Annotated in this window: 52 protein-coding genes and 4 tRNA genes (1 of these 56 only partly in view); 12 read left to right on the forward strand and 44 right to left on the reverse strand. The window is 63.1% G+C overall.

Annotated features, from left to right (window positions below; translation table 11 throughout):
* Positions 1-700: 700 nt before the first annotated feature.
* The 11 genes from phoR to QCE58_RS10910 form a co-directional block, all read right to left on the reverse strand.
* The gene (phoR, locus tag QCE58_RS10860; protein WP_250521225.1) at positions 701-2,014 is read right to left on the reverse strand and encodes a phosphate regulon sensor histidine kinase PhoR; all 1,314 of its coding nucleotides are present in this window, start codon (positions 2,012-2,014) and stop codon (positions 701-703) included.
* Positions 2,015-2,077: 63 nt separating this feature from the next.
* A complete protein-coding gene (gene phoB, locus QCE58_RS10865; RefSeq protein WP_008342029.1) occupies positions 2,078-2,779 on the reverse strand; it encodes a phosphate regulon transcriptional regulator PhoB in 702 nt (233 codons plus the stop codon).
* Between the two features lie 45 nt (positions 2,780-2,824).
* Positions 2,825-3,529, reverse strand: a complete 705-nt coding sequence (phoU, locus tag QCE58_RS10870) for a phosphate signaling complex protein PhoU (protein ID WP_008342031.1) — start codon at positions 3,527-3,529, stop codon at positions 2,825-2,827.
* Positions 3,530-3,567: 38 nt separating this feature from the next.
* Complete coding sequence (gene pstB / locus QCE58_RS10875) at positions 3,568-4,428, reverse strand: phosphate ABC transporter ATP-binding protein PstB (protein WP_008342032.1); 861 nt, start codon at positions 4,426-4,428, stop codon at positions 3,568-3,570.
* A gap of 15 nt (positions 4,429-4,443) precedes the next feature.
* Positions 4,444-5,331 carry a phosphate ABC transporter permease PstA gene (gene pstA / locus QCE58_RS10880; RefSeq protein ID WP_008342035.1) on the reverse strand — a complete coding sequence of 296 codons (888 nt, stop codon included), beginning with the start codon at positions 5,329-5,331 and terminating at the stop codon, positions 4,444-4,446.
* Positions 5,331-6,314, reverse strand: coding sequence for a phosphate ABC transporter permease PstC (pstC, locus tag QCE58_RS10885; RefSeq protein WP_008342037.1), 984 nt, complete (start codon positions 6,312-6,314; stop codon positions 5,331-5,333). Before pstC ends, pstA begins: the two co-directional genes overlap by 1 nt.
* Before the next feature lie 126 nt (positions 6,315-6,440).
* Positions 6,441-7,472, reverse strand: a complete 1,032-nt coding sequence (gene pstS, locus QCE58_RS10890; protein ID WP_008342038.1) for a phosphate ABC transporter substrate-binding protein PstS — start codon at positions 7,470-7,472, stop codon at positions 6,441-6,443.
* 221 nt (positions 7,473-7,693) lie between these two features.
* A complete protein-coding gene (gene glmM, locus QCE58_RS10895; protein ID WP_008342040.1) occupies positions 7,694-9,055 on the reverse strand; it encodes a phosphoglucosamine mutase in 1,362 nt (453 codons plus the stop codon).
* A gap of 113 nt (positions 9,056-9,168) precedes the next feature.
* Positions 9,169-9,969 (reverse strand): dihydropteroate synthase, encoded by an 801-nt coding sequence (gene folP / locus QCE58_RS10900; protein ID WP_250521250.1) that lies wholly within the window; start codon positions 9,967-9,969, stop codon positions 9,169-9,171.
* 209 nt (positions 9,970-10,178) lie between these two features.
* On the reverse strand, positions 10,179-12,065 hold the full coding sequence (gene ftsH, locus QCE58_RS10905; RefSeq protein ID WP_008342043.1) for an ATP-dependent zinc metalloprotease FtsH: 1,887 nt from the start codon (positions 12,063-12,065) through the stop codon (positions 10,179-10,181).
* 185 nt (positions 12,066-12,250) lie between these two features.
* A complete protein-coding gene (locus QCE58_RS10910) occupies positions 12,251-12,913 on the reverse strand; it encodes an RlmE family RNA methyltransferase (protein WP_008342044.1) in 663 nt (220 codons plus the stop codon).
* A gap of 285 nt (positions 12,914-13,198) precedes the next feature.
* On the opposite strand from QCE58_RS10910, the gene QCE58_RS10915 reads away from it, so the two are divergent.
* The gene (locus tag QCE58_RS10915) at positions 13,199-13,735 is read left to right on the forward strand and encodes a YhbY family RNA-binding protein (RefSeq protein WP_175980371.1); all 537 of its coding nucleotides are present in this window, start codon (positions 13,199-13,201) and stop codon (positions 13,733-13,735) included.
* Positions 13,736-13,791: 56 nt separating this feature from the next.
* Here QCE58_RS10915 and QCE58_RS10920 read toward each other — a convergent pair whose 3' ends face one another.
* The 7 genes from QCE58_RS10920 to gloB all read right to left on the reverse strand — a co-directional run bounded on the left by QCE58_RS10920 (position 13,792) and on the right by gloB (position 23,688).
* Positions 13,792-14,307, reverse strand: coding sequence for a DUF4149 domain-containing protein (locus QCE58_RS10920; RefSeq protein WP_008342046.1), 516 nt, complete (start codon positions 14,305-14,307; stop codon positions 13,792-13,794).
* Positions 14,307-14,783 carry a transcription elongation factor GreA gene (greA, locus tag QCE58_RS10925; protein ID WP_008342047.1) on the reverse strand — a complete coding sequence of 159 codons (477 nt, stop codon included), beginning with the start codon at positions 14,781-14,783 and terminating at the stop codon, positions 14,307-14,309. The genes QCE58_RS10920 and greA overlap by 1 nt, the downstream gene beginning before the upstream one ends.
* Positions 14,784-14,897: 114 nt before the next feature.
* The gene (carB, locus tag QCE58_RS10930) at positions 14,898-18,152 is read right to left on the reverse strand and encodes a carbamoyl-phosphate synthase large subunit (RefSeq protein ID WP_250521226.1); all 3,255 of its coding nucleotides are present in this window, start codon (positions 18,150-18,152) and stop codon (positions 14,898-14,900) included.
* Between the two features lie 33 nt (positions 18,153-18,185).
* Positions 18,186-19,328 carry a glutamine-hydrolyzing carbamoyl-phosphate synthase small subunit gene (gene carA, locus QCE58_RS10935; protein ID WP_175980372.1) on the reverse strand — a complete coding sequence of 381 codons (1,143 nt, stop codon included), beginning with the start codon at positions 19,326-19,328 and terminating at the stop codon, positions 18,186-18,188.
* Positions 19,329-19,666: 338 nt separating this feature from the next.
* Positions 19,667-20,929, reverse strand: coding sequence for an MFS transporter (locus tag QCE58_RS10940; protein ID WP_409014101.1), 1,263 nt, complete (start codon positions 20,927-20,929; stop codon positions 19,667-19,669).
* A gap of 96 nt (positions 20,930-21,025) precedes the next feature.
* Complete coding sequence (locus QCE58_RS10945) at positions 21,026-22,672, reverse strand: transglycosylase SLT domain-containing protein (RefSeq protein ID WP_250521228.1); 1,647 nt, start codon at positions 22,670-22,672, stop codon at positions 21,026-21,028.
* Positions 22,673-22,836: 164 nt separating this feature from the next.
* Positions 22,837-23,688, reverse strand: coding sequence for a hydroxyacylglutathione hydrolase (gene gloB / locus QCE58_RS10950; RefSeq protein WP_250440003.1), 852 nt, complete (start codon positions 23,686-23,688; stop codon positions 22,837-22,839).
* A gap of 18 nt (positions 23,689-23,706) precedes the next feature.
* Between gloB and QCE58_RS10955 the strand changes: the two genes are divergently transcribed.
* The 4 genes from QCE58_RS10955 to QCE58_RS10970 all read left to right on the forward strand — a co-directional run bounded on the left by QCE58_RS10955 (position 23,707) and on the right by QCE58_RS10970 (position 25,902).
* The gene (locus tag QCE58_RS10955; protein WP_008342053.1) at positions 23,707-24,540 is read left to right on the forward strand and encodes a class I SAM-dependent methyltransferase; all 834 of its coding nucleotides are present in this window, start codon (positions 23,707-23,709) and stop codon (positions 24,538-24,540) included.
* A complete protein-coding gene (gene rnhA, locus QCE58_RS10960) occupies positions 24,540-25,001 on the forward strand; it encodes a ribonuclease HI (protein ID WP_008342054.1) in 462 nt (153 codons plus the stop codon). Before QCE58_RS10955 ends, rnhA begins: the two co-directional genes overlap by 1 nt.
* A gap of 19 nt (positions 25,002-25,020) precedes the next feature.
* A complete protein-coding gene (dnaQ, locus tag QCE58_RS10965; RefSeq protein ID WP_008342055.1) occupies positions 25,021-25,758 on the forward strand; it encodes a DNA polymerase III subunit epsilon in 738 nt (245 codons plus the stop codon).
* A gap of 69 nt (positions 25,759-25,827) precedes the next feature.
* Positions 25,828-25,902: transfer RNA gene (locus tag QCE58_RS10970), tRNA-Val, on the forward strand.
* Between the two features lie 93 nt (positions 25,903-25,995).
* Here QCE58_RS10970 and QCE58_RS10975 read toward each other — a convergent pair.
* The 3 genes from QCE58_RS10975 to QCE58_RS10985 form a co-directional block, all read right to left on the reverse strand.
* Entirely contained in the window at positions 25,996-26,469 is a 474-nt protein-coding gene (locus QCE58_RS10975; protein ID WP_008342057.1) for a DUF2214 family protein, read from the reverse strand.
* 51 nt (positions 26,470-26,520) lie between these two features.
* Positions 26,521-27,348, reverse strand: coding sequence for a hypothetical protein (locus tag QCE58_RS10980; RefSeq protein WP_008342060.1), 828 nt, complete (start codon positions 27,346-27,348; stop codon positions 26,521-26,523).
* Between the two features lie 221 nt (positions 27,349-27,569).
* Entirely contained in the window at positions 27,570-28,634 is a 1,065-nt protein-coding gene (locus tag QCE58_RS10985; RefSeq protein ID WP_008342061.1) for a glycosyltransferase family 4 protein, read from the reverse strand.
* Between the two features lie 833 nt (positions 28,635-29,467).
* Between QCE58_RS10985 and QCE58_RS10990 the strand changes: the two genes are divergently transcribed.
* Positions 29,468-31,348: an ABC transporter ATP-binding protein gene (locus tag QCE58_RS10990; RefSeq protein WP_235366332.1), complete on the forward strand. Its 1,881-nt coding sequence runs from the start codon at positions 29,468-29,470 to the stop codon at positions 31,346-31,348.
* A gap of 49 nt (positions 31,349-31,397) precedes the next feature.
* On the opposite strand, the gene otsA is transcribed toward QCE58_RS10990, so the two are convergent.
* Together otsA and otsB are read right to left on the reverse strand one after the other, a co-directional pair.
* Positions 31,398-32,777: an alpha,alpha-trehalose-phosphate synthase (UDP-forming) gene (gene otsA, locus QCE58_RS10995; protein WP_250521229.1), complete on the reverse strand. Its 1,380-nt coding sequence runs from the start codon at positions 32,775-32,777 to the stop codon at positions 31,398-31,400.
* Positions 32,774-33,526: a trehalose-phosphatase gene (gene otsB, locus QCE58_RS11000; protein WP_008342064.1), complete on the reverse strand. Its 753-nt coding sequence runs from the start codon at positions 33,524-33,526 to the stop codon at positions 32,774-32,776. Before otsB ends, otsA begins: the two co-directional genes overlap by 4 nt.
* A gap of 264 nt (positions 33,527-33,790) precedes the next feature.
* On the opposite strand from otsB, the gene QCE58_RS11005 reads away from it, so the two are divergent.
* Together QCE58_RS11005 and QCE58_RS11010 are read left to right on the forward strand one after the other, a co-directional pair.
* Complete coding sequence (locus QCE58_RS11005) at positions 33,791-34,405, forward strand: SCO family protein (protein ID WP_175980488.1); 615 nt, start codon at positions 33,791-33,793, stop codon at positions 34,403-34,405.
* Positions 34,406-34,407: 2 nt separating this feature from the next.
* Positions 34,408-35,274, forward strand: a complete 867-nt coding sequence (locus tag QCE58_RS11010; protein ID WP_250521230.1) for a cytochrome c oxidase assembly protein — start codon at positions 34,408-34,410, stop codon at positions 35,272-35,274.
* Here the strand turns inward: QCE58_RS11010 and QCE58_RS11015 are convergent.
* The 6 genes from QCE58_RS11015 to uvrC form a co-directional block, all read right to left on the reverse strand.
* Complete coding sequence (locus QCE58_RS11015; protein WP_008342069.1) at positions 35,269-35,763, reverse strand: GNAT family N-acetyltransferase; 495 nt, start codon at positions 35,761-35,763, stop codon at positions 35,269-35,271. The two genes, QCE58_RS11010 and QCE58_RS11015, sit on opposite strands and share 6 nt — an antisense overlap.
* A gap of 114 nt (positions 35,764-35,877) precedes the next feature.
* Positions 35,878-35,951 (reverse strand) — tRNA-Cys (locus QCE58_RS11020).
* A gap of 77 nt (positions 35,952-36,028) precedes the next feature.
* Positions 36,029-36,104, reverse strand: a tRNA-Gly gene (locus QCE58_RS11025).
* An 87-nt stretch (positions 36,105-36,191) separates the two neighbouring features.
* Positions 36,192-36,267 (reverse strand) — tRNA-Gly (locus tag QCE58_RS11030).
* Positions 36,268-36,421: 154 nt separating this feature from the next.
* A complete protein-coding gene (pgsA, locus tag QCE58_RS11035; protein WP_008342071.1) occupies positions 36,422-37,018 on the reverse strand; it encodes a CDP-diacylglycerol--glycerol-3-phosphate 3-phosphatidyltransferase in 597 nt (198 codons plus the stop codon).
* A 109-nt stretch (positions 37,019-37,127) separates the two neighbouring features.
* Positions 37,128-39,164: an excinuclease ABC subunit UvrC gene (uvrC, locus tag QCE58_RS11040; protein ID WP_250521231.1), complete on the reverse strand. Its 2,037-nt coding sequence runs from the start codon at positions 39,162-39,164 to the stop codon at positions 37,128-37,130.
* A gap of 101 nt (positions 39,165-39,265) precedes the next feature.
* On the opposite strand from uvrC, the gene earP reads away from it, so the two are divergent.
* From earP to QCE58_RS11060, 4 genes are all read left to right on the forward strand, one after another.
* A complete protein-coding gene (gene earP / locus QCE58_RS11045; protein WP_250521232.1) occupies positions 39,266-40,435 on the forward strand; it encodes an elongation factor P maturation arginine rhamnosyltransferase EarP in 1,170 nt (389 codons plus the stop codon).
* Between the two features lie 255 nt (positions 40,436-40,690).
* Positions 40,691-41,248: an elongation factor P gene (gene efp, locus QCE58_RS11050; protein ID WP_008342076.1), complete on the forward strand. Its 558-nt coding sequence runs from the start codon at positions 40,691-40,693 to the stop codon at positions 41,246-41,248.
* Positions 41,249-41,513: 265 nt separating this feature from the next.
* Positions 41,514-41,864: a BON domain-containing protein gene (locus QCE58_RS34085; protein WP_008342078.1), complete on the forward strand. Its 351-nt coding sequence runs from the start codon at positions 41,514-41,516 to the stop codon at positions 41,862-41,864.
* A 160-nt stretch (positions 41,865-42,024) separates the two neighbouring features.
* On the forward strand, positions 42,025-43,422 hold the full coding sequence (locus tag QCE58_RS11060; RefSeq protein WP_008342079.1) for a sigma-54 dependent transcriptional regulator: 1,398 nt from the start codon (positions 42,025-42,027) through the stop codon (positions 43,420-43,422).
* Positions 43,423-43,469: 47 nt separating this feature from the next.
* Here the strand turns inward: QCE58_RS11060 and nagZ are convergent, their stop codons facing one another.
* The 15 genes from nagZ to fabF form a co-directional block, all read right to left on the reverse strand.
* Positions 43,470-44,498 (reverse strand): beta-N-acetylhexosaminidase, encoded by a 1,029-nt coding sequence (gene nagZ / locus QCE58_RS11065; protein ID WP_008342081.1) that lies wholly within the window; start codon positions 44,496-44,498, stop codon positions 43,470-43,472.
* Positions 44,499-44,535: 37 nt separating this feature from the next.
* On the reverse strand, positions 44,536-44,952 hold the full coding sequence (gene acpS, locus QCE58_RS11070) for a holo-ACP synthase (protein WP_250521233.1): 417 nt from the start codon (positions 44,950-44,952) through the stop codon (positions 44,536-44,538).
* Positions 44,953-44,963: 11 nt separating this feature from the next.
* Positions 44,964-45,737: a pyridoxine 5'-phosphate synthase gene (gene pdxJ / locus QCE58_RS11075; RefSeq protein ID WP_175980375.1), complete on the reverse strand. Its 774-nt coding sequence runs from the start codon at positions 45,735-45,737 to the stop codon at positions 44,964-44,966.
* Positions 45,734-46,615, reverse strand: coding sequence for a DNA repair protein RecO (recO, locus tag QCE58_RS11080; RefSeq protein ID WP_250521234.1), 882 nt, complete (start codon positions 46,613-46,615; stop codon positions 45,734-45,736). The genes pdxJ and recO overlap by 4 nt, the downstream gene beginning before the upstream one ends.
* Before the next feature lie 3 nt (positions 46,616-46,618).
* Positions 46,619-47,518, reverse strand: a complete 900-nt coding sequence (gene era, locus QCE58_RS11085) for a GTPase Era (protein ID WP_250521235.1) — start codon at positions 47,516-47,518, stop codon at positions 46,619-46,621.
* Positions 47,519-47,578: 60 nt separating this feature from the next.
* Entirely contained in the window at positions 47,579-48,691 is a 1,113-nt protein-coding gene (gene rnc, locus QCE58_RS11090; RefSeq protein ID WP_033537089.1) for a ribonuclease III, read from the reverse strand.
* 163 nt (positions 48,692-48,854) lie between these two features.
* Positions 48,855-49,748 (reverse strand): signal peptidase I, encoded by an 894-nt coding sequence (lepB, locus tag QCE58_RS11095; protein WP_008342091.1) that lies wholly within the window; start codon positions 49,746-49,748, stop codon positions 48,855-48,857.
* 45 nt (positions 49,749-49,793) lie between these two features.
* Positions 49,794-51,584, reverse strand: coding sequence for a translation elongation factor 4 (gene lepA, locus QCE58_RS11100; RefSeq protein WP_008342093.1), 1,791 nt, complete (start codon positions 51,582-51,584; stop codon positions 49,794-49,796).
* Between the two features lie 135 nt (positions 51,585-51,719).
* On the reverse strand, positions 51,720-51,980 hold the full coding sequence (locus QCE58_RS11105; protein WP_008342094.1) for a glutaredoxin family protein: 261 nt from the start codon (positions 51,978-51,980) through the stop codon (positions 51,720-51,722).
* Between the two features lie 5 nt (positions 51,981-51,985).
* Positions 51,986-53,521, reverse strand: a complete 1,536-nt coding sequence (locus QCE58_RS11110; protein ID WP_034473529.1) for a DegQ family serine endoprotease — start codon at positions 53,519-53,521, stop codon at positions 51,986-51,988.
* A gap of 22 nt (positions 53,522-53,543) precedes the next feature.
* Positions 53,544-54,587 (reverse strand): MucB/RseB C-terminal domain-containing protein, encoded by a 1,044-nt coding sequence (locus QCE58_RS11115; RefSeq protein ID WP_250502298.1) that lies wholly within the window; start codon positions 54,585-54,587, stop codon positions 53,544-53,546.
* 4 nt (positions 54,588-54,591) lie between these two features.
* Complete coding sequence (locus tag QCE58_RS11120; RefSeq protein ID WP_034473530.1) at positions 54,592-55,230, reverse strand: sigma-E factor negative regulatory protein; 639 nt, start codon at positions 55,228-55,230, stop codon at positions 54,592-54,594.
* A gap of 81 nt (positions 55,231-55,311) precedes the next feature.
* Complete coding sequence (rpoE, locus tag QCE58_RS11125) at positions 55,312-55,911, reverse strand: RNA polymerase sigma factor RpoE (protein ID WP_008342103.1); 600 nt, start codon at positions 55,909-55,911, stop codon at positions 55,312-55,314.
* Positions 55,912-56,007: 96 nt separating this feature from the next.
* Positions 56,008-56,463 carry a protein YgfX gene (locus QCE58_RS11130; RefSeq protein ID WP_008342105.1) on the reverse strand — a complete coding sequence of 152 codons (456 nt, stop codon included), beginning with the start codon at positions 56,461-56,463 and terminating at the stop codon, positions 56,008-56,010.
* Positions 56,464-56,494: 31 nt separating this feature from the next.
* On the reverse strand, positions 56,495-57,231 hold the 3' portion of the coding sequence (fabF, locus tag QCE58_RS11135; protein ID WP_008342106.1) for a beta-ketoacyl-ACP synthase II. Its footprint extends 502 nt past the window's final position; the window shows 737 of its 1,239 coding nt (coding positions 503-1,239); its start codon lies off the right edge, out of view; it ends in the stop codon at positions 56,495-56,497.

Consider the following 57,231-nt stretch of genomic DNA (forward strand, 5'->3'; position numbering starts at 1 on the left):
GAGCCCATGTAACACAAACGGGCTACCGCTTCGAGCGAACGGGAGAGATCAGCTTCCGGACGCCAGATTCAATATACAAGTAACCAAAGAAAGCAGCTCCCGATACGCCCGCGGTCACACGCAATTTGGGTAGTCCTCTCGTCCTAGGTGGCACTCGCCTAACGAGTGCCCTCATCACGATCACCGGGCTTGGCTCGCGCACGGTCTGCCACATCGCACCACACAGCCAACTGGTTCAGCACCAAATAGCTCCAGCCCGCTTCGCGGCCGACGGGTGAAGCGGGTCCGCGCGCGCTTTCTCGCTAACGCTTCCATCGCGTTGCGCCAGCGAATCGTTGGTTTCCCTTGTAGACCCGGCGGCAGCGCGTAGCGCTGGGCCGATGCTATTTCGTGCTGAACCAGTGTCCTCAACACCTTCGGGCGGCAGACCGTGCGCGAGCCAAGCCCGGTGATTGTGATGAGGGCACTCTTTAGGCAGCCCACGATGGACGAGAGAACTACCCAAATTGCGTGTGACCGCGGGCGTATCAGTAGCTGCTTTCTTTGGTTACTTTCTTTGCAGCAGCAAAGAAAGTGACTGCCGCCCCGCACAGGGGCAGTGCTAATAGACCGACGCGAAAACAGGATTCTACGAAAGCGGAAGCAAACAAGCACAAGACCGACACGACAACGGGATCCGGCGACAATCACCAGAACTCACTCAAGCCGCAAGCGACTTCCTAAACGCTGTCCGCGACCCTGGAAACCTCACGATAAACATACTCCCCTTCCCCACTTCGCTTTTAACGTCGAGCTCTGCACCGTGCCGTTGCAGCACATGCTTGACGATGGCAAGCCCAAGCCCTGTCCCCCCCGTATCCCGCGACCGGCTCCGATCCACTCGATAAAACCGCTCCGTCAAACGCGGAATATGCTCCGCAGGAATCCCGAGCCCCGTATCCCGCACCGCGAAAACCGCACGATCCTTCATGCGCTGCCACGTCACCTCGATGGTCCCGCCATCAGGCGTATAACGCACGGCGTTGGTCACGAGATTGCCGAGCGCGCTCATCACTTCGGTCTCGACGCCCGCAACCGTCAGCGCATCGTCGCTATGAAACGTGATGCGATGGCGCCCGTTCGACAGATTGTTCGCGTCGTCTTCCAAATGACGCAGCACGGCGCGCATATCCAGCAGTTCATCGCCAGGCGGCCGCATGTCGCCTTCGAGATTCGCGAGCACGAGCAGATCGCGCACGATGTTCTGCATGCGCGACGCCTGCTGCTCCATCATGTCGAGATAACGCATGCGATCGGCTTCATCGAGCGGCAACTCACGCATGGTTTCGAGAAAGCCGGATAGCACGGTAAGCGGCGTCTTCAACTCATGCGAGACATTGGCGACGAAATCGCGGCGCATCGAATCCGTGCGCTCCAGTTCGGTAATGTCTTGCGTCAGAAGCAGCTTGCGATTGTCGCCGTACGGAAACACCTGCACCGAAACCGTGTATTTGCGATTCACGCCCATGCCGCGCATCACGAGCATCTCTTCGTAGTGGTGCGCGTTCAGATAGCGGACGAAATCGGGATTGCGCACGAGATGCGTGATGTGCTGGCGCAAGTCGCGCTTCGCATCGAGACCGAAGTGCTTCTCGGCGATGTCGTTACACCACTCGATCTGATCGTGATCGTCGAGCATCGCGACGCCGTTCGGTGACGCCTGGATCGCCTGAATGAAGCGCGCATGCTGTTGCTCGACCTGACGCACTTGCGCGTGCCAGCGCTTCGCGAGCTTGTGCAGGCGATAGTAGATCTCGCCCCAGATGCCGAGGGCGCTCGGCACCTCGCCGTAGACCGGCGCTTCGAGCAGACGCCAGAGGCGCTGCATGTGATACGTGACGAAGAAGCCCTGCACGACGAGCATGAGCACCGCGAAGGCAAGCGCGATGCGCAAGCCCGCGAATGCGCCGATCGCGGCGCAGAGCGCGGCGAGCAGCGCGAGGGACACGATCGCACGCGTCCAGATGATGTTCATGTTGTCGGTGAGTCTGAGTGACGTTGATGCGGCAAGTTAAAGCGGATAACGTTGAAGCAGAACTCAGGCGCTCTTCGCAAGCCGGTATCCGCTGCCGCGCACCGTTTCGATCATAGCATCGCAACCCGCCGGCTTGAGCGCAGCACGCAGACGCTTGATATGCACATCGACCGTGCGCTCTTCGACGAACACGTGATCGCCCCACACCTGATCCAGCAATTGCGTGCGGCTGTGCACGCGCTCAGGATGCGTCATGAAAAAGTGCAGCAGGCGAAATTCCGTCGGACCGAGATCGAGCTTGATGTCGTTGCCCGAATGACTCGCCGCCACGCGATGCGTCGCCGGATCGAGACGCAGCCCGTTGATCGCGACGACGTCTTCGGTCAACTGCGGCGCGCGCCGGCGCAACACCGCCTTGATGCGCGCCATCAGTTCCTTCGGCGAGAACGGCTTCGTGACGTAATCGTCCGCGCCGATTTCGAGGCCAAGCACCTTGTCCTGCTCGTCGCCGCGCGCTGTCAGCATGATGATCGGAATGTGCTTCGTGCGCTCGTTGTTGCGCAGCTCTCGCGCGAACGCGATGCCCGACTTGCCCGGCAACATCCAGTCGAGCAACACGAGATCGGGCAGCACGTCGCTGATCAGGTTTTGCGCCTGTTCCGCGTTATACGCACGAATCGGGCAATGTCCCGCATGTTGAAGGTTCACCGAAATCAGTTCGGAGATCGCGGGTTCGTCTTCGACGACGAGGATACTGCTGGGCATCGGCACCTCTTGACCTTTTGCTTGAAATGAAACGATTGCGCGCGATTAACTCAGCGCCTCACGTTCGAGCTGATCGCGCGAAATATGCCGCACGTCGGTGCCCTTGACGATGTAGATGATGAACTCAGCGATGTTCTTCGCGTGATCGCCGATGCGCTCCACCGCTTTTGCGATGAACAGATAATCGAGGCCCGCCGAAATCGTGCGCGGATCTTCCATCATGTACGTCACGAGCTTGCGCACGAAGGCGCGGAATTCCTCGTCGATGGCCTTGTCGTCGCGCACGATCTGCGCGGCGGCAACCGTGTCGAGACGCGCGAACGCATCGAGCGCGCGGCGCAGGATCGATACCGCCATTTCGCCCGACAGCTTGATCTCGGCGATGTTCACCGTGCGGCCCGCGCCGTCTTCGTTGATGCGCTTCACGCGCTTGGCGATCTTCTCCGCTTCGTCGCCGGCGCGTTCGAGATTCGTGATCGTCTTCGAGATCGCCATCAACAGACGCAAGTCACGCGCAGCCGGCTGACGGCGCGCGATGATGTTGCTGCACTCTTCGTCGATCTCGACTTCCATCATGTTCAGACGCGCTTCGGCCGCGATCACCTGATCCGCGATGCCGATGTCGAATTCGTTCAGCGCCTGCATCGCTGCGATGATCTGCGACTCGACCAGACCGCCCATTTCCAGCACTTTCGACGACACCGCGTTGAGGTCGGCGTCGAACTGGCTCGAAAGATGTTTATCGGACATATATGCTCCTTAAGCCTTCTGTTTCACCTGGCTGACGATCAGCCGAAGCGGCCCGTGATGTAGTCTTCCGTTTCCTTGCGGGCCGGCTTGATGAAGATCTTTTCGGTGTCGCCGAACTCGATCAATTCACCGAGATACATATAGGCAGTGTAGTCCGAACAACGCGCCGCCTGCTGCATGTTGTGCGTGACGATGACGACCGTGTAATCGCTTTTCAGTTCGGCGATCAGCTCTTCGATACGGCCCGTCGAAATCGGGTCGAGCGCCGAGCAAGGTTCGTCCAGCAGCAGCACTTCCGGACGAATCGCGATGCCGCGCGCGATGCACAGACGCTGCTGCTGGCCACCCGACAGACCGTAGCCGCTTTGCTGCAACTTGTCCTTTACTTCGGTCCAGAGCGCGGCTTTCGTGAGCGCCCATTCGACGCGGTCATCCATTTCCGAGCGCGACAGTTGCTCGAACATCTTCACGCCGAACGCGATGTTGTCGTAGATCGACATCGGGAACGGCGTCGGCTTCTGGAACACCATGCCCACGCGCGCGCGCAGGAGCGAAATATCCTTCGTCGTGTCGAGCAGATTCGTGCCGTCCATCAGGATTTCGCCTTCGGCGCGCTGCTCCGGATAAAGCGCATACATCTTGTTGAACGTGCGCAGAAGCGTGGATTTGCCGCAGCCCGACGGACCGATGAACGCCGTCACTTTCTTCTCGGGAATGCGCAGGTTGATGTTCTTCAGCGCGTGATACTTGTTGTAGAAGAAGTTGAGGTTGTTCACCTCGATCTTCGGCTTGATGGAATCGGCAGGCTGCGAACTGTGCGTCGGGCGCACGCTGCCCGGCACCGGGCCGCGCTCGATCTGCTTTTCCTGGTGGTTGACACCGCTTTCGACCATGTTCATGGAATCACTCCACCCTTATTTCTTCGAGAAGATCGCGCGCGCCAGGATATTCAGACCCAGCACGCCGAGCGTAATCAGGAACACACCGGCCCACGCGAGCGATTGCCACTGCGGGAACGGACTCATCGCGAACTTGTAGATCGTCACCGGCAGATTGGCCACCGGCTGGTTCATGTCCCACGAGAAAAATTGATTCGACAGCGCCGTGAAAAGCAGCGGCGCGGTTTCGCCGGCGATACGCGCGACCGCCAGCAACACGCCCGTCACGATGCCGCCCACCGACGCCTTCAGCGTGATCGACATCACCATCTTCCACTTGGGCGTACCGAGTGCGAACGCGGCTTCGCGCAATGCGTTCGGCACGAGCTTCAGCATGTTTTCCGTCGTGCGGATCACGATCGGAATCTGCAGCAGCGCCAACGCGATCACGCCGGCCCAGCCCGAGAAGCGGCCCATCTTCGCGACGACGATCGCATACACGAAGAGACCGACGACGATCGAAGGCGCGGACAGCAAGATGTCGTTGATGAAGCGCGTGACGCTCGCGAGCCAGCGCTTCTGGCCGTACTCCGCGAGGTAGACGCCCGCGAGAATGCCGAGCGGCGTGCCGACGAACGTTGCGAGCACGACGAGCATCAGCGAGCCGACGATCGCGTTGGCGAGACCGCCGCCATCGGTGTTCGGCGGCGGCGTCGATTGCGTGAACAGATCGACCGACAACCCGCCGATGCCGAGCCTGAGCGTCGTGAAGAGAATCCACACGAGCCAGATGAGGCCGAAGGCCATCGCGGCGAGCGAGAGCGTCAGCGCAACCGCGTTCGTGCCGCGGCGGCGGCGCTGCAGCTTCTGACGCGTGGCTTCCACGCGACTCGAATCCTGGTTGAACGTAGCGGGACGGCTCATTATTTACGGCCCTCCCCGCGTTCCATGCGCAGAAGCATCAGCTTCGAGAGCGCGAGCACGAAGAACGTGATGACGAAAAGAATCAGACCGAGCTCCATCAACGCCGACGTATGCAGGCCCGGACTCGCTTCCGCGAATTCGTTCGCGAGCGCCGAGGTGATGCTGTTGCCGGGCGAGAAGAGCGACACGTTGTCGAGCAGGTTCGTATTGCCGATGACGAACGTCACAGCCATCGTCTCGCCGAGCGCGCGGCCGAGGCCGAGCATGACGCCGCCGATCACGCCGGCGCGCGTATAGGGCAGCACGATCTTCCACATGACTTCCCACGTCGTGCAGCCGATGCCGTATGCCGATTCCTTCAGCAGCACGGGCGTTACTTCGAACACGTCGCGCATCACGGATGCGATGTACGGAATGATCATGATCGCGAGAATCACGCCGGCGCACAGAATGCCGATGCCGATCGGCGCGCCTTGAAAGAAGATGCCGATCAGGGGCACGTCGCCGAGCAGCTTGCCGAGGGGCTTTTCGAAGTATTGCGCGAAGATCGGCGCGAACACGAGCAGGCCCCACATGCCGTAGACGATCGACGGAATCGCCGCGAGAAGTTCGATCGCGACGCCGAGCGGACGGCGCAGCCACGCGGGCGACAGTTCGGTCAGAAAGAGCGCGATGCCGAAGCTCACCGGCACCGCGATGATGAGCGCGATGATCGACGTCGCAATCGTGCCGTAGATGGGCACGAGCGCCCCGAACGAGTCGCTGGGCGGATCCCATTCCGAACGCCAGAGGAACGAGAGGCCGAATTTCTGAATGGTCGGCATCGACGCGATGATCAGCGAAACGATGATGCCGCCGAGCAGGAGCAGCGTGATGACAGCCGCAAGCCGCGTCACGCCGCCGAAAATGATGTCGCCGATGCGGCTCGGCGCGCGCTGCGTATGCGCCGCCGGCACGGCCGACGATAGGTTGATGTCCGACATGGGAGCCTTGGTTTCGCTACGTGTCAGACCGCGCGGCGAACGTTGGCTCGCCGCGCGGCTTCCTTGCTGCGTTGCTGTCCCGCGAATCAGAAGCTTAGGACAGTTTCAAACGACTGCTTGCTTCCCTTATTCCGCGACCGCCTTGCCCGATGCGTCCTTGACCTTCGCCTTCCATTGCGTCTTGATTTCGGCGACGACCGAATCCGGCAGCGAGATATAGTCGAGATCGTTCGCAGCCTGGCCGCCGTTCTTGAACGCCCAGTCGAAGAATTTCAGCGTTTCCGTGCCCTGCGCCGGCTTCTCTTGCGTCGCGTGCAGCAGCACGAAGGTCGCGCCGACGATCGGCCATGCGTTCTTGCCCGGCTCGTCCGTCAGAATCTGATAGAACGACTTCGACCAGTCCGCGCCCGCTGCCGCTGCCTTGAACGTGTCGGTCTTCGGCTCGACGACCGTGCCGGCCGAATTCTTCATGCCGACGTAGGTCATCTTGTTCTGCTTCGCGTACGCCCATTCGACGTAGCCGATCGCGCCCGGCAGACGCTGCACGAATGCCGCGACGCCGTCGTTGCCCTTGCCGCCCGTGCCCGTCGGCCAGTTGACCGTCGAACCTTCGCCGACCTTCGACTTCCACTCGGTGTTCACCTTCGACAGATAGTTCGTCCAGATGAAGCTCGTGCCGGAGCCGTCGGCGCGCCGCACGACCGCGATGTCCGTATCCGGCAGCTTGACCTTCGGGTTCAGCGCGGCGATTTCCGGGTCGTTCCACTTCTTGATCTTGCCGAGGTAGATGTCGCCGAGCACCTGGCCCGATAGCGTCACTTCGCCAGCTTTCACGCCCGGCACGTTGATGACCGGCACCACGCCGCCGACGACCGTCGGGAACTGGAACAGGCCGTTCTTCGCGAGTTCGTCGTCTTTCAGCGGAGCGTCCGAGCCCGCGAAATCCACGGTCTTCGCGATGATTTGCTTGATACCGCCCGACGAGCCGATGCCTTGGTAGTTCACCTTGCCGCCGCCCGTTTTCTGGTAGGCGTCCGCCCACTTCGTGTAGATCGGCGCTGCAAAGGTGGAACCCGCGCCGGTGATGTCGGCTGCTTGAGCGGAGATGGCGAACACTGCACCAATCAGGCCGGCCAGCGCGGTTTGCATCAATTTCATTCTTAATCTCCAGTAGTGAGCGTGTGTCGCGTGAGCGTGTAGACGACACCGCGAAATATAGGAGGAGTCTGTGACAGTAATATGACTAATCGTGAAGCCAGCATGTCAATGCGCTTACGTGCTGAAAGTTTGATCACAGCCGATCCGTCAAGCCCGTGGCGCAAATAAAAAAGCGGGCCGAAGCCCGCTTTTAGCGAAACGCGATGAACTTCAGTGAACGCCTACGAAGTCGCGTCCTTTACGACCTGCGCAATCGTTTCCGCGTATCGAACCGCGTCCTGTTGCGCCGATGCTTCCACCATCACGCGCAAGACCGGTTCGGTTCCCGACGCGCGAATCAAGACGCGGCCGTGCGATTGGAGGGATTGCTCGGCTTGCTCGACCGCGCGGCGAATCGCGGCGCTGCCTTTCCAGTCCGCGCCCGCGCTCATCCGCACGTTGATGAGCTTTTGCGGGAACAGGCTGACGCCGCGAAGCAGATCGGCGAGCGACTTGCCGCTGCGCTGGATCGCTGCTAGCACGAGGAGCGCCGAGACGATGCCGTCGCCGGTCGAGTGACGGTCCAGCGAAAGGATGTGGCCGGAGCCTTCCGCGCCCAGCAGCCAGCCGTTCTCGCGCAATTTTTCGAGGACGTAGCGGTCGCCGACCGCCGCGCGCACGAACTGCACGCCCGCCTCCTTCAGCGCCACCTCGACGGCCATGTTGGTCATCAGCGTGCCGACTGCGCCTTCCACCTTGCCATCGGTCGCGATGCGATCCTTGACCAGCACGTAGAGCAATTCGTCGCCGTTATAGAGACGGCCGGACGAATCGACGACCTGCAGACGGTCCGCGTCGCCGTCGAGCGCGATGCCAATATCCGCCTTGTGCTCGACCACCGCGCGCACGAGCGCGTCCGGGGCGGTCGCGCCAACGCCGTCGTTGATGTTGAAGCCGTTCGGCGACACGCCGATCGACACGACTTCCGCGCCGAGTTCATGGAAAACGTGCGGCGCGACGTCATATGCGGCGCCGTGCGCGCAATCGACGACGAGCTTCAGACCGCGCAAGTCGAAACTCGCGGGAAAGGTGCTCTTGCAGAATTCGATGTAGCGTCCGCCTGCATCATCCAGACGCCGGGCTTTACCGAGGCGCTCGGAAGGCGCGCATTCCATCGGCTGCTCGAGCTGGCGCTCGATTTCCAGTTCGACTTCGTCGGGCAGCTTGTTGCCGTCGGCGGAGAAAAATTTGATGCCGTTGTCGTCGTACGGATTGTGCGACGCGCTGATCACGACGCCCGCCGACAGCCGCAGTGCCCGCGTCAGATAGGCGACGCCAGGCGTCGGCATCGGGCCGGCCAGCATCACGTCGACACCCGCCGCCGAAAAGCCGGATTCCAGCGCGGCTTCGAGCATGTAGCCCGACACGCGCGTGTCTTTGCCGATCAATACCGTCGGACGATTGCCCTTCTTTTGCTGTGCGCGGTCGGCGCCCGCAAGCACCTTTCCGGCCGCGTAGCCGAGCTTGAGTACGAAATCCGGCGTGATCGGCGCGACGCCTACGCGGCCGCGGATGCCGTCGGTTCCAAAATATTGACGTGCCATTGTTGCTTGACCCTCCTCGCGACCGTTCGGCGCATCGTATCGGTCCACGATTTTAGTTAATGAGTTCTATCGGCGCGCGCCTGCGCCCAAATTGCTGATGAATGAGGCCAGTGTCAATAATGCCCATTCCCGGCAGCATTCTTTGTTGCCTGCCAGACTTTCAGCGCATCGACGGTTTCGGCGACATCGTGGACGCGGATGATGGCCGCGCCCCGCTCTGCCGCGCACACCGCCGCGGCGACGCTCGCCGCGAGCCGCTCGCCCGCGCCGCGTCCGGTGACGGCGCCAAGCATCGACTTGCGCGACATGCCCGCGAGCAACGGAAAGTTCGTCCCGGCGGGCGACGTGTCCGTGAGATGCGCGAGCAACGCGTAATTATGCTCGACCGTCTTGCCGAAGCCGTAACCCGGATCGAGACTGATGCGCTCTGTCGCAATGCCCGCGCGCCCGAGCGCGGCGACGCGCTCCGCGAAGAACGCGCGCACGTCGGCGACGACGTCTTCGTACACCGGCTCGTGAAGCTGCATCGTGCGCGGCTCGCCGAGCATGTGCATCACGCAAAGTCCGCAGTTGCTGCCCTTAACGGCGTCGATCGCGCCGTCCTGACGCAAGCCCCAGATGTCGTTGATCATGTCCGCGCCGGCGTCGAGCGCGGCGCGCATCACGGCTGGTTTGTACGTGTCGACGGAAAGCGGCACTCGAACGGCGCGCAATGCCTCGACTATCGGGACCACGCGCTCGAGTTCCTCGTCGAGCGGCACGGGCGGCGCGCCGGGACGCGTGGATTCACCGCCGATATCGATCATGTCGGCGCCGTCGGCGAGCATCTGCTCCGCGCGAGCCAGTGCGGCGTCGCGCGAAATGAAGCGGCCGCCATCGGAGAACGAGTCCGGCGTAACGTTGAGAATGCCCATGACGAGCGGGCGGTCGAAGGTCAGCGTGAAGCGTCCGCATTGGAGCGGCGCGGCTGAAATCGGGGATGGGGTTGAAGTGGCCAAGCGGATAGAACGGAACGGAGGGACGGAGACGGCGCCGCGTTCAGCACCTGATTAAAAACGGACGCCATAAAGTGAAAATGGGCCGGCGTGCTATGCACACCGGCCCATGAACTCATGCAGGAAACTCAGGCCGTTGCCGGCGCGTTGCCCGGTTTGACCTCGGTGCCGCTGCTACCACCGGATGGCGTGTCGCCGGACGGCGGCGGCATGTTCTTCGGCGGACGCGGCGGACGATCCGACATGATGTCGCCAATCTGGTCCGCGTCGATGGTTTCCCATTCGAGCAGCGCCTTGGTCATCGCTTCGACCTTGTCGCGGTTGTCTTCCAGCAGCTTCCGGGCGAGCGCATATTGCTCGTCGAGGATGCGGCGGATTTCCGCATCGACCTTCTGCTGCGTGGCTTCGGACACCGACTTCGCGCCCATCTTGCCGAACATGCCGTTGTCTTCCGTATCGACGTAGACCATCGTGCCGAGCACGTCGGACATGCCGTAGCGCGTCACCATGTCGCGCGCCATCTTCGTTGCGCGCTCGAAGTCGTTCGACGCACCGGTCGACATCGAATTCAGGAACACTTCCTCCGCTGCGCGGCCACCGAACAGGATCGCGATTTCCTCCAGCATCTTGTCGCGATACAGGTTCACGCGGTCATGCTCGGGCAACTGCCACGTAACGCCCAGCGCCCAGCCGCGCGGCATGATCGTGACCTTGTGCACCGGATCGGCATGCGGAAGCAGCTTCGCAACCACCGCGTGACCCGATTCGTGGTACGCCGTATTGCGACGCTCTTCTTCGCGCATCACAGCCGATTTGCGCTCCGGACCCATGAAGATCTTGTCCTTCGCGTCCTCGAAATCCTGCATCTCGACGATGCGCTTGCCGCGACGCGCCGCGAACAGCGCAGCCTCGTTCACGAGATTCGCGAGATCGGCGCCCGAGAAACCCGGCGTGCCGCGCGCGATGACCGATGCATCGACGTCGTTCGCGATAGGCACCTTGCGCAGGTGCACCTTCATGATGTGCTCGCGGCCGCGGATATCCGGCAGACCGACATAGACCTGACGGTCGAAACGGCCCGGACGGAGCAGCGCCTTGTCCAGCACGTCCGAACGGTTCGTCGCCGCGATCACGATCACACCGGAATTCGCCTCGAAGCCGTCCATCTCGACGAGCATCTGGTTCAGCGTCTGCTCGCGCTCGTCGTTGCCGCCGCCCATGCCGGCGCCGCGATGACGGCCGACCGCGTCGATTTCGTCGATGAACACGATACACGGCGCATGCTTCTTCGCCTGCTCGAACATGTCGCGCACACGAGCCGCGCCCACGCCGACGAACATTTCGACGAAGTCCGAACCCGAAATGCTGAAGAACGGCACTTTCGCTTCGCCCGCGATGGCGCGCGCCAGCAGCGTCTTACCGGTTCCCGGCGGGCCGACCAGCAGCACGCCGCGCGGAATGCGTCCGCCGAGCTTTTGGAATTTCTGCGGGTCGCGCAGGAAGTCCACGAGTTCCGAGACTTCTTCCTTGGCTTCGTCGCAACCCGCGACGTCGGTGAAATTGATTGCGTTGTTGTTTTCGTCGATCAGCCGCGCTCGCGACTTCCCGAACGAAAACGCCCCGCCTTTGCCGCCTCCCTGCATCTGCCTCATCATGTAGAACCAGAAGCCGATGATTAGGATCGTAGGTCCGAGGTAGTACAGCGCGGAGACGAGCGCATTCGGTTCATCGTCAGCCTTGCCGCTGACCTGAACGCCGTATTTCATCAAGTCGCCGACCATCCATATGTCGCCGGGCGACACGATCTGGTACTTCTGGCCGTCGTTCGGAGTGACCGTCAGATTGCGGCCCTGAACGGTGACGTTCTTGACTTTGCCGTTCTTCGCGTCGTCCATGAACTGCGAATAGGACACACCTTCCTGGACGCGGGGCTTATCGAACTGCTTGAACACCGTAAACAGCACCAGTGCGATCACGAGCCACACTGCCGCTTTAGAGAACATATTGTTGTTCAAAGCACCACTCCTCACTCATAGACGGGCGCCTACATAAACCTTGCGACGCCACCAAAGCATTCTAATCCAGACCGCTAACCCCTGCCATAAGGTTTAACTACCGCACAAATAGCGGCAGAGAGGTTTTTTTCGGCATATTCCGCGAAAATATCGCCGTAATTCGCCGAATCGCTCGAGCGGGCCGTTCAGTTCGGTTGCTTGAGCCGCCGCCCGAGAATAAAAGTCTCCGACGATTTGTCGCGAGAAGCTTTCGGCTTGCGTGGCGCAACCACCTTGAACTGTTGCTTGAACTTCTCAACGATCTGGCTGTACCCGCTGCCGTGAAAACATTTGACCAGCAGCGCACCCTCCGGTTTCAGATGGTTCTGCGCGAACTCCAGCGCCAGATCGCATAGATGCTCGATGCGCGCGGCATCCGCACTCGCCACGCCTGAGAGGTTGGGGGCCATGTCGGAGATTACAAGGTCCACCTGACGCTCGCCGACGATTTCATCGAGTTGCGCGAGCACTTCGTCCTCGCGAAAGTCGCCCTGGATGAACGTGACGTCCGAAATCGGCTCCATCGGCAGAATATCCAGCGCGATGATCGTGCCGTCGATGCCGCCCTGGCGCTCGGCATCGCGCTTCGCGCCCTGCGCGAGTTTGTTGCGCGCGTACTGGCTCCAGGAGCCGGGCGTCGAGCCGAGATCGACGATGACCTGACCCGGCTTGATGAGTTTGTCCTGCTCGTCGATCTCCTTCAGCTTGTATGCGGCGCGCGCGCGATAGCCCTCGCGCTGCGCCATCTTTACGTAGGGATCGTTGATGTGGTCATGCAACCACGAATGATTAAAACGGTTCTTTGCCATTCAAACTGAGCTCATGTGGCGCGCTGACAGCACGCCCGGTGCGTATTTTGCTGCATCGCGCGAGGCTTTTAGCGGATAATACGCGTCTTGTCGGCCGGACCGGTCCTCGGCGCGCTCGCGCTCCGAAAACCCGTGCATCCGGCCTGTTCTGTTTCTGGTGGGCGATGGCGCGACCGATGCGCCGAAGATCCGGCACGAAGCCGTGCGCTTTCGCTGCAGCGTGTTCAAACCGCCTCGCGAATCTACCTCACGCCGCCCACATTTTAGTCGAGTCCGAAATTTCTCATGCCAGCTCTTAAACTCTCCCCCGCCGAACGCGCCGATCTGCGCTCCCAGGCCCATGCGCTCAAGCCCGTCGTGCTCGTCGGCGCGGAGGGTCTGACCGATGCCGTGCTGAAGGAAATCAACGTCCACCTGGAAGCGCATCAGCTCATCAAGGTCCGCGTATTCGGCGACGAACGCGAAGCACGCGTCGAAATCTACGACGAAATCTGCGATCGCCTGAACGCCGCGCCTATTCAGCATATCGGCAAGCTGCTCGTGATCTGGAGGCCCGAAGGCGCCGCTCCGAAAACCCGCGCCACCCGCACGCGCAGCACGATGCCTCCGAGCGCAGGCGAAGCCGCCGAACGCGAGACGAAGGGCCGCGCGCCGCGCACGGTGAAGGCAGTGAAAATCACCCGCGATGCGCCCGCGTTCAAGAAACCCAAAAAGCAGACGCTGAAGGTACTGGGCAACGAACGTGTGACCGCCGGCGGCAACGTGAAGCGCGCGAAGAAACGTCAGACCAGCTCGAAGCGCCAGCATCAGACGGTCAAATGATCGAACGGCGCGTGCATTTCCAATGAAACGCACGCGCCGTCCTGAGCAAGCGCGATTCAGCTTCGCGCTCTTTTCGCCGCCACCTTGGCGGATTTCCCCTTCGGCACGATCTTGACGGGCGCCGCGCCCGGCAAGCGCCACACCAGCGCAATGCCGAACAGGCATTCGATCAGATAGATCGCGCTGGATAGGCCGTGCAGAATGCCGAACTCCTTCGCATACGGCGAGCTCGCGAGATCGGTGCCCGCTTCCTGCGCCGCCATTCGCAGCGAGTTCATGAACGGCTGCAAGGCGAAATAGCCGACCAGCACGCACACGAGCATCACCGCGACGATCCACCGCACGCGTTTGTAATCGACGATGCCGCTTTTCACGAAGCGATTGCCGATGAGGATCAGCACCAGCGCGCTGATCACGCCGATGATCGCCTCGATGCGGAAGAGCTGCGCCGCCACCGAGCCCGCCGACGTGCGGTCGAGCATCGAAAAGAGCACGGGCGCAGCGACCAGGCCGAGGGTCAGCAGACTGCCGACCCAGACCATGCTGATGGTGCGAAAGAGCCGGTGCTCCATCAGACGTAGCGAACCGCGATGATCTCGTATTCGCGTGCGCCGCTCGGCGCCTGCACCGATGCCACGTCGCCTTCCGACTTCGCGATCAGTGCGCGCGCGATCGGCGAGCTCACGGAGATGAGGCCGTGATCGATGTCGGCTTCGTCATCGCCGACGATCTGATACGTCACCATGTCGCCCGATTCCAGGTCCTCGAGTTCGACGGTCGCGCCGAACACCACGCGACCTTCCGCCTCGACCTGCGTCGGATCGATCACTTGCGCGGCGGCCAGCTTCGACTCGATTTCCGCGATGCGGCCCTCGATGAACCCCTGCTTTTCCTTCGCGGCGTCGTATTCCGCGTTTTCCGACAAGTCGCCTTGCGCGCGCGCCTCCGCGATCGCGTTGATGACCGCCGGACGCTCCACGGCCTTCAGGCGTTGCAATTCGTCGCGCAGCAACTCCGCGCCGCGCTTCGTCAAAGGAATCGTGCTCATAGACCACTCACAAACAATTTCGTCAAAAAAATTACCGCGGTTAAGCGCATCTCCCACAGAGCAGGAGACGCCGCTTAACCGCGGCTCGTGATACTTAGACCAGTAATCGAAGCCTTAGTTTAGGCGAGCATGCAAGCCTTGTAAATCATAGACTTCCAAATCTCGGAGATACCTCAACCCTTCGACCGCCGCGCGCGCTCCCGACATCGTCGTGTAGTACGTGACCTTGTTGGCCTGCGCGCTCATGCGGATCGAGCGCGAATCGGCGATGGCGGCGCGCGTTTCGTCGACGGTCGTGAAGACGAGCGCGATCTCGCCGTTCTTGATCATGTCGACGATGTGCGGACGGCCGTCTTTCACCTTGTTGACGACCTTCACCGGCACGCCTGCCGCCGCGATGGCCGCGGCCGTGCCCTTGGTCGCGACGATCGGATAGCCGAGCTCGTGCAGCATCTGCGCGACTTCGACGGCCTTCGGCTTGTCGGCGTCCATCACGGTCAAAAGCACCGTGCCCGATTCCGGCAGACGCGAGCCCGCCGCGAGCTGCGACTTGAAGAGCGCCTCGCCGAACGTGCGGCCCACGCCCATCACTTCGCCGGTCGAGCGCATTTCGGGTCCGAGCACCGGATCGACCGCCGGAAACTTCACGAACGGGAACACCGCTTCCTTCACGCTGAAGTACGGCGGAATGACTTCCTTCGTCACGCCTTGTGCCTTGAGCTTCTGGCCGACCATCGCGCGAGCGGCGATCTTGGCGAGCGGCAAACCGGTTGCCTTCGACACGTACGGCACCGTGCGCGATGCGCGCGGATTCACTTCCAGCACGTAGATGATGTCCTTCTTGGAGCCGTCGTCTTGCGGGACTTGCTGAATCGCGAACTGCACGTTCATCAGGCCGATGACGTTCAGTGCCTTCGCCATTGCGGCGGTTTGCCGCTTCAGTTCGTCGACGGTTTCCTGCGACAGCGAATACGGCGGCAGCGAGCAAGCCGAGTCGCCCGAGTGCACGCCCGCCTGTTCGATGTGCTCCATCACGCCGCCGATGAACACGTCGTCGCCATCGGAGATGCAGTCGACGTCGCATTCGATCGCGTCGTTCAGGAAGCGGTCGAGCAGCACCGGCGAATCGTTCGACACCTTCACGGCTTCGCGCATGTAGCGCTCGAGGTCGCGCGGCTCGTGGACGATTTCCATCGCGCGGCCGCCGAGCACGTACGACGGACGCACGACCAGCGGATAACCGATTTCCTCCGCGAGCTTCAGCGCTTCGTCTTCGGCGCGAGCGGTGCGATTCGGCGGCTGACGCAGATCGAGATCCTTGAGCAGCTTCTGGAAGCGCTCGCGGTCTTCGGCGGCGTCGATCATGTCCGGCGACGTGCCGATGATCGGCACGCCGTTCGCTTCCAGATCGAGCGCGAGCTTGAGCGGCGTCTGGCCGCCGTACTGCACGATCACGCCGACCGGCTTTTCCAGATCGACGATTTCGAGCACGTCTTCGAGCGTCAGCGATTCGAAGTACAGACGGTCGGACGTGTCGTAGTCGGTGGACACCGTCTCCGGATTGCAGTTGACCATGATGGTTTCATAGCCGTCCTCGCGCATGGCGAGCGCGGCATGCACGCAGCAGTAGTCGAACTCGATGCCCTGCCCGATCCGGTTCGGGCCGCCGCCCAGCACCATGATCTTCTTCTTGTCGGTCGGATTCGCTTCGCACTCTTCTTCGTACGTCGAGTACATGTAGGCGGTCTTCGTCGCGAACTCGGCCGCGCACGTGTCGACGCGCTTGTACACCGGGCGCACCTTCATTTCGTGACGCTTCTTGCGCACGTCTGCTTGCGTCGAACCGGTCAGCTTCGCCAGACGCCGGTCCGAGAAGCCGCTCTTCTTCAGATACAGCAGTTCGTCACGCGTGAGGCTCGCGAGCGTGCGGCCTTCGAGCGCCTTTTCCTTGAGGATGATCTGTTCGATCTGCGCGAGGAACCACGGATCGATCGACGTCTCTTCGAAGATTTCTTCCATCGTCAGGCCGAGACGGAACGCGTCGCCGAGATACCAGATGCGGTCCGGACCCGGCTCGCCAATTTCGCGGATGACTTCGTCGCGGCTCGTGGTCTTCTCATCGAGACCGTCGACGCCGACTTCCAGACCGCGCAACGCCTTCTGGAACGATTCCTGGAACGTGCGGCCCATTGCCATGACTTCGCCGACGGACTTCATCTGCGTGGTCAGGCGCGAATCGGCTTCGCGGAATTTCTCGAACGCGAAGCGCGGCACCTTCGTCACGACATAATCGATCGTCGGTTCGAACGATGCGGGCGTTTGTCCGCCGGTGATTTCGTTCTTGAGTTCGTCGAGCGTGTAGCCGCACGCGAGCTTCGCGGCGACCTTGGCGATCGGGAATCCCGTTGCCTTCGATGCCAGCGCCGACGAACGCGACACGCGCGGATTCATTTCGATGACGACCATGCGGCCGTCCTTCGGGTTGATCGCGAACTGCACGTTCGAGCCGCCGGTATCGACCCCGATCTCGCGCAGCACCGCGAGCGACGCGTTGCGCAGCACTTGATACTCTTTGTCGGTGAGCGTCTGCGCCGGCGCGACGGTGATGGAATCGCCGGTGTGCACGCCCATCGGGTCGAGGTTTTCGATCGAGCAGACGATGATGCAGTTGTCCTTTTTATCGCGGACGACTTCCATCTCGTACTCTTTCCAGCCGAGCAGCGATTCTTCGATGAGCAGTTCGCGCGTCGGCGAGAGATCGAGACCGCGACGGCAAATCTCTTCGAACTCTTCCTTGTTGTACGCGATGCCGCCGCCCGAGCCGCCCAGCGTGAACGACGGACGAATCACGGTCGGATAGCCGCCGCTGCCGGTCGCTTCGGCGATCTGCTGCTGCACGGAGAGCGCTTCTTCCATCGAATGCGCGATGCCCGACTTGGCCGAACCGAGGCCGATCTTCGTCATCGCGTCCTTGAACTTCTGGCGGTCTTCCGCCTTGTCGATCGCTTCCGGCGACGCACCGATCAGCTCGACCTTGTACTTTTCCAGCACGCCGTGATGGAACAGGTCGAGCGCGCAGTTGAGCGCGGTCTGTCCGCCCATGGTCGGCAGGATCGCGTCCGGGCGCTCTTTCGCGATGATGCGTTCGACCACTTCCCACGAAATCGGCTCGATATACGTGACGTCGGCCGTGTTCGGATCCGTCATGATCGTCGCCGGATTGCTGTTGACGAGGATGACCTTGTAGCCTTCCTCACGCAGCGCCTTGCATGCTTGCGCGCCCGAATAATCGAACTCGCACGCCTGGCCGATGATGATCGGACCCGCGCCGATGATGAGGATGCTCTTGATGTCTGTGCGCTTCGGCATAACTGTGCTCTGTATATTTGCGATGTTCTGTTCTTAGGCTGCGACCTTCTGTGCTTCCATCAGCTTGATGAAGCGGTCGAACAGATACGCGATGTCGTGCGGGCCGGGCGACGCTTCCGGATGGCCCTGGAAGCAGAAGGCGGGCTTGTCGGTGAGCGCGAAGCCTTGCAGCGTGCCGTCGAAGAGCGAGACGTGCGTGACTTTCGCGTTGGCGGGCAGCGTCGACGCATCGACCGCGAAACCGTGGTTCTGCGACGTGATGACCACGCGGCCGTCGTCCATGTCCTTCACCGGATGGTTCGCGCCGTGGTGGCCGGTCTTCATCTTCATCGTCTTCGCGCCGACGGCGAGACCCATGATCTGATGGCCGAGGCAGATGCCGAACGTCGGAATGCCGCGCTCGATGAATTCCCTGGTGGCCGCGATGGCGTAATCGCACGGCTCCGGATCGCCGGGGCCGTTCGACAGGAAGATGCCGTCCGGATTGAGCGCGAGCGCATCGGCGGCGGTCGATTGCGCGGGCAGCACGGTCACGTGGCAACCGCGCTCCGCCAGCATGCGCAGGATGTTGTACTTCACGCCATAGTCGAACGCGACGACGCGAAACTTCGGCGCTTCCTGCTTGCCGTAGCCGCTGCCCAGACGCCATTCGGTCTGCGTCCATTCGTAGGGCTGGTCCGTCGACACGACCTTCGCGAGGTCCATGCCCGCGAGGCCCGGGAACGAGCGTGCGAGCTCGAGCGCTTTCGCTTCGTCATCGGAACCGGCGAGAATGCAGCCGTTCTGCGCGCCCTTCTCGCGCAGGATACGCGTGAGCTTGCGCGTGTCGATGCCGGCGATCGCGACGACGCCTTGCGCCTTGAGATAGTCGGAGAGCGTCTGCTCGGAACGGAAGTTGGATGCGAGCACCGGCAGGTCGCGAATGATGAGGCCGGCGGCATGGACTTTGGTGGCTTCGACGTCTTCGGCGTTCACGCCGTAGTTGCCGATGTGCGGATAGGTCAGCGTGACGATCTGGCGGGCATAGCTCGGATCGGTCAGGATTTCCTGATAACCGGTGATGGCGGTGTTGAACACCACTTCGCCGATCGTCGAACCGGGCGCGCCGATCGATTGACCACGAAAGACCGTGCCGTCGGCAAGTGCGAGAAGTGCGGGGGAAAATGACGGCAACACGGGAAGCTCCTTGGGGAACACCCTGTTACCGACCTGTCTGTCCGAAATTCAGGCTTGGCTTCCCGTCGCTCGAAGAACGAGGGGTTTCCTTCGCGCAGTGTGGCGGCGGCTCGCGAGGCGCGCGTCGCGGTTCGGTTCAGCTCGCTTGCATGGGGCAAACGCAGTGACGAAGCAGGCGACTGGCGGCGTGCGGCGCGCGCCGACTGGCGCAGCGAACGACGGTGTGTGGGAGGTAGGCGCTAGGGTGCGGGTTGATGTGCTCAAACCTTCGAATTATAGCGTTAAATTGACACATCTGCCAAATTTGGGAGCGCTCTGCTTGCCTCCCGCCGCCCCGATCACGACGCCGCGTTTTCCACTTCCGCCTCGCGTTCGTGCAGCGCGCGGCCCGGCAACATGTACCAGATCGCGCTCGCCACTTGCAGCGCAATCAGCGTAGCCCACACCGAAATATGCGCCGATGCCGGATAGCGCCCCGCTTCCGCAGGCCAAAGCGACAACATAGTGCCGACCCCGACCTGGAAGCCGAAGATCAGCAGGAAGATGACGAGCGTGAGCGTCGTATTCACGCGCCCCGCCATGTGCGACGGGAAATACTTCGCCGCGACCGCATAACTCAGGATGCCCGTGCCGCCGAACACGCCATACGCGGCGATGAGCGTCGCGGGCGGCAGCGGCACGCGCAGCACCATCAGCAACTGCGTGGCGACGAAAAGCACCATGCCCGCGCCGCAGAACGCGTACACCGACACGCCGCGCCGCTCCAGACTGCGCGCCGCCGCGCCGAAGCCCACCGAGCCGAACATCATCGCGAAACCGAGCACGGAGACGATCGCGGACGAATGCGCGGGCGTGAGATTCATCACGTCGATGAGATAGGGACGGATCCAGAGCGACTGCATCGCGAAGAAGACGCCCTGCGTGACGACCGGAAACGACGCGATCTTCCAGAACGCGGCGCTTCTCATGATGTGCCACGTGCCCTTGAACTGCGTGACGATGTCCGCCTGATGATGCGTATCCGCCTTGCGCGGCGCGAAGAGCGCAATCGCCGCCGCGACGACGAGCGTGAACACCGCGAGCCCGAAGCACACCTGACGCCACGTTGCGAATTGGAGCAGCGCCGACAGCGGCGATCCGACGACGACGCCGCCCAATCCGCCGACGGCCATCGTGAAGCCGTTGATGAGCGGCAGGCGCCAGATCGGGAAATGCTGCGCCGACGCCTTGAACGCCGCCGCCAGACACACCGACACGCCCACGCCGATGAGCAGGCGCCCGGCCATCAGCCCTGCCAGGCTATTCGATGCCCCAAACACGCCAATGCCCGCCGCGGCGAACACGAGCATGCCGGCCGTCACACGCGCCGGCCCGAAGTGATCGAGCAGTACGCCGACAGGAATCTGCGCGGCAGCGAAGCCGATGAAGTACAGCGCCGTCAGCAGGCCGAGATCGGCGGCCGACAAGCCGAGTTCGTGCGTGATGAGCGGCGCGAAGCCGAGATTGACGCCGCGGAACACGTACGAGACGAAGTAGCCGGCGGCAAAGAGGATGAAAACGCGGAGACGAACGGTGGACGACATATGAAACGGACGCTTCATCGATTCTTTCGGATCGACAGTTTAGCGGCGTCCGCAAAAGAACACGCCGTCACCTTGGTGACGGCGTGGGTTATCGCGCCGGCAAAACCGCGTGCGTTATTTCTTCTTGCTGCTCTTCGACGTGGCAGCCGGCTTCGCGGTCTTGGCCGCGGCAGCAGGCTTTGCTGCATGCGATGCCGAAGAAGACGACACCTTCGTCACCTTCCCCGACGTATGGGCACTCGTCTTGCCGCCGCGCGATGTCTTCGGCTCAGGTACGCGCGTGCCGATCTTCGACACGCCGCCCGATGAACGGCTCGACGCCGCCACCGTCTCCACACGCGCCGGACCCGGCTCGGCCGGAACCGGTCGGCCATACGGCACATGCAGCACGACCACCTGCCCCGGCATGAACATGTCTCCGCGCGTGCGGTTCCATGCGCGCAACTGTGCCGGCGAAACGTTGTAGCGGTCTGCCAGCGTGCCGATCGACTGCTTGCGGCGCACGCGGATGACGAGCCGGCGCGTGTCGGGCACGTCGCGCTCGATTGCGAGCATCGCATTGGCCGCGACGTCGGCGCTGATGTCTTCGTCGTCATCGTCGGTGCGGGGCACGACGATCGTCGAGCCCGGCTTCAGGCGCATGCCCGCCGGAATGCGGTTGACGGACATCAGCGTGTCAGCGTCCACGCCGATTTTTTCGGCGATCGCCGCCGGACGGGCGCGCTCGGTGACGGTGTACGTCGTCCACGACGACAGCGCGCCCGAGTACGACGAAAGATTGCGCTGAAACGACGCAGCGTTATCGAACGGCAGCAGAATCTGCGGATTGGTCGCGCCGAGAATCACCGGCTTCGAGAACGACGGATTCAGCGAGCGAAATTCTTCCACGCTCATGCCGGCAAGCTTCGCGGCCATCGTCACGTCGATGTCGCGCGCGGTCGTGACCGTCACGAAATACGGGTGATTCGGGATGTCCGGCAACGTGAGACCGTACATCTGCGGATTGCTCACGATGTTCTTCACGGCCTGCAGCTTCGGCACGTAGTTGCGCGTCTCGTTGGGCATGCGCAGGCTTTCGTAGTCGGTCGGCAAGCCCGCCGCTTCGTTGCGCGCGATCGCGCGCTGCACGTTGCCCTCGCCCCAGTTGTATGCGGCGAGCGCGAGATGCCAGTCGCCGAACATGTCGTGCAGACGCGAAAGGTAGTCGAGCGCGGCAGACGTCGACGCGAGCACGTCGCGGCGCTCGTCCTGCCACATGTTCTGCTTGAGGTTGTAATCGCGGCCGGTGCCCGGCATGAACTGCCACATGCCCGCGGCCTTCGCGACCGATAGCGCCTGCGGGCTGTATGCCGATTCGATGAACGGCAGGAGCGCGAGCTCGGTCGGCATATGCCGCTGCTCGAGTTCCTCGACGATGTGATACAGATACTTCTGCGAGCGCGTGGTCATGCGCTCGACGTAATCCGGGCGTTGCACGTACCAGTTGACCTGCATGTCGACGAGGTCGCTTTGCAGATCGGGAATCTGGAAGCCGCCGCGGATGCGGTTCCAGAGATCGGACGAACCCGCGAGCGAAGTCACGGGCGTCTTGTCGACGTTAATGGTTTCCTTGGCTGCTGCGGTGCGGCGAATCGTGTCGGCGACTTGTTGCGGCGAAGCGTTGGAGTTGGCTGTTGCTGTAATTGGATCTGACGCCGTAGGTCCTTGGCTCGCGCACGCGGCGAGCATCAGGACGGACAGCGCGCTAAGGGCTAGTCGCATGGAGAACGTCTCTGCTTCCAAAAGATGATGCTTGGAAATTTGCAGCCGATAGTACGGAACAGCACTTAAGACGTCAATAAGAATGCGCGCAAAACCCCTGCAAAATCCTGCATCTAACGTCGATTCCAACGTTTCGGTTGAAGTTAGCCCCAAATAGGTTCGGGTTAGCGGAACTTATCCTTCCAGCCGCGCATCATTCGAAACGCTTCGAGCCGGTCCGAAACGGGCGCGCCGAATTGCGACGCAAGCGTTGCGTGGATCGCCGGGACGTCCGCACGCAGGAACGGATTCACCGTTTTTTCGTGGCCGATGGTCGTCGGCAAAGTCGGCTTGCCGGCGGCGCGCAACGCCTGCGCGTCCTCGCTCCAGCGCAGCAGCGCGGTGTTGTCCGGCTCGCACGCGCGTGCGAACTTGATGTTCGACAGCGTGTACTCGTGCGCGCAGTGAACCTGGGTGTTGTCCGGCAGCGCGGCGAGCGCGTCGAGCGAACTGAGCATCTGCTGCGGCGTGCCTTCGAAAAGACGGCCGCAGCCGCTCGCGAAGAGCGTGTCGCCGCAGAAAAGATGCGGCGTGCCGTTCGGATCGCCCGCCTGGAAATAGGCGATGTGTCCGGCCGTGTGACCCGGCACGTCGATCACGGAGAGTTCGAGCGCCGGCTTGTCGATGCGCACCCTGTCGCCGCCGGTGACGCGCTGCGTCAGATGCTCGATGCGCTCGCCAGCCGGGCCGTAGACGGGAATCCCACCCTCTGCCGTTCGGCTATCGATGAGTGCTTTCACGCCGCCGACGTGGTCGTGGTGATGGTGCGTGAGTAAAATAGCGGTCAGCCGCCAACCACGTTTGGCCAGATAGGCCTCGACGGGCGCGGCGTCGCCGGGGTCGATCACGACCGCATCGCGCGAGTCCGACACGAGCCAGATGTAGTTGTCCTCGAATGCCGGGACCGGCACGTATTCGAGTGCATCGAGTGCATCCTGGGCAGGCGATTTCTTGGCAAGCGAATTCATGGCGATCATCTATGCGGCAATCCGAACATGTCTGACCGATCGATTATAGACTGGCCCACCTGGACGAGCTCGGCGCCCGGGCGCTACGTGCTCGAATGGGAGCAGGCGCAGCTCGATCACGTCGTGTCCGACATCTTCGGCTATCACGCGCTGCAGCTCGGCATGCCGCAGCTCGACGCGCTGCGCGAAAATCGCATGACCGGGCGCGCGCTCGTGCTCGACGCCGAAAGCGCATCGAGCGCACCGTACACGCCGCCGCGCGCGACGACGCCCGGCGTGAGCGCGCTTCCCGCGGCGAGCGCGCCCGACGGCCGCAGCACCGTGTGGTGCGATCTGCTCGACCTGCCTTTCGAAGCGCAGAGCGTCGATTTGCTCGTGCTGCCGCACACACTCGAATTCTCGCCCGATCCGCACCGCCTGCTGCGCGAAGCCGAGCGCGTGCTGGTGCCCGAAGGCCAGTTGATCATCCTCGGCTTCAATTCGCTGAGTTTGTGGGGCGCGCGGCAGTCGCTCGGCAAGGTCGCGGGACGGCCGTTCGTGCCATCGGCGCACGAGATGATCGCGTTCACGCGCATCAAGGACTGGATCAAGCTGCTCGGATTCGACCTTGAACGCGGGCGCTTCGGCTGCTATCGTCCGCCGCTTGTCACGGACAAATGGCTGCAACGCTATCAATTCATGGAAGCCGCCGGCGATCGCTGGTGGCCCATCTTCGGCGCGGCGTACATGATCACGGCGGTCAAACGCGTGCGCGGCATGCGCGTCATCGGTCCGCGCAAGCTCAAAAAACCCGCGCTCGCGCCTGGCCTCGCTCCGGTCGCCGCTCCGCACACGCGCAACGAGACTCGCAAAGAGCATTGATGACTCAAGAATCCGCATCGAACAAGGTAATCGACATCTACACGGACGGCGCCTGCAAAGGCAATCCGGGACCCGGCGGCTGGGGCGCGCTGCTGCGTTTCGGCTCGCTGGAAAAGGAGCTGTTCGGCGGCGAAGCCGCGACCACCAACAACCGCATGGAACTGATGGCCGTGATCTCCGCGCTCGAGGCGTTGAAACGTCCGTGTCACGCGATCATCCACACCGATTCGCAATACGTGCAGAAAGGCATCAGCGAATGGATTCACGGCTGGAAGAAAAAGAACTGGATGACGGCCGCGAAGACGCCCGTCAAGAACGCCGATCTCTGGAAGCGCCTCGACGAACTCGTCGCGCGGCATGAGATCGAATGGCGCTGGGTCAAGGGCCACGCCGGACATCCCGAAAACGAACGCGCCGATGCGCTCGCCAATCGCGGCGTGACATCGCTTGCGGACAACTGAACGAAACGCACGCCAACTTATGCGCCAACTGATACTGGACACCGAAACCACCGGCCTGAACGCGAGGACGGGCGACCGGATCATCGAAATCGGCTGCGTCGAGCTGGTCAACCGCCGGCTGACGGGCAACAACCTGCACCTCTACGTGAACCCGGAGCGCGACAGCGATCCCGGCGCGCTCGCCGTGCACGGCCTCACCACCGAATTCCTGAGCGACAAGCCGAAGTTCGCGGAGATCGCCGCGCAACTTCGCGACTTCATCGCGGGCGCGGAGTTGATCATCCACAACGCGCCCTTCGACGTCGGCTTTCTCGATATGGAATTCGCGCTGCTCGGGCTGCCGAAAATCGCCGAGACGTGCGCGGGCGTGATCGACTCGCTCGCGCAAGCCAAGCAGATGTTCCCCGGCAAGCGCAACTCGCTGGATGCGCTGTGCGATCGTTTCGGCATCAGCAACGCGCATCGCACGCTGCATGGCGCGCTGCTCGACTCGGAGCTGCTCGCCGAGGTCTATCTCGCGATGACGCGCGGCCAGGAAAGCCTCGTCATCGACATGCTCGGCGATCAGCCCGCGTCGGGCTCCGTTTCGACGTCGCGCATCGCGTTCGACGATCTCGATCTGCCGGTGATCGCCGCGAGCGCCGACGAACTCGCCGCGCACGAAGCCCTGCTGAGCGATCTCGACAAGGCGATGAAAGGCACGAGCGTCTGGCGCACGGAACCGGCTCCCGCCGAAGGGGAAGCCGTTCCTGCGTAATTTTTTCGAATTTGCTTAACGAAGCACTAGACGAAATCAAAAACGCCTGACATAATCTCGTCTCTCTTCGGGTGGTTAGCTCAGCGGTAGAGCACTGCCTTCACACGGCAGGGGTCACTGGTTCGATCCCAGTACTACCCACCAGAATTCTGGTGTTGGTAAAGACAAGCACCGAAGATCAAAAGGCTCAAGTCTCACGACTTGGGCCTTTTTCATTTTCAGCCGGTGAAACGGGCATCACGACGCCCACACGCCGCGCGCCATGCCGCTCGCGGCGATCACCATCAACATGACGAGTCCGGCTTCGAGATCGCTCAGCCATGCGAAGCGTCGCGCCCGCGTGAGATCGATCGGCCCGCCCTGCGCGAGCGCGATGCGCCAGCGGATCAGCGCGAGCATCGGTGAGACTTCGATCAGCAGAATCACGACGAGCGCCGTCATCTTCAGATGGAAAAGCGGCTCGTGCAGATAGAACGCGCCGCCCTTTTCGAATCCGCCGAACGCGCGCGTCACGCCCGTGACGATCAGCACGATCGCCGTGACGCCCCACACGGAATCCGAACGAAAGACGTCACGCAGGCGCAGTGCGTTCGCCTGAATGGATTCCGCGGGATCGAGACGCCGCAACGCGCGGGCGCGCGCGAGCACCGAGCCGAGCGCGAAACCGAAAGCAAGAAGATGAAGCGCGGCCAGCAACCAACGTATCAGCATCCTTTCCTCCCTGAAGAGACAGGAACGACGTGTACGGCAATTTCGGCTAGATCAGACCTGACGCAGCGTCGCATCGAGCGCGCGCGCCGCGTTGCGGTCGCCTTCGCTCGCGAGCGGCGCGCGGAACACGGTGGTGCGATTGTGCCCGGCCGCGGCCGGCGAGTCCCACAACAATTCGACTTTCGGCCGGCGCGCGAACAGGCCGTGCCGCACTTCCCCGCTCGCGCGGATAGCAGGCGCGGCGGGCTCGGTCGCCGGCGCGAGCATGCTCGTCGACGGCGACGTCTCCGCCGGCTCCGGCCATTTCACCGACAGCTCGCGCGCGTCGTACTGGCCGAGCTTGCGGCTTTCCGCCCATACGACGGCGGTACGCGTGACGGGATCGAGCGAGAGCGCATAGCGCCCGATCGCGAAGCGCCGCGCCGCGATATTCGTGCGCCAGAGCGCGCGCGGACGGCAGATCCACATGACGATGGCATAAAGCGCCGGCCCGACGAGCAGCCAGCCGTTGGTCTCGGCGAGCGCCTGCGTGAAGCGCCGCCATCCGGAACTCCAGACGAACGCACCGACGGAAAACATCGCGAAGCCGAAAGCCAGCAGCGCAATGAAGCGCAACGCCTGCCGCAGCCATTGCGGCAGCGGATGCAGCGGCCGCTCCGTGCGCGCCTTCGCGCCCGGCAGCACGATCAGAAGAAAGATCAGGACGAGGTTCACGCACGCCCACGGCGACGACGTCATCGCGCGCAGCGAGGACAGATAGCCCATCTCGGACATCGAGAACGCCCAGCGCGCCGCGAGCACCAGCCCGATGGCGCGCAATGCGAACACAGTGCCGGCGCCCGGCGCCGGGTTCGCGCTGATTTGCTTGGGTCTCGCCAAAAGAAACGCTCCTGTCCACGTGCGATGCATGCCGCTCCGCGCATCGCGAAGCCCGGTCATTATAGGGAGATTACGGATGTCGTCAGAGGTTTCACATCCGCAGCGCGGTCTGTCGCGCGAAAGGCATGCCTGAATGTGCTATTACGACAACGCCCCGCGTGCCTTGAGGCACGCGGGGCGTCGTTTTTCAACTCATGCCGCGGCGAAGCGGCAAGACTTGCTTAGCTCGCGTTGACTTCGCGCAGAACCGTGCGGCGCTTCTGGCGCAGCAGTTCTTCATACACGTTGACGTAGTTCGCGGCCATGACCTTCGACGAGAAACGCTGCTCGAACGCGGCGCGAACCTTTTCGCGGGGCAGTTGATCCAGGCGCTTCACGGCGGCGATCGCCGAAAGTTCATCTTCGACGACGAAGCCCGACACGCCGTTCTCGATCACTTCCGGCACCGAGCCGCGGTTGAATGCGATCACCGGCGTACCGCAGGCCATTGCTTCGATCATCACAAGGCCGAAGGGCTCCGGCCAGTCGATCGGGAACAGCAGCGCGTGGGCGTTGCCGAGGAACTCGGTCTTCTCCGCTTCGCTGATTTCGCCGATGTACTCGACGTGCGGCAGCGCGAAGAGCGGCTTGATCTCTTCTTCGTAGTAGGCGCGGTCGGCCTTGTCGAGCTTCGCCGCGATCTTGATCTTCATGCCCGCCGCCTGCGCGATGCGGATCGCGCGGTCGACGCGCTTTTCCGGCGAGATGCGGCCGAGGAACGCGAGATAGCCGGGCTTGACGTTCGGGATCGGCTTCAACAGGTTTTCCGGCAGACCGTGATACACCGTCGAGAGCCAGTGCGCCTGCGGCAGCGGCTGACGCTGGTTGTCCGAAATCGAGATGACCGGCACGTCGTTGAACGTGTTGAAGATCGGCTGCAGTTCGGGCAGATCGAGACGGCCGTGCATCGTCGTCAGGAACGGCACCGGCTGGCGCGCGAACAGCGAAAACGGGTAATAGTCGATGTGGAAATGCAGCACGTCGAACTCGTCGGCGCGGCGGCGGACTTCTTCGAGCAGCAGCATATGCGGCGCCATCGTGTCGCGGATCGTCGGGTCGAGGCGCAGCGCCTGCGGCCAGAACGCCTCGAGCTTCGCGGACGTCTGCGAATCGCCGCTCGCGAAGAGCGTGACGTCGTGTCCAGCATCCACGAGTGCCTCGGTCAGATAAGACACCACGCGTTCCGTGCCGCCATACAGCTTCGGCGGAACAGCCTCGTGGAGGGGCGCGATTTGAGCGATTCGCATGTCGTGAAACTCCTAATAAAGAATCAGGCAAGTACTGCTGTCATGTTGACGTTGGAAAGCGAATCGCTCGGCTCGGGCGAAGCTTTCCGCGGCGCGGCGGCCGCGGCGCAAAGGCTGATGCTCGAGTGAAAAAGCGGGGTCGCTGATCACCGGTTCGTCGCGCAGGCGATTCGATCTAGCAATTGCGGTTCCATATCTCAAAATCGCCGCGCGCCAGCAATTAACGCGTATCTGCTGCGGCGGTTGACGCGAACTTGCAAAAACCTGTCGATGGCCTAAGGGCAAACCCGGATCGGATTATGGAGTTTTTTCCAGAGCGGCGCCGGCAGTCATTTCAACTTATTTACCTTGTTACAAGGGGGATACACTTTGCAAACCACTGTTTATTAAGGTTGTTCTACATTTGAGCACGGGCTCTGACGATGCCCGGGCGGCAGCACGCACTCCGCGCCGTCTGACCCGCCGCGTAGGCCGGATTGCGGCACCGGCTGCGTTATCGGGCGCGACACGTGCTTTTGTGTTCGCTGGCGCGATTGGCGCAGATCCTTCAGACGAGCGTTCCATCGCAAAAAGTCGTGCAATGTGCTTACAATGCGCGCCCATGCCGTCAGCCGCGCTCGGCGGCCGAAAGGCTGAGGCGACGCCCGATTTTTGCCGTGGATGATGTTCGGATGGCCACACGCGCCGAGCGTCACATGCCCGAAGTCGCGATGCCGCAGCGCGATACTGGCTACAATTCAGTGATGGAGACGGCGCAGCGTCGCCTCGCTTGACGTCAGTCGCGCCGGATCGGGCGACGCATCGCATGCCGGCAGTCGCATCTCGCACCGCGCATGGCACTGCCCGAAGGCGCAACACACGCTCAACCGCTCTACGACCAAAAAAGACCATTGGACCAACTCACCGTTTCCCAGCGTAACGCGCACAACGCGAAGCTTTCGAGCTACGCGCATCGGCCGCTCGCGTTCCTGATGCGCTACATCCGCCGTCACCCCGTCGCGCATGCCATCGTGCTCTTCAGCGTGTTCGCCGCGGTCGGTTGCGCCCTCGCCTCGCAGTACGCGATCAAGCATCTGATCGACGTCCTCGGACAAGGCCGCGGGCATCCCGGCCCGCTGTGGGGCGCGTTCATGATCCTGGTCGGGCTGATCGCCGCCGACAACCTGCTGTGGCGGGTCGGCGGCTGGGTCGGCGCGCACGTCTTCGTGATCGTTACCGGCGACTTGCGCAAGGACCTCTTCTCGTATCTGTCCGGCCACTCGCCGACGTACTTCTCCGAGAAGCAGCCAGGCATGCTCGCGAGCCGGATCACGGCGACGTCGAACGCGATCTACACCTCCGAGAACGTGATGGCGTGGAACGTCCTGCCGCCGTGCATCGCGGTGCTGGGCGCGATCGTGATGATCGTCTCCGTCAATCCGCTGATGGCCGCCGGTCTCATGACCGCATCGCTGATCCTCGCGCTGATCCTGTACCGGCTCGCGAAGCGCGGCTCGGCGCGGCATCACAGTTTCGCGTCGAAGGCGGCGTCGGTGGATGGCGAGCTCGTCGACGTGATCGGCAACATGGCGCTCGTGCGCGCGTTCGGCATGACGTTCCGCGAGCAGAAGCGTTTCGGCTCGACCGTCAAGGCCGAAATGGTCGCGCGTCAGCAGAGTCTGCTGTACCTCGAAAAGCTGCGCCTGTTCCACGCGGTCGTCACGGCGATCCTTTCCGCAGGCCTGCTCGGCTGGGCGCTGTGGCTGTGGTCGCAAGGCCGCGCGACGTCGGGCGATATCGTGCTCGTCAGCTCGCTCGGTTTCACGATCCTGCACGGCACGCGCGACTTGGCCGTGGCGCTCGTCGATGTGACGCAACACGTCGCGCGTCTCGCCGAAGCCGTGCAGACGCTGCTGGAGCCGCACGGCATGCCGGACCGCTCGGACGCGACGGAACTCGTGCCGCAAGGCGGGCGCGTCGATTTCGAGGGCGTGACGTTCGCCTATCCGCGCCGCCGTCCGATTCTCGACAATTTTTATCTGCATATCGAGCCGGGACAGCGCGTCGGGCTGATCGGCAAGTCGGGCGCGGGCAAATCGACCGTGCTCGCGCTGCTGCAACGCTTCTACGAGCCGCAAAAGGGCAGCATCAAGATCGACGGCCAGGATATCAGCGCGATCACGCAGGACAGCCTGCGCCACGCGATCGCGCTCGTGCCGCAGGATATTTCGCTGTTCCATCGCACCGTGTTCGAGAACATCGCGTACGGACGTCCGGATGCGAGCCGCGAGGAAGTGCTCGCCGCCGCCCGCGAGGCGCGCTGCACGGACTTCATCGAGGCGATGCCGGAAGGATTCGACACGATCGTCGGCGACCGCGGCGTGAAGCTGTCGGGCGGTCAACGTCAGCGCATCGCGATCGCGCGCGCGATTCTGAAGAACGCGCCGATTCTGCTGCTCGACGAAGCGACGTCGGCGCTCGACAGCGCATCGGAAGAAGCGATTCAGCAGGCGCTCGACCGGCTGATGGTCGGCCGCACCGTGATCGCGATCGCGCACCGTCTGTCGACGCTGCAGAATTTCGACCGCATCATCGTGATGAGCGCGGGCAAGGTCATCGACGACGGCCCGCCGCAAGAATTGCGCGAGCGGCCGGGGCTGTATCGCGAGTTGCTGGCGAAGCAGCACGGCAAGGTGCCGTCGATCGTCGCGACGCCGCACAAGCAGCCGGCGTAAGCGTCATCAAGCAAAAAGGCCGCGTTTTCCGCAAGGAACGCGGCCTTTTTCACGTCTTGAGGTCGCGCAGAAAGTTGTCGCGCCACACCGAGACATTGTTGTCGCGCAATTGCGCCATCATCTCTTCGTAGCGCGCTTTTCGCTCGTTCAAAGGCATGCTGAGCGCCATGGCGAGTGCATCGGCCATGCCGTCGATATCGAGCGGATTGACGATGAGCGCGGCCGTCAGCTCGCGCGCCGCGCCGGCGAATTGCGACAGCACGAGCACGCCGGGATCGTCCGGATTCTGCGCCGACACATATTCCTTCGCGACGAGATTCATGCCGTCGCGCAACGGCGTGACGAGACCCACGTGCGCCTCGCGGAACAGCGCGGCGAGCACCGGCCGCTCGTACTGACGATGGATATAGCGAATCGGCGTCCAGTCGAGTTCGGCGTATCGGCCGTTGATGCGGCCCGATTCCGCTTCGAGCTGCAAGCGGATGTCGCGATAGGCATCGACATCGGAGCGGGTCGGCGGCGCGATCTGCAGGAACGACACGTTGTTGCGCTGCTGCGGATCGTGTTCGATCAGCCGCTCGAACGCGCGAAAACGCTCGACGAGCCCTTTCGAATAATCGAGACGATCGACGCTCATCACGAGCTTGCGATGATGCAGCGTCGACTTGACGATTTCCACGTCGCGTCCGCGCTCGCCGTCTTTCGCGAGCGCGGCGATTTCATCCGGATAGACGCCGATCGGATACGCCGCCGCACGCAGCGTCTGACCGAACGCGCGAATCGCGACCGGCTTCGCGCCGTCGCGCTGCAACGCGCCGCCCGCTTCTGTTTCGATGTAATCGCAGAACGCGCGCAGGTCCGGCTCCGTCTGAAAACCGAGCAAATCGAACGCGCACAGCGCCTCGACCAGTTCGCGATGACGCGGCACGCTCAACAGAATCTGCGACGCCGGAAACGGAATGTGCAGAAAGAAGCCGATGCGATTCTTCACGCCCAATGCGCGCAGCGCCTGCGCGAACGGAATCAGGTGATAGTCGTGCACCCAGATCACGTCGTCGGGCTTGAGCAGCGGCGCGAGCTGCGCCGCGAGCCAGCGATTCACGCGGCAATAGCCGTCGTATTCGTGCCGGTCGAACTCGATCAGGTCCGGCCGATAATGAAACGCGGGCCAGAGCGTCGCATTCGAGAAGCCGCGATAGTACTGGTCGTAATCGCGCCGCACGAGTCCGATGGTCGCGAACGTCACCGGTCCGTGCTCTTCGAGCTTGATGTCGTCAGGTGCGGACGTGAGCACGTCCCCGCTCCAGCCGAACCACATGCCGCCGGTTTCCTTGAGCGCGTCGTAGACGCCGACCGCAAGCCCGCCCGCCGCGGGCCCGCCTTCGGAAATCGGCGCGACGCGATTCGAAACGATGATCAGCCGGCTCACGCGTGCTTCCCCGCCGTGCCCGCGATTACTTGCAGCCAGTCGAGCAGCAACTCGACCGATTCGATGCGCGCGCGCGCAACCGTATCGCCGGGGCCGACCTTGATCGACAGGCCATCGAACTCGTTCACGACCGCGAAACCTTTTTCATCGGTGAGATCGTCGCCGATAAACACCGGCTTGCGCCCCGTGAACGGCGGCTCGCCCATGTACGCGCGCACCGCGCGGCCCTTGTCGACGTCCTTCGGCTTGATCTCGTAGACCATCTTGCCCGGCTGCAGCACGTAGGCATCGGCATATTCCGCGACGAGCTTTTGCGTCGCCGCGCGCGCCGCCGGCTCGCGGTCGGGCGCATTGCGGTAATGCAGCGCGAGCGCCGCGCCCTTGATTTCGAGCAGCATGCCCGGATTCGCGCTGACGACTTTCTCGAGCGCGTGCTCCATGCGAAGGAGCCGCTCGTCGTTGAAGCCGATGCGCTGCACATCGCCGTTCGAATCGCGCCGTTCCGCGCCGTGCATGCCCGCGACGGGCAGATCGTCCATCTGCAGGAACGAATCGATATTGTCGATGCCGCGCCCCGATACGACCGCGACCGCGCCGTTGGTCGCGCGTCTCAACGCGGCGAGGATGTCGGGCACCGAGCGCGGCACGAAGATGCCATCGGGCGTCGAGGCGAGTTCGACGAGCGTGCCGTCGAAATCGAAGAAAAAGGCGGTCTCGGCAAGAGACAGGGAATCGGGAAGAATTTGCATCGATCTTTGGCCTGTGGTTTGCCTGTGATGTGGCGCGCGGTCCGTCTCGGACGACGCAATGCGTGCGAATCTTACCGCGCGAATGCTTTCAATTCAGAAAGCTCCGAACTTTCAGCTTTCGACGTGCGGCCTTTCAGCGCGCTTGAACCATGCGGCAAATCGTCTCAAAAATAGTCCGATAGCGACATGATGCGCTGGAGACGCGTGAAAGGCGTGTATTTTGCGACGAAGTTCAAATCGAATCATCCTGCAACGCCATTCCCGATGCACGCTTCGTTCCTCGAATTTCCCGCGCGGCGCCTCGTCGCCCTTCTCTCGCTGTGCGCCCTCGCCGCCTGTTCGAAGCCCGCCGAGCCGTGGCATCTGACGGATGTATCGGGCCATCTGCCGGATCTCGATTTCTCGCTCATCGACGATGGCGGCGCGAGCGTCACCGGACGATCCTTCGCCGGGAAGACGACGCTCGTCTACTTCGGCTACACGCATTGCCCCGATGTCTGCCCGGAAACGATGGCGCGCCTGATGCAAGTGCTGCAACGCGTTGGGCCGGATGCGGACGAGACGCGCATCGTCTTCGTTTCGGTCGACCCGGCGCGCGACACGCCCGCGCTTTTGCGCTCCTACGTGCGCGCCTTCGACGACAAACACGCGGTCGGCCTGACCGGCACGGATCGCGCGATCGAGAAAGTCGCGCAGCGTTATCGCGTCGCGTATCAGATGGAAAAGCGCGATCCGGACGGCGCGTATGAAGTCACGCACAGTTCGGCCGTCTATATCTTCGATGCCGCCGGTCACGCGCGCCTGCTCGCGACCGATCACGATTCGATCGACGCCATCGCGGCCGATCTGAAGCGCGTGATCCACGCAAAGGACGCCTGACGATGAGCACGCTGCTTTACTGGTTCGATCCGTGGGAGCCGTCGCCGACGGTCGTGATCGCGGTGCTCGTCGCGGGGATTCTGTTCGCGCGCGGGGCGCGGCATGCGCGCGTGTCGGTGTCGCGGCGCATCGCGTTCTGGTTCGGCCTCGTTGCGCTTTACGTGGCGCTGCACACGCGGCTCGATTACTTCTTCGAGCACGAATTCTTCATGCATCGATTGCAGCATCTCGTGCTGCATCATCTCGGTCCGTTTCTGATCGCGCTGTCGTATCCGGGCGCGGCGCTGCGTGCGGGCATTCCGTTCGGATGGCGGCAGCGCTGGTTGCGTCCGGCCGCGCAAACGCGCATTGCGCGCGTCTTTTGCGATGTCGTGTTCAATCCCGTGATCGCCGTCGCGCTGTTCGTCGGGCTGATCTATTTCTGGCTGCTGTCGCCGATCCACTTCAAGGCGATGCTCGATTACCGGCTCTATCGCGTAATGAACTGGAGCATGGTGATCGACGGCCTGTTGTTCTGGTGGCTCATTCTCGACCCTCGGCCCGCGCCGCCCGCGCGCCTCGCGCCCGGCAGACGGATTCTCGTCGTGATCGCCGCGATTCCGCCGCAGATCATTCTCGGCGCGTACATCTTCTTCACGCCGCACGAGCTGTATCCGATCTATTCGATTTGCGGCCGCGCGTTCACCTGGATCACGCCGATGCGCGATCAGCAGATCGGCGGCCTGTTGCTGTGGATTCCCGGATCGATGATGAGCGTGATCGGCGCGCTGATTGCGCTGCGTCACTGGCTGCGGCTGTCGGCGCGCTCGCGGCTCATCAAGGAACGCAGCGTCGCGATCGCGGCGCCCGTCAACGTCAGCGCGTCATGAAGGAAAACCGGGACGGCGCATCCAGACGTGCGGAATGCCGTCTTCGTCATGCACACCCGACGACGGCACGAAGCCGAACGCGCCGTAGAAGCGCTGCAAGTGCGCCTGTGCGTGAAGGCTGACCGGCTGATCGGGCCATTGCTTCAGGATCTGCTCGAGCGCGCGTTCGAGCATCGCGTTGCCGAGCTTCAGGCCGCGAAACTTCGCGGTCGTCAGCACGCGGCCGATGCGCACGTCCTTCTCGCCCTCGTCCGGATGACCCGGCAACAGCACGCGCAGATAACCCGCGAGCGCCGGGCGCTTCTCGCCTTCGCCATATGCGAGAAGATGCCACGCGTCGACATCGAGGCCGTCGATATCGCCATACACGCAATTCTGCTCGACGACGAACACGGCGCTACGGGCCGCGAGCATGTCGTAGACCTCGGTCGTCGACAGATCGTCGAAGCGCTTCCAGCGCCATTCGAGTTGGGAGAGTGAGTCGGTCATTGGAGTAGGTGTGGCAGAAACGTTGCAATTATGCCGTGCCGCCACGGGACGCAGAATCGGTGGCTACCGGCGTTCCGAAAAAGAAAAAGCCCTGACGGATCAGGGCTTTTCAAGTGGAGGCGCGGACCGGAGTCGAACCGGTCTAAACGGCTTTGCAGGCCGCTGCATAACCGCTTTGCTACCGCGCCACAAGCGGTTCTGGTGCCACCGGCAATTGACCGGCTGAGCCACCAAACAAAAAGGGAAGCTTGGCTTCCCCTTTGACTGGAGCGGGAGACGAGTCTCGAACTCGCGACCTCAACCTTGGCAAGGTTGCGCTCTACCAACTGAGCTACTCCCGCAATATCCTGCGATACAACTACTGCCGGTACTGCTGCCGCGTTGCGCTTTGCCAATTCAGCGCCGACGACCTCAGAACCTTCAAAATCTGGAGCGGGAGACGAGTCTCGAACTCGCGACCTCAACCTTGGCAAGGTTGCGCTCTACCAACTGAGCTACTCCCGCGTGTTACTGCTTTCTTTTACTCTTGCTTCGCTTGCTGCGTCGCGTCGTGCATCAGAGAAACGAGATTATGTAGAAGCCAAAGAAGGCTGTCAACTGTTTTGTGAGAGGATTTTTTCGCTTCGACGCAATTTTTGCAATGAGCGCGTTTTCCGCCTCAAAGCATGCCGCCGCGCTCGCGAATCTGCGGCCACGCGAGCTTCATGTAGTAGAGCATCGACCAGACGGTGAGGAACGCGGCGACGTAGATGAGCCACAGGCCCCACACGCGCGTGTCGATGATCCATTGCGTGCCGGCGATCTTCAGCGGCCCGTAGAACAGCAGCATCGGGATCGCGACCATCTGGCACACGGTCTTGAACTTGCCGAGCTGATTCACCGCGACGCTCTTCGATGCGCCGATCTGCGCCATCCATTCGCGCAGCGCGGAAATCGTGATTTCGCGTCCAACGATGATGAGCGCGATCACCGCATTGAGCCGCGACAGTTGCACGAGCACGAGCAGCGCGGCGGTGACCATCAGCTTGTCGGCAACGGGATCGAGGAACGCGCCGAACGACGACGTCTGATTGAGCTTGCGCGCGAGAAAGCCGTCGAACCAATCGGTGAGTGCGGCGAGCACGAAGATGACCATGCCGAGCAGGTTGCGATGCTCCGGGCTCATCATCATGTCCGGCAGATAGAACACGCCCACGACGAGCGGAATCAGCACGATTCGCAGCCACGTCAGGAAGATCGGTAGATTGAACGGCATGGGCGAAAGCGGTTGAGGGACATGTAAGGAAGCCGCCATTGTGCCGCGTCGATCCGGCGCTCACAAGGCGGCGCACCGCTGTGGCGCGCCGCGCGGCCGGCTTTGCGGCTCAATGCAACTGACGATAAATCTGCTGCGCGAGCGCGAGCGAAATGCCTTCGACGCTCGCCAGGTCCTCGACGCTCGCCGCCTGCACGCCGCGCAATCCGCCAAAACGCGACAGGAGCCGCTGACGCCGTTTCGCGCCGACGCCTTCCAGTTCCTCCAGCCGTGAAGTCTGGCGCGCCTTTGCCCGCTTCGCGCGCATCCCGGTGATGGCGAAGCGGTGCGCCTCGTCGCGGATCTGCGCGACGAGCATCAGCGCCGCGCTTTCCTTGCCGAGTTCGAGCGCGGCGCGGCCGTCGACGAACAGGAGCGTCTCCAGGCCGACCTTGCGCCCTTCTCCTTTCGCTACGCCTACCAGCATGCCGTGATCCAGACCGAGCTCGGAGAACACCTGCCGCGCGATTTCCACCTGGCCCTTGCCGCCGTCGATCAGCACGATGTTCGGCAGCGTGCCGCCCGCCGCGACCGGTTCGGCGCCATCGGGCGTGACGTTGGGATCGGCGGCATCGTCGGGTTGCAGGGTCGCGGCTTCATCGTTGGCGTTCGCGGCGGCCTGCGCGACCATCTTCTCGTATCGGCGCGTGAGCACCTGCCGCATCGCGGCGTAATCGTCGCCCGGCGTGATGCCGGTGATGTTGTAACGCCGGTATTCGCCCGACTGCATCTTGTGATGGTGATACACGACGCACGATGCCTGCGTCGCCTCGCCCATCGTATGGCTGATGTCGAAGCACTCGATGCGCAGTTGCGCGAGATCGTCCATCTCCATGGACAGCGTGTCCGCGAGCGCGCGCGTGCGCGCCTGCTGCGAACCCTGTTCCGACAATAGGCGCGCGAGCGCGAGCTTGGCGTTGTTCTCGGCCATCGAGAGCCACGCGCGCTTTTGCCCTTGCGGCTGACGCAGCAGCGTGACCTTGTGCCCCGCCTGCTCGATCAGCAGATCGACGAGCTCGCGACTCGACGGCGCATGACTCACGACGAGCACCGGCGGCACGCGATTGCCGATGTAATGCTGCGCCATGAAGGCTTCCAGCACTTCGGATTCCAGCGAGCTTTCGCGTGGCTCTTCGGACTCGGTTTCGGTTTCCGTTTCGGTGGGCGCATCTACCGTTTCGTTGGCATCCGCAAGCTCGTCTTCGTCGCCGAGCGCCATCGCGCTTTCGACGTGCGCCGGGAAATACGCCTTGTCGCCCAGATGCCGGCCGCCGCGCACCATCGCGAGATTCACGCACACCTTGCCCCCGAGCGCGACGACCGCGAGGATATCGACATCGCTCTCGCCACCGACTTCGATCGCCTGCTGATGCAGCACGGTCGACAGCGAGCTCATCTGATTGCGCACCGCCGCGGCCTGTTCGAACTTGAGATCCGCGGCGAACGCGTGCATCTTCTGCTCCAGCTCCTTCATCACCTCGCCCTGACGCCCGAGCAAAAAGCGCGACGCATTCGACACGTCGCGCGCGTAATCCTCTTCGTTGATCAAGCCGGTGCACGGCGCGGTGCAGCGCCCGATCTGATGCAGCAAACACGGCCGCGTGCGGTTGTTGAACACCGAGTCCTCGCAGGTGCGCAACTGGAAGACGCGCTGCAGGATCTGGATGCTCTCGCGCACCGCCCACGCGCTCGGAAACGGGCCGAAATACTGGTTCTTCTTGTCGACCGCGCCGCGGTAATACGCCATGCGCGGAAACTTGTGGCCGGTGAGCTTGAGAAACGGATACGACTTGTCGTCGCGAAAAAGGATGTTGTAGCGCGGCGCGAGCGCCTTGATCAGATTGTTTTCGAGCAGCAGCGCTTCGGCTTCCGAGCGCGTGACGGTCGTCTCGATCTTGCGGATGCGCGTGACCATCATCGCGATGCGCGGCGAATGCAGCGTCTTCGTGAAGTAGCTCGACACGCGTTTCTTCAGATTGCGCGCCTTGCCGACGTAGAGCACGTTGCCGTCGCCGTCGTAGTAGCGGTACACGCCGGGCAGATGCGGCAATTGCGCGAGCGTCGTTTTCGGGTCGAAATCCGGTTGGAGGGCGTCGGTGTCAGTCATGCAGCAAGGGGACGAAAGGCATCGGCACGACGGTGAGCCGTGCCTGGAGCGTTATCTTAGAATCGCCAGTTTAGAACATTAAACTGCGCGCCTTCGTCCTCATGACTACGCTTGCCGCCAATCAGGAACTCGCCTGCGACATCTTCTGCGCGGTCGTCGACAATTTCGGCGACATCGGCGTGTGCTGGCGTCTCGCGCGGCAGTTGCACGCGGAGCACGGCTGGCGCGTGCGTCTTTTCGTCGACGATCTGACGGTCTTTCACGCGCTCTGCCCCGACGTCGATGCGACGCTGCCGCGCCAGGAGGCGATGGGCATCGCGATCGAGCACTGGCGCGAGCCTGCGCATGCGGGCGACACGCTCGCCATCGCCGATGTCGTGATCGAGGCGTTCGCGTGCGAATTGCCGCATGCGTACATCGCCGCGATGGCACGCCGCGATCCGAAGCCGGTCTGGATCAATCTCGAATATCTGAGCGGCGAGGATTGGGTCGCCGATTTCCACATGCGCCCGTCGCCGCATCCGCGCTATCCGCTCGACAAGAGCTTCTTCTTTCCCGGGCTCGGCAAGGGCACGGGCGGCGTGCTGAAGGAACGCGATCTCGACGCGCGCCGCGAGCGCTTCGAGGCGAACGCGTGGTGGCGCGAGCGCGTCGGGATCGAGCGGCCGGGCGGCGAACATACGGTCGTGTCGCTGTTCGCATATGAGAATCCGGCTGTCGACGCGCTCCTCGCGCAATGGCGCGACGGCGATGCGCCCGTCGTGCTGCTCGTTCCCGAAGGCCGCATCTCGGGCGCGGTCGCACGCTTTTTCGACGTGCCGAACTTCATCGCCGGCACGACGGCGCGCGCCGGCGCGCTGGAGGCGCACGCGCTCGGCTTCGTCGAGCAAACGCGTTTCGACGAACTGCTCTGGGCCGCCGACATCAACTTCGTGCGCGGCGAGGATTCCTTCGTGCGCGCGCAATGGGCGATGAAGCCCTTCGTCTGGCACATCTACCCGCAAGCCGACGACGCCCATCTGCCCAAGCTCGACGCCGCGCTCGCGCATTACACGCGCACGCTCGATCCGTCCGCGCGCGAGGCGGCCGCACGCTTCTGGCACGCGTGGAATGGCGTGGGCGTTCCCGACTGGGCGGACTTTTGGGCGCATCGGCGAGAATGGGAGCGCCGCGCCGTGAAGTGGGCGAAGGAACTCGCGGGCATCGGCGATCTGGCCGGCAATCTCGCCGCCCATGTGGCCTCGCGAATCAGCAGACGAAACTCGCGCTGACGCGTTTCCGGAGCGCCAATCGACTGGCCAAACAAGCAAAAACTCAGTTAAAATAAGCGGTTATCCGAGGAAGCAAGGCGCAGTTCGTCCAGTTTTGCGCCGCGAAGATCAAGCCATTTGCTCAAGCCGTTCGCGGCAGATCCCTCGTTAGCCCGAACACTCGCACGGCGGCGGCATAAAACCGAGGCACCGCCGCCGTCGGATCGATTCATTTCAGGCATTCAAGCCAAATCCATTCGTACAGGACCCAGTTTTATGAAGACCGCACAAGAACTCCGCGTCGGCAACGTCGTCATGATCGGCAACGATGCCATGGTCGTGCAGCGCGCCGAGTACAACAAGTCGGGCCGCAACGCCGCGGTCGTGAAGATGAAGTTCAAGAACCTGCTGACGGCAGCGGGCATGGAAACCGTCTACAAGGCTGACGACAAGTTCGACGTCGTCGTGCTCGATCGCAAGGAAGTGACGTACTCGTACTTCGCCGATCCGATGTACGTCTTCATGGACGCCGACTACAACCAGTTCGAAGTCGAAGCCGAAATGATGGGCGACGCGCTCAACTACCTCGAAGACGGCATGGCGTGCGAAGTCGTGTTCTACAACGAAAAGGCCATCTCGGTCGAACTGCCGACCACGCTGGTTCGGGAGATCGTCTACACGGAACCGGCCGTCAAGGGCGATACGTCGTCGGGCAAGGTGCTGAAGACCGCCAAGCTGAACACCGGCTTCGAACTGCAAGTGCCGCTCTTCTGCAACATCGGCGACAAGATCGAAATCGACACCCGCACGAATGAATATCGCAGCCGCGCGTAAGCCTTACGCCGCTGTGTCGTAAGCCGAACGGCCGGTGCAGCGCACCGCCCGATCGGTCCAAAAAAGCGCCCCATCGCGGGCGCTTTTTCTTTTGCATGAATTTTTTGACAATTTCAGGCAAACTTTACCGGTCGCGCCCCGATACGCTCCACCGCCGATTCCCCCAGCCGCCCGCGCTGGCCCCGCGTGCGCGACGTACATCGGAAAAATTAACTGCCTGGCACGGTTTCTGCTCGATCAACCAGATCAAGATTTCCAAGCCGACATGCAAAGCACGCCTTTCATCCGGAGCAGGTTTCTGATCGTCGCGGCGCTCGCATTGCCCGCCTTTGCTCTCATCGCCGGCTGCAAGTCGAGTCCGGCGACATCGGCGAATGCGAACACCGGCGGCGAAATCGCAACCGACGACGCTGCGCTCGCCGCTCGCGTGAAAGCCGCGCTCGCCGCCGATCCGCAGTTGAAGCCATTGCCGGTGAGCGTCGCGACGTATCGCGGCGTCGTGCAGTTGTCGGGATACGCAGATTCGGAGGTGCAGATTCAGAAAGCGCTGGCCGTGGCGCGCAGTGTCCCGGGCGTGCAGTCGGTCAGCAACGAACTGCATCTCAGACCGCAATGACGCGCTTGCAGCACAACGATGCCGAACGAGTAACGCAGGACAAAAAACCGCAGCGGGGTACGCGCCGAACGCCGGAAAGCGGCGCGGTATTCCGCCCACGACACGCCCGATCCCACGCGGAAACGGCGCATTACAGTCCACTTTGATACGTTGGTCCGCCATGCCACACGCACTGATTGTCGAAGACGATCCCAATAGCCTCTCCGGCCTGTCCGCGATCCTCACGGCAGACGGCTTTTCCGTCGATACCGCGACGACGCTCGCCGAGGCGCGCTCCGCGCTGACCCGCTTCATCCCCGATGTCGTGCTGATCGACCTGAATCTGCCGGATGGCAGCGGTCTCGACTTGTTGCCGAGCCTGCCCTCGCAACCGCCCGATGGCGCGCTGCCGGTCATCGTGATGACAGGGAATGCGACGGTGGAAAGCGCGATCGAAGGCTTGCGACACGGCATCTGGGACTATCTGCTGAAGCCCGTGAACATCCCGCGCTTGCGCAGCTTGCTTGCGCGCATTCCGCGGCCGTACGAGCTCACCGAGGAAGTCCAGTCGCTGCGAACGACGCTGCGCGATCTCGGCCATTTCGGCGACATGATCGGCCGCAGCGCAGCGATGCAGCACGTCTACGATCTGATCGAGCACACCGCGCCGACCGAAGCCGCTGTGCTGATCTGCGGCGATCCGGGCACGGGCAAGAAGATCGCGGCGCGCACGATCCATCAATTGAGCCGCCGTCGCAAAGGCCCGTTCGTCACGTTCGATTGTTCCGCGAGCCGCCAGGCGCCCGACGGCACGCAGCGCTCGATGGAAAGCATTCTCTTCGGCCATGAGCGCAACGCCTTCGCGGGCGCCGAGAACCGCGAGCCGGGTCTGCTCGAACAGGCGGGCGGCGGCACGCTGTTCCTCGACCAGATCGATCTGCTGCCCGCCGCGCAACAGGAAGCGCTCCTGCGCGCGCTCGATTCGCAGACGTTCATGCGCGTCGGCGGCAGCAATCGAATCATGACGGACTTCCGCCTGATCGCCGCGTCCCGCACGCCGATGCGCGAAGCCGTCGCGAGCGGCGCGATGCGCGAGGATCTGTTTCAGCGTCTGTCCGCGTCGTCGATCATGCTGCCGCCGCTCGCCGATCGCGACGACGACATCGCGCTGATCGCCGAAACGCTCGTCGACGAATTGAACCGCGAGAATCACATCGCCGGAATCACGAGCGGCTCGCCGAAGCGTATCAGCCCGGCGTTTATCCGCGAGTGCATCGCGACCGAATGGCCCGGCAACGTGCGCGAGCTGCGCGAGCGCGTGCGGCGCGCGTATCACGCGTCGGGCGAGACGATCGAGACATTGCGCGTCGATGAGCCGGGCGGCCTCGGCGGTCGCGGTCTCAACGGCAGCAGCGTGCAGGTGACGGTCGGCACCGCGCTCGCGGACGTCGAGGACATGCTGATTCGCGCGACGCTCGAAGCGGTCGGTGGCACGCGTCACCGCGCGGCGACGCTGCTCGGCATCAGCCCGAAGACGCTCTACAACAAGCTGCAGCGGATGAAGCTGGAATCGTCCTGATTTCACCTGCCACAAAAAAACGCCACGAGATCCGTGGCGTTTTTCGTTTACCCGAGCATCTCTTTGACGAGCGCGCGCGCCGCCTGATATTCGGCCTGCGCCTGCAGCTTGCTCCAGCGCAGCGCCTTGCCGCGCGGACGCATCTGCTTGAGACGCTGCGCCGACGCCTTCGGCGGCGTATAGCGCAACTGCTCCAGCACCTTGCCCGCCTCTTCCGGCTGATTGCAGATCAGCGCCATGTCGCAGCCCGCCGTGAGCGCGGCCGTCGCGGCCTCGGTGAGCGTGCCGCCCGCGCGCGCGGCTTCCATCGACAGATCGTCGCTGAAGATCGCCCCGTTGAAGCCGAGCCTGCCGCGCAGGATGTCCTGCAGCCAGATGCGCGAGAATCCCGCCGGTTTGTCGTCGACCTTCGTGTAAATCACATGCGCCGGAATCACCGACGCCAGCGACATGCCGAGCCAGTCGTACGGGCGCACATCGGCGGCGAGGATCTCGTCGAGCGTGCGATCGTCGGTCGGCAGCGCGACGTGCGAATCGGCTTCGGCGAAACCGTGACCCGGAAAATGCTTGCCGCAGTTCGCCATGCCCGCGAGCGCGAGGCCGTGATTCAGGCTCTTCGCGAGCATTGTCACGACGCGCGGATCGGCGTGAAAGGCGCGATCGCCGACCACTTTCGACTGTCCGTAGTTCAGATCGAGCACCGGCGTGAAGCTCATGTCGATGCCGCACGCGCGCAACTCCGACGCGAGCACGTAGCCGAACGCGGTCGCCGCCTTCGTCGCGGCAAGCACGTCCTTGTCCCACAGCTCGCCGAGCTTGCCCGGCGCGGGCAGCACGGTGAAGCCGTCGGTGCGAAAACGCTGCACGCGGCCACCTTCGTGATCGACGGCGATCAGGATGTCATCGCGTACCGCGCGGATCGCATCGGTCAGCGCGACGAGTTGCGCGCGGTCGGTGAAATGCCGCGCGAAGAGAATGATGCCGCCCGTCATCGGATGCGTGATGCGTTCGATATCCGCGTCGGAGAGCGTCGTGCCGGCGACGTCGAACATGACGGGGCCGGGAGTGCGTTTCATCGGATTCAATTGGCTTTTAGTCTTGGTTGGATTGAATTCAGGATTGGCCGGGCGCGCTGTCGGCCACTTCCGCGATCACGAACGACACCGCGTAATCGCGCTCGTCGCTGACCGTGACTTTCACCGTGATGCCGCGTTGCTCGAGCCATTGCGCGAGTTCGCCGGAGGCCGCGATCATCGGCTTGCCGCTCGGCTCGTTGAGCGTCTGCAGCGCGCGCCACGTCATCGGCCAGCGCATGCCGAGGCCGATCGCCTTCGAGAACGCTTCCTTGGCCGAAAAGCGCGTCGCGAGAAACGCGAGACCGCGCACTTCCGAACGCGCGTTGCGCGCGTGGTAGACGCGCAGTTCGTCGGGGCCGAGTACCTTTTCGGCGAAGCGGCCCTTGGTGCGTCTCATGACCGCCGCGACGCGGCTCACCTGCACGACGTCCGTGCCAATTCCGTAGATCGTCATGATGTGCCCGCTCAGCGCGCGTTGGCCGACGCGAGACGCGACGCGACCATGATCGCCTTCATCTCGCGCACGGCGTTGTCCCAGCCCGCGAAGATCGAATGCGCGACGATCGCATGTCCGATGTTCAGCTCGACGATGCCCGGCAGCGCCGCGATCGCCTGCACGTTGGTGTAGTGCAGGCCGTGGCCCGCGTTCACCTTCAGCCCGAGCGCGTTGCCGACATCGACGCTCGCCGCGACGCGCTCGAATTCGCGTTGCTGTTCGGCTTCGTCGTGCGCTTCGGCATATCGGCCCGTGTGCAGTTCGATGACGGGCGCGCCGGCCTCTTTCGCGGCGCGAATCTGCGTCTCGTCAGGATCGATGAAAAGCGACACGCGCGCGCCCGCGTCGGCGAGTTGCCTGCACGCGGCCTTGACCTCTTCGAAGCGGCCGGCGACATCGAGGCCGCCTTCAGTCGTCACTTCCTGACGCTTTTCCGGCACGAGACAGACGTCGTGCGGCTTGATCTCGCACGCGATGTCGAGCATCTCGCGCGTCACCGCGCATTCGAGATTCATACGCGTTTTGAGGAGCGGACGCAGCGTGCGCACATCGGCATCGACGATATGACGGCGATCCTCGCGCAGATGCAGCGTGATGGCGTCCGCGCCCGCTTCCTCGGCGGCGAGCGCCGCGCGGATTGGATCGGGATACGACGTGCCGCGCGCGTTGCGCAACGTGGCGACGTGATCGATGTTCACGCCCAGATCGATCACATTCGCAGGCGATGTGAGAAAGAAGCTCATAGTTTTTGCAGGTCGATCAATATCTGACGGGTGGCGAGCGGCGTGCCGCCCAGGTAGTGATTCAGCAGAAAGCGCATCAGCGTCTTGCTCTGCGCGGCGGTCTGCGGATTCGTGTAGTCGTCGCGCTCGATGTCGATGAGCGTTTGCCCCGAAATCATCGGCCATTGCGCCGGAAGATCGTCCGACGCCTCGCGCACGCCGCGGTCTGGATCGAAGACATAGCGGGCGTCGGCGAGGACCGGCTGGCGTGTCACCGTGCGCACGAGATTCATCGCGTAGCCGGTTTCGCGCAGCAGCACGCATTCGAATGAACGCAACACCTGAGCGGCGGGTTCGTCGTGCGCGAGGCGCGAGAGCGTCAGCACGTAATGGTTGAAGAGCGCCGGATGCGCGTCCTCGCGGGCGCAGAACTTCACCAGCAATTCATTGACGTAGAAGCCGCATAGCAACGCGTCGCCGGCGAGCGGCAACATGCCGCCGACCCATTCGGCGGTCGTCAGCGTGCGGACTTCGCCCTTGCCGGTCCACGAAAGTCCCAGCGGCTGAAACGTCTGCAATACGCCGCGCAGCGCGGAATGCGGACGCTTCGCGCCCTTCGCGACGAGCGCGACGCGCCCGTGATCGCGCGAGAACACGTCGATGATCAGACTCGTCTCGCGATACGGATAACTGTGCAGCACGAATCCCGGCTGCTCGGCGACGCGAAAATCCGAACGCGGCTTTCTCGGCGCAGACTCGGCATCGGATGTCGATGACGGCGCCGCGCGCCGCCGCTTTGGCACGGCGCGCGCGGCCGGGCGCTCTTCCGCGTCGAAATCGTCGTCGGGACGATCATCGGCGGGCGGAATCATCCGGGCGTCGTTCGGGCCGTCGTCCATGCATCACTCGTAGCCGTACGCGCGCAGGCCCGCTTCGTTGTCCGCCCAGCCGCTCTTCACCTTGACGAAGGTTTCGAGATACACGGGACCGTCGAAGAGCTTCTCCATGTCGAGCCGCGCCTCGGTGCTGATCTGCTTCAGCTTCGCGCCCTTCTGGCCGATGATCATCGCCTTGTGCATGTCGCGATCGACGAGAATCGTCGCGAACACGCGGCGCAGACGCCCTTCGGTCTCGAACTTGTCGATGAGCACCGTGCTCGTGTACGGCAGTTCGTCGCCGGTCCAGCGGAACACCTTCTCGCGCAGAATTTCGGCGGCGAGGAAGCGTTCGCTGCGATCGGTCAGATCGTCCTCGCCGTAGATCGGCTCGCCTTCCGGCAGATACGGCCTCACGACCGACAAGAGGCGCTTGATGTCGTCGACGTTTTTCGCCGACAGCGGCACGATCTCGCGGAAGTCCCGCAAGGCCGACATCTGCTGCATGAAGGGAAAGAGCGAACTCTTGTCGCCGACGCGATCCAGCTTGTTTGCGATCAGCAAAGTCGGCGTGCCGGTCGGGATCAAATCGAGCACCTTCTGGTCGTCCGGACCGAAGCGGCCCGCTTCGATCACGAAGAGAATCGCATCGACGGACGTGAGCGTCGACGTCACCGCGCGGTTCAGCGAGCGATTCAGCGCGCCGCTGTGACGTGTCTGGAAACCGGGCGTGTCGACGAAAATGTACTGCGCGTCGTCGAACGTGTTGATGCCGGTGATGCGGTGGCGCGTCGTCTGCGCCTTGCGCGAGGTGATGCTCACCTTCTGGCCGACGAGCGCGTTCATCAGCGTCGACTTGCCGACGTTAGGACGGCCGACGATCGCGACCATGCCGCAGCGGAAACCGGAAGAAGTAGGAGCGTTCATAGATGTGTGCGGCAAGAAGTCGTTGGGGCGCGGGGGCGCGATGTGCGCTCGATGCGCGCGTCAGTGACCGGCGTCGGCGGCGCGCACGACGCGGCCCGCGGGCGCATCCGCGGCGGCGCTGTTGCGCGTGCCGGCGTCGTCGTCGCGTTCGTCGGACGGCGCGGGCTTGTCCGCATTCGCGCTGCGTTCGGACGTTTGCGTCGCATCGCTTTTCGCCGCTTTCTCCGGCCGGTGAATGACGGCGCGTTCGGGCTTGTCCGCGGCTGCGTACGCGCCCGCCGACGGCTCGACGTGCGTCGCGCGAATCACGGCGAGCGGCGCGGTGGCCGGGCGTTCCTGCGGCGCCTGCTGCGTGCCGTGCGGTGCATGTTGACGCTCGCGACGATCGGGCGACCGCAGATCGAGCGCCGCCTGAATGCCGGTGACGCCGGGCACCACTTCGGGCTCGACCTGCTTCGCCGCGCGCGCGCCCTTGCGCTTCGGCTTCATGCCGAGCGTCGGTGCAGCGGCCATCACTTCGTCGAGCGCCTTCTTCGCGGCAGCCTGCTCGGCGGCGCGGCGGCTCGCGCCGGAACCGGACACTTTCACGTCGAGTTTCGGCACCGTGCATTCGACTTCGAACTGCTGATTGTGCGCGGCGCCGTGCGTTGCGATAACGGTGTAAGTCGGCAACGCGATCTTGTGGCCCTGGAGATATTCCTGCAGAAGCGTCTTCGCATCCTTGCCGATGGTGCGCGGATCGATGTGATCGAGCACCGGCGTGTACAGCCGCTTGATGACGGTGAAAGCGGCGTCGAAACCGCCGTCGAGGAAGATGGCGCCGAAGATCGCTTCGAGCGTGTCGGCGAGAATCGACGGACGGCGAAAGCCGCCGCTGCGCAATTCGCCTTCGCCGAGCCGCAAGCCTTCGGACACGTTCAACGCCTGCGCGATTTCGTAAAGCGACTGCTGTTTGACCAGATTCGCGCGCACGCGCGACAGGTCGCCTTCGTCGAGTTTGCTGAATCGTTGGAACAAAAGCGCGGCCACCACGCAATTTAGAACGGAATCGCCGAGAAATTCGAGCCGTTCATTGTGCGTGGCGCTGTGACTGCGGTGGGTCATCGCCTGGCGCAGCAATTCCGCATTGCGAAATTCGTACCGCAGCCGGCTTTCCAACGGAGAAGATGGCATGGAGAGAGTATAACGCGGGCGCGCGGGCGGACGATTCCGCCGGACCGCGCCGGAAAACGCGTGGCGAGACGGTGTTAGCCGCGCTTCTTCACGCCGTTTCGAAGCTTGTTTTAAGAATGAGCAACGCCGGCTGTCTCAGGAGACGAGCCGGCGTGATGTGTGTTCACTGGAAAGCGCCGATGCGCTTGAGATTGCTGAAGTTCATCCAGATGAAGAAGGCGCGCCCGACGATGTTCTTGTCCGGCACGAAGCCCCAGTAGCGGCTGTCCGCGCTGTTGTCGCGGTTGTCGCCCATCATGAAGTAGTTGCCCGGGGGGACTTTGCACGTCACGCCCTGAGCGTTGTAATTGCAGTTGTCGCGGAACGGGAAATCGTCCGCGCCGACGATGAACGGCGGCACTTGCGGATTGTTCAGGATCGCGTTCTTGCGGCCGTCGAGATCTTCCTCGAACTGCTTCGCGTAACCGATGCGCTCGTCGTCGAAATAATCGGGCAGCGGCGTCTCCGGCACCGGCTTGCCGTTGATCGTGAGCTTCTTGTCTTCGTACGCGACGGTATCGCCCGGCAGGCCGATCACGCGCTTGATGTAGTCGACCGATTCGTCCTTCGGATAGCGGAACACGACGACATCGCCGCGCTTGAGCGGGCTGCCGTTGGTCATCTTCGTGTTCGTGATCGGCATGCGCAGGCCGTATTCGTACTTGTTCACGAGGATGAAGTCGCCGACGAGCAGCGTCGGCACCATCGAGCCGGACGGAATCTTGAACGGCTCGATGATGAACGAGCGCACGACGAATACCGCGAGAATCACCGGGAAGAAGCTCGCCGTGTATTCGAGCCACCACGGCTGGCGCAGCTTGTCGTCGTGCAGGCGGGCGCGCGTCTGCGGGGCGTTTTCATCGGCGAAACGCTCGCCGACGCGCTCCTGCTGGCGATCGAACTCGGCCACCGCGGCGTCGGCGGCGCGGCGCCGTTGCGGCAGAAACACCAGCTTGTCGAGCACCCAGGCAATACCCGTCAATACGACGAGGATCAAAAGAATCAATGCGAAATTCATCAATCGCTTCCGGTTGTTATCGTTGTTTGCTTCGCCGTGCGCGCGTTACTCGTCGACGCGCAGAATCGCCAGGAAAGCCTCTTGCGGGATTTCGACAGAGCCGACCTGCTTCATGCGCTTCTTGCCGGCCTTCTGCTTCTCGAGCAGCTTCTTCTTGCGCGAGATGTCGCCGCCGTAGCACTTCGCGAGCACGTTCTTGCGCAGCGCCTTGATGTTCTCGCGCGCGATGATGTTCGAGCCGATGGTCGCCTGGATCGCCACGTCGTACATCTGACGCGGAATCAGTTCGCGCATCTTCGACGCCACTTCGCGGCCGCGATGCTGGCTCTGCGAACGGTGCACGATGACCGACAGCGCATCGACCTTGTCGCCGTTGATGAGCATGTCGACCTTGACGACATCCGCCGCGCGATATTCCTTGAACTCGTAGTCCATCGACGCATAGCCGCGCGACGTCGACTTCAGGCGGTCGAAGAAGTCGAGCACGATTTCCGCCATCGGGATTTCGTAGGTCAGCTGCACCTGACGGCCGTGATACTGCATGTTGATCTGCGAGCCGCGCTTGGCCGTACACAGCGTGATGACCGAGCCGACATATTCCTGCGGCATATACAGATTCACGGTGACGATCGGCTCGCGCACTTCCTCGATCTTCTGCGGCTCCGGCATTTTCGCCGGATTCTCGACCATGATGGTCGTGCCGTCGCGCTGCTCGACCTCGTAGATCACCGTCGGCGCGGTGGTGATGAGGTCCATGTCGAATTCGCGCTCGAGACGCTCCTGCACGATTTCCATGTGCAGAAGGCCGAGGAAGCCGCAACGGAAACCGAAGCCGAGCGCCTGCGACACTTCCGGCTCGAACTGCAGCGACGCGTCGTTGAGCTTCAGCTTTTCGAGCGATTCGCGCAGCGCGTCGTACTGATTCGCCTCGACCGGATAGAGCCCCGCGAACACCTGCGGCTTCACTTCCTTGAAGCCCGGCAGCGGCTCGGTGGCCGGACGGCTCGCGACCGTGACGGTATCGCCCACTTTCGCGGCCGTCAGTTCCTTGATGCCCGCGATCACGAAGCCCACCTGCCCCGCCGACAATTGCGCGAGATTCGTGGACTTCGGCGCGAACACGCCGACATGCTCGACCGGGTATTGCGCGCCGGTCGCCATCATCTTGATCTTGTCCTTCGGCTTGAGCGTGCCGTTGACGATACGCACCAGCATCACGACGCCGACGTAGTTGTCGAACCACGAGTCGATGATGAGCGCCTGCAGCGGCGCGTCCGGATCGCCCTCGGGCGGCGGCACTTTCGCGATCAGCGATTCGAGCACGTCCTCGACGCCGAGACCCGTCTTCGCGCTGCAATGGACGGCGTCCGCGGCCTGAATGCCGATCACGTCCTCGATTTCCGCGATCGCGTTTTCGGGGTTCGCGGCCGGCAGATCGATCTTGTTGAGCACCGGCACGACTTCGACGCCAAGTTCGATGGCCGTGTAGCAGTTCGCCACCGTCTGCGCTTCGACGCCCTGCGACGCATCGACGACGAGCAGCGCGCCTTCGCACGCGGATAGCGAGCGGCTGACTTCGTAGGAGAAGTCGACGTGCCCCGGCGTATCGATCAGGTTGAGGTTATAGACGCGGCCGTCGCGCGCCTTATAGGTCAGCGCCGCGGTCTGCGCCTTGATCGTGATGCCACGTTCGCGCTCGAGGTCCATCGAATCGAGCACCTGCGCTTCCATCTCACGGTCGGACAGGCCGCCGCACAACTGGATGATGCGGTCAGCGAGCGTCGACTTGCCGTGGTCGATGTGCGCGATGATCGAGAAGTTACGAATATGATCCATTCAGTGCCGATCGTGCCAAAAAAAGCGAAAAAGGCGCGCCCTCACCAACGCGGAGCACGCCTTGAAAATTTGGGGAAAACTTGAGCATTTTAGCCGAAAACGGGGGTGCCCCGGCGGATTTCGCCTGCGCCGCCCTCACCGACCGCGCGCGAGCAGCGCTGCGTGTACCGCGTCGGCGTCGAGCCGGTACTGGCACAGCTCGACGCCATCGAGCGCCAGAACCGGCACGCGTTCGTCGTAGCGCGCTTCGAGCAGCGGATCTTCGTCGATGTCGATCCATTCGATCGGAATGCCGTGTTGCGCGGCGATTGGCTCGAGTTCGGCCCGCATGTCCTCGCACAGATGACACCAGGCGCGCCCGTACAGAATGAAGGCCGCGCCTGGCTTCGACGTCATCGCGCTTATTTCTGCGCCGGCACGCGCGGGCGCACCGGCACGAACTGCGTGTTGTCGCCGCGACGCACGAGAATCGCGACCATCTTGCTCGCGTCGAGGCCCTGCGCGACTTCCTGGAACTGCTTGGCGCTCGTGATATCCGTATCGCCGATACGCATGATGATGTCGCCCTTCTGGAAGCCCGCGCGTGCCGCCGGTCCCTCGACGGCATCGACCTGAACGCCGCTCGACAGCTTGAGCGCCTTCTTTTGATCTGCCGGAATGTCGCTCACCGCCATGCCGAGCGAATTGCTCGCGCGCTCCTTCGGCTGCGGCGGTTTCTTCTGCTCGGTCTTCGCGACCTTGTCCGGCTGCATTTCGGCGACCGTGATCGACAGATCGCGCGTCTGGCCCTTGCGCCAGATCGTGAGCGTGGTCTTCGTGCCGGGTTTCGTATCGCCGACCATGCGCGGGAGATCGGTCGCGGTCTCGACGTTCTGACCGTTGAACTTGAGGATGATGTCGCCTGGCTGCACGCCGGCCTTGTCGGCCGGCCCGCCCGATTCGACGCTCGACACGAGCGCGCCTTGCGCTTTCGGCAAGCCCAGCGAATCCGCGACGTCCTTCGTCACTTCGCCGATCGCCACCGCGATGCGCCCGCGCACCACCTTGCCCGACGTCTTAAGCTGATCGGCGACGCGCATGGCTTCGTCGATCGGAATCGCGAACGAGATGCCCATGAAACCGCCCGTGCGGCTGTAAATCTGCGAATTGATACCGATCACCTCGCCCGCCATGTTGATGAGCGGACCGCCCGAGTTGCCCGGATTCACGGCGACATCGGTCTGGATGAACGGAAGGTAATCGCCCGTATCGCGCCCCTTCGCGCTGACGATGCCCGCGGTCACGGTGTTGTCGAGGCCGAACGGCGAACCGATTGCGAGCACCCACTCGCCGACGCGCACCTTGTTCGAATCGCCGATGGTGATCGCCGGCAGGTTCGATGCGCTGATCTTCACGACGGCGACGTCCGTGCGCTCGTCGACGCCGACGAGACGCGCCTTGAATTCGCGCTTGTCCGTGAGTGTGACGTAGATGGTGTCGGCATCGTCGACGACGTGTGCGTTGGTCATCACGTAGCCATCGGTCGACAGGATGAAGCCGGAGCCGACGCCGCTGCTCTGCTCCGAGTTGTCCTGGTTGTCGTCGGGCGCGTTGCGGCTGCCGCCCTTGCCCTGATCGCCCTGACTTCCGCCGCCGTTATTTCCGCCGCCGCCACCTCCACGAGGCGGCTGACCCGGCATCGGAATGCCGAAGAAGCGTCGGAAGAATTCCGACATGTCGCCTTCATCGAGACCGGGCGGCAGGCCGCGCAGATCGCTGCCCGAACCGACGCGCGAGGTCGTGCGAATGTTCACGACCGAGGGCCCCACCTTGTCGACGAGCGTCGTGAAGTCCGGCAGGTTCACCGTGGGCACCGCTGACGCAGATTGCGATACGAACGGCAGGCACACGGCGAGCGCCGCGGCCGCGATGAACTTGCGCAGCGAGAAGTTGCTCATAGGTTGGAGGCCGGGATCTGGATTACTTGGAAGGCTTGTATTCTATGGTAGAAGCAAATTGCTGCAATGTGGCTTGCGGCACTTCACCCAGCAAGGTGATCCAGAAATCCCCGCGGCGCTTCACCAGAACGTGCGTCGCTCCGCTATTGCCCGCGCCTTCCTTGCGCGTATTTTTCTCCACCGGCTCGACGAAAACCGAGATCGTCGCGAGACCGTCGGAGAACACGGCCTGATCGACCGGAATCGGCGGCTGGCCTTGCTGGCTCGACGCCATCGGACGGCGCAACTCGCGAATCTTGCGAAAGCCCGCGATAGTCGGCGTCAGTTGCCAGCCCTGCGCTTCCATGTCGACCGGCTGCACGGGCGGCCGCACGACGGTCCAGCCCGACGTGTTGCGAATGCCGTTCGCGATCGGCGCCTTGTCGATCGGCCCGCCAATACGTACCTGAGAGAAAGAAAGCTGCTCGAGGACTTGCCCGTCCGGGTCGAGCGTTTGAGCGCGCAGCAGCAAGCCGGTTTTCGCATCGGCCCACAGCTTGTAGGCAAAACGATAGGAATCTTTCGGATCGAGCTCGAGCACCTGGCTTTCGATTCCCGCGACGCGGTCCGTGCCCAACAGCTTCGGATCGTAGACGGAAAGCACCTGATCGCCACTCGTCGACAACAACGCCGGGAACGAATCCCGGTTCTGCCGATGCTCGACCACGAGCAGATGACGCTCCGGCACGAAGGTGAACATGTCGTCGTCGTGACGCAGCATCTTGCGCGGCGCGCCGTCGAGACTTTCGAGCGATTCGTATTCGCCGTCACCGCGCGTGGCGACGTGCGTAATGCGCGACGACTGCACCGTCGCGCCACGCTGGTAGACGAACGTGCCCTCGTAATTCTGCTGCTGGGCCGCTTCGTGGATGCGGTTGAGCAGAGTGGCGGCTGTCTTGCGGGCGGCAGCGGGATCGTCTCCCTGAGCGAACGAGCTCGTTGCCGCCGTCAACAACGCGGCTGCGCAGAGCATCAATGCCGGCAGCCGCCCCCAATATCTTGTTTTATTCAACCGCACACTCAGCATCAAATTATTGGCCTTGCGTTATAGCCGCCGCGCGAATCAGGGGCATCGAACCGGGCATCGCGGGCTGCTGGGAGAACTGCTGATGCGCTTCGAGATACTGATCGAGATTCGCGTCGCGGATGATGTTCGCTTCGACGATCGGCGTACGCGTGGTCACCGCGGGCACCGACGCGAGCGCCACCCGCTGCATCGACGAATCCGCCGGCGCGACGCTCGCCACCTGCGCGCCCGAGTTGCGATCGACGCCTTGCAGCTGCGGCACGACGATCCATGTCAGCGTAGCGGCCGCCGCGGCAACCGCGAAGGCCGGCATCACGCGACGGCGCAACATGCCGCCCCGCGCTTTCGCCGTCACGCCCGGCAATGCAGCCGGCGCGAGTACGTGCGCCTCAGCTTCGAAACGTTCGGAGAATGCGGCCATGAACGCGCTGCTGCGCGCCGGGCTGACCGCGAGATCGTCGGAGCGCAAGGCGTCGCCGATCAGGTGATATTCCGACCACGCCGCGCGTTCGTCGCCTTTCAGATCCGCGAGAAACTGGCTGATGCTGCCAATTTCGCCGAGCGCTTCGCCGTCGACGAAAGCCGACATGCGCTCGCCACGCGAACCCGCCTGTGTTTGATTCTGCACCGAGACCGACCCCATGATGCTCCCCATCTTTGACCACACCCCGTTGTGACACCACCAACCCAGATATCGCGTCCCTGCCCCGAGGGTTTTCGCCGCCTACCAGCGTTTGCCTTCGGGAGTGTCCAACAACGGACGCAATTTTGCCGCAATGGCTTCGCGAGCACGAAAAATTCTCGATCTGACGGTGCCGATCGGGCAATCCATCATTTCGGCGATTTCCTCGTAGCTCAGTCCTTCAATCTCCCGAAGCGTGATGGCGGTGCGCAATTCCTCGGGCAGCAACGCCATCGCGGCGTTGACAGTCTGAGCGATCTGCTTGCTCATCAACATCGACTCGGGCGTGTTGATATCCCTTAGTTGGTCCGCGTCGGAGAAAGTTTCCGCTTCTTCTGCATCGGCTTCGGTAGAAGTGGGAGCGCGGCGGCCCTGAGTTGCAAGATAGTTTTTTGCCGTATTGACAGCAATGCGGTATAGCCAGGTGTAAAACGCCGATTCGCCGCGAAATTGCGGCAGCGCGCGGTAGGCCTTGATGAAGGCGTCCTGGGCGACGTCCTCGACCTCGGCGGGGTCGCGCACGAGGCGCGAGATCAGTCGAATGATCTTGCGGTGGTATTTGGCGACCAGCAGTTCGAACGCGGCCTTGTCACCCTTCTGGACACGTTCGACCAGCAATTGGTCGATTTCTTTTTCACTCACCTGGGAAATCCGATTAGCTTGGGGAAGTTGCGCGGACGGCTATTGTAGCGTTACCGCCTGTAAGGCTACCGGAACGCTCATGCGCCGTTACAGTCGTTACAGGTGGGACGCTGCGGCGCGGCGAGCCTGGACCGAGAGCTGGCGGAAGGTGTCGGCATCGACGGAATCGGCCGCGACGACGAGCGTTTCGCGCCGCCCGCGCGTATCGCAAAGCGTCAACGCGATGAGGCGTCCGCTCCATTGCGCGCACCCAGCGATGCTCGTGTGGCGCATCTCGCCGCTTCGGTTCCAGATCGTGATGCCGTCGGAAAGAAGGCCAATCGCCGATGGCTGGGCGTTCATCCACCGGTACGACGCCAGCCCGAGCACCGCCAGCGCCGCCGCGCAAGCCACGGCGGCGTGCCCCGCGTGCTCCGCATGCGCGAAAACGCACTGGAACACCGACGCTCCCGCAACGGCTACGAAGCCGAGCATTGCGCCCCGCAAGAAACGCGACGGCCGCATCGCGACGCCTGCGTCACGATGCGGCCGATTCACACACACGCTCGCCATATGGATCCCCGCGATGACGAGCGCGCCGAGCTCAGTGGCGCTTGAAGACGAGCGAGCCGTTCGTGCCGCCGAAGCCGAACGAGTTCTTGACCGCCACGTCGATCTTCATCTCCCGCGCGGTGTTCGCGCAGTAGTCCAGGTCGCACTTCGGATCCTGATTGAAGATGTTGATGGTCGGCGGCGACACCTGATTGTGGATCGCCAGCACGGTGAACACCGACTCCAGGCCGCCCGCGCCGCCCAGCAGGTGGCCGGTCATCGACTTGGTGGAGTTCACGACGACCTTCTTCGCCTGATCGCCGAGCGCACGCGTGATGCCGATCGTCTCCGCGATGTCGCCGAGCGGCGTCGACGTGCCGTGCGCGTTGACGTAGTTCACTTCATCGGGATTGATGCGCGCGTTCTTCATTGCGTTGACCATCGCGCGGCGGCCGCCGTCGCCGTCTTCCGGCGGCGCGGTCATGTGATACGCGTCGCCGCTCATGCCGTAGCCGAGCACTTCCGCGTAGATCTTCGCGCCGCGCTTCTTCGCGTGCTCGTACTCTTCGAGCACCATCACGCCCGCGCCTTCGCCGAGAACGAAGCCGTCGCGGTCGGTGTCCCACGGACGGCTCGCCGTCGCGGGATCGTCATTGCGCTGCGAGAGCGCGCGCGCTGCCGCGAAACCGCCGATGCCGAGCGGGGAAACCGTGGCTTCCGCGCCGCCCGCGATCATGACGTCCGCGTCGCCGTATTCGATCAGTCGCGACGCTTCGCCGATGCAGTGCA

Source organism: Caballeronia sp. LZ028 (assembly GCF_031451415.1).
Classification (GTDB): domain Bacteria; phylum Pseudomonadota; class Gammaproteobacteria; order Burkholderiales; family Burkholderiaceae; genus Caballeronia; species Caballeronia zhejiangensis.

What these genes read in the sequence shown, in the direction of transcription:
- lepA (WP_008342093.1), bottom strand. Translation starts at nt 51,584, where the DNA reads ATGGATCATATTCGTAACTTCTCGATCATCGCGCACATCGACCACGGC.
- rnc (WP_033537089.1), bottom strand. Translation starts at nt 48,691, where the DNA reads ATGCCATCTTCTCCGTTGGAAAGCCGGCTGCGGTACGAATTTCGCAAT.
- glmM (WP_008342040.1), bottom strand. Translation starts at nt 9,055, where the DNA reads ATGGCACGTCAATATTTTGGAACCGACGGCATCCGCGGCCGCGTAGGC.
- QCE58_RS11015 (WP_008342069.1), bottom strand. Translation starts at nt 35,763, where the DNA reads ATGACCGACTCACTCTCCCAACTCGAATGGCGCTGGAAGCGCTTCGAC.
- uvrC (WP_250521231.1), bottom strand. Translation starts at nt 39,164, where the DNA reads ATGACTGACACCGACGCCCTCCAACCGGATTTCGACCCGAAAACGACG.
- earP (WP_250521232.1), top strand. Translation starts at nt 39,266, where the DNA reads ATGACTACGCTTGCCGCCAATCAGGAACTCGCCTGCGACATCTTCTGC.
- nagZ (WP_008342081.1), bottom strand. Translation starts at nt 44,498, where the DNA reads ATGAAACGCACTCCCGGCCCCGTCATGTTCGACGTCGCCGGCACGACG.
- phoR (WP_250521225.1), bottom strand. Translation starts at nt 2,014, where the DNA reads ATGAACATCATCTGGACGCGTGCGATCGTGTCCCTCGCGCTGCTCGCC.
- QCE58_RS10990 (WP_235366332.1), top strand. Translation starts at nt 29,468, where the DNA reads ATGGCACTGCCCGAAGGCGCAACACACGCTCAACCGCTCTACGACCAA.
- dnaQ (WP_008342055.1), top strand. Translation starts at nt 25,021, where the DNA reads ATGCGCCAACTGATACTGGACACCGAAACCACCGGCCTGAACGCGAGG.
- gloB (WP_250440003.1), bottom strand. Translation starts at nt 23,688, where the DNA reads ATGATCGCCATGAATTCGCTTGCCAAGAAATCGCCTGCCCAGGATGCA.
- rnhA (WP_008342054.1), top strand. Translation starts at nt 24,540, where the DNA reads ATGACTCAAGAATCCGCATCGAACAAGGTAATCGACATCTACACGGAC.
- QCE58_RS10920 (WP_008342046.1), bottom strand. Translation starts at nt 14,307, where the DNA reads ATGGAGCACCGGCTCTTTCGCACCATCAGCATGGTCTGGGTCGGCAGT.
- pstA (WP_008342035.1), bottom strand. Translation starts at nt 5,331, where the DNA reads ATGAGCCGTCCCGCTACGTTCAACCAGGATTCGAGTCGCGTGGAAGCC.
- recO (WP_250521234.1), bottom strand. Translation starts at nt 46,615, where the DNA reads ATGGACGACGGCCCGAACGACGCCCGGATGATTCCGCCCGCCGATGAT.
- era (WP_250521235.1), bottom strand. Translation starts at nt 47,518, where the DNA reads ATGAACGCTCCTACTTCTTCCGGTTTCCGCTGCGGCATGGTCGCGATC.
- lepB (WP_008342091.1), bottom strand. Translation starts at nt 49,748, where the DNA reads ATGAATTTCGCATTGATTCTTTTGATCCTCGTCGTATTGACGGGTATT.
- QCE58_RS10955 (WP_008342053.1), top strand. Translation starts at nt 23,707, where the DNA reads ATGTCTGACCGATCGATTATAGACTGGCCCACCTGGACGAGCTCGGCG.
- pstS (WP_008342038.1), bottom strand. Translation starts at nt 7,472, where the DNA reads ATGAAATTGATGCAAACCGCGCTGGCCGGCCTGATTGGTGCAGTGTTC.
- pstC (WP_008342037.1), bottom strand. Translation starts at nt 6,314, where the DNA reads ATGTCGGACATCAACCTATCGTCGGCCGTGCCGGCGGCGCATACGCAG.
- QCE58_RS11130 (WP_008342105.1), bottom strand. Translation starts at nt 56,463, where the DNA reads ATGGCGAGCGTGTGTGTGAATCGGCCGCATCGTGACGCAGGCGTCGCG.
- QCE58_RS11105 (WP_008342094.1), bottom strand. Translation starts at nt 51,980, where the DNA reads ATGACGTCGAAGCCAGGCGCGGCCTTCATTCTGTACGGGCGCGCCTGG.
- QCE58_RS10975 (WP_008342057.1), bottom strand. Translation starts at nt 26,469, where the DNA reads ATGCTGATACGTTGGTTGCTGGCCGCGCTTCATCTTCTTGCTTTCGGT.
- QCE58_RS11110 (WP_034473529.1), bottom strand. Translation starts at nt 53,521, where the DNA reads ATGAGCAACTTCTCGCTGCGCAAGTTCATCGCGGCCGCGGCGCTCGCC.
- QCE58_RS10915 (WP_175980371.1), top strand. Translation starts at nt 13,199, where the DNA reads ATGCCAGCTCTTAAACTCTCCCCCGCCGAACGCGCCGATCTGCGCTCC.
- acpS (WP_250521233.1), bottom strand. Translation starts at nt 44,952, where the DNA reads ATGACGATCTACGGAATTGGCACGGACGTCGTGCAGGTGAGCCGCGTC.
- QCE58_RS11060 (WP_008342079.1), top strand. Translation starts at nt 42,025, where the DNA reads ATGCCACACGCACTGATTGTCGAAGACGATCCCAATAGCCTCTCCGGC.
- efp (WP_008342076.1), top strand. Translation starts at nt 40,691, where the DNA reads ATGAAGACCGCACAAGAACTCCGCGTCGGCAACGTCGTCATGATCGGC.
- QCE58_RS11005 (WP_175980488.1), top strand. Translation starts at nt 33,791, where the DNA reads ATGCACGCTTCGTTCCTCGAATTTCCCGCGCGGCGCCTCGTCGCCCTT.
- greA (WP_008342047.1), bottom strand. Translation starts at nt 14,783, where the DNA reads ATGAGCACGATTCCTTTGACGAAGCGCGGCGCGGAGTTGCTGCGCGAC.
- phoB (WP_008342029.1), bottom strand. Translation starts at nt 2,779, where the DNA reads ATGCCCAGCAGTATCCTCGTCGTCGAAGACGAACCCGCGATCTCCGAA.
- QCE58_RS11115 (WP_250502298.1), bottom strand. Translation starts at nt 54,587, where the DNA reads ATGCTGAGTGTGCGGTTGAATAAAACAAGATATTGGGGGCGGCTGCCG.
- pstB (WP_008342032.1), bottom strand. Translation starts at nt 4,428, where the DNA reads ATGAACATGGTCGAAAGCGGTGTCAACCACCAGGAAAAGCAGATCGAG.
- QCE58_RS10910 (WP_008342044.1), bottom strand. Translation starts at nt 12,913, where the DNA reads ATGGCAAAGAACCGTTTTAATCATTCGTGGTTGCATGACCACATCAAC.
- QCE58_RS11010 (WP_250521230.1), top strand. Translation starts at nt 34,408, where the DNA reads ATGAGCACGCTGCTTTACTGGTTCGATCCGTGGGAGCCGTCGCCGACG.
- QCE58_RS10985 (WP_008342061.1), bottom strand. Translation starts at nt 28,634, where the DNA reads ATGCGAATCGCTCAAATCGCGCCCCTCCACGAGGCTGTTCCGCCGAAG.
- otsB (WP_008342064.1), bottom strand. Translation starts at nt 33,526, where the DNA reads ATGCAAATTCTTCCCGATTCCCTGTCTCTTGCCGAGACCGCCTTTTTC.
- pdxJ (WP_175980375.1), bottom strand. Translation starts at nt 45,737, where the DNA reads ATGAGCTTCTTTCTCACATCGCCTGCGAATGTGATCGATCTGGGCGTG.
- QCE58_RS10940 (WP_409014101.1), bottom strand. Translation starts at nt 20,929, where the DNA reads ATGAAGCGTCCGTTTCATATGTCGTCCACCGTTCGTCTCCGCGTTTTC.
- carB (WP_250521226.1), bottom strand. Translation starts at nt 18,152, where the DNA reads ATGCCGAAGCGCACAGACATCAAGAGCATCCTCATCATCGGCGCGGGT.
- QCE58_RS11120 (WP_034473530.1), bottom strand. Translation starts at nt 55,230, where the DNA reads ATGGGGTCGGTCTCGGTGCAGAATCAAACACAGGCGGGTTCGCGTGGC.
- pgsA (WP_008342071.1), bottom strand. Translation starts at nt 37,018, where the DNA reads ATGCCGTTCAATCTACCGATCTTCCTGACGTGGCTGCGAATCGTGCTG.
- QCE58_RS10945 (WP_250521228.1), bottom strand. Translation starts at nt 22,672, where the DNA reads ATGCGACTAGCCCTTAGCGCGCTGTCCGTCCTGATGCTCGCCGCGTGC.
- folP (WP_250521250.1), bottom strand. Translation starts at nt 9,969, where the DNA reads ATGGGCATTCTCAACGTTACGCCGGACTCGTTCTCCGATGGCGGCCGC.
- phoU (WP_008342031.1), bottom strand. Translation starts at nt 3,529, where the DNA reads ATGTCCGATAAACATCTTTCGAGCCAGTTCGACGCCGACCTCAACGCG.
- QCE58_RS34085 (WP_008342078.1), top strand. Translation starts at nt 41,514, where the DNA reads ATGCAAAGCACGCCTTTCATCCGGAGCAGGTTTCTGATCGTCGCGGCG.